The sequence below is a fragment of the Promicromonospora sp. NPDC050880 genome (genome assembly GCF_044456525.1).
Taxonomy (GTDB): Bacteria; Actinomycetota; Actinomycetes; order Actinomycetales; family Cellulomonadaceae; genus Promicromonospora.
This window is the reverse complement of sequence record NZ_JBITFV010000004.1, coordinates 171,224-228,061: the sequence shown is the minus strand read 5'-3', so window position 1 is coordinate 228,061 and position 56,838 is coordinate 171,224. Positions and strand designations below refer to the sequence as shown.

Genomic DNA, 56,838 nt, shown 5'->3' with positions numbered 1-56,838 from the left:
AGGGCGGCACCACGCCCGGCGACCCGATCCCGGGCGGCGGCGACCTGGGCCCGAACGTGCACGTCTTCGGCCCGGACACGCCGACGGCCCAGGTCCAGGCGGCGGTCGACGCCGTCTACGACCAGCAGGAGGCGGACCAGTTCGGCGACGGACGGCACCAGTTCCTCTTCGAGCCGGGCACCTACCCGGTGCACGTCAACGCCGGTTTCCACACCTCGATCTCCGGCCTGGGGACGAGGCCCGACGACGTGAACATCACGGGCGGTGTCTGGGCCGACGCCGAGTGGTTCGAGGGCAACGCCACGCAGAACTTCTGGCGGTCGGTCGAGAACCTGGCCGTGACGCCGTCGGGCGGGGACATGCGGTGGGCCGTGTCGCAGGCGGCGCCCATGCGGCGCGTGCACGTCAAGGGCAACCTCATGCTGCACTCGTCGCGGTACGGCTGGGCGTCGGGCGGGTACATCGCCGACTCGGTGGTCGACGGGCAGGTCCGCGCCTGGACGCAGCAGCAGTGGTACACCCGCGACTCGACGCTCACGGGCGGCTGGGCCGGGACGCTGTGGAACATGGTGTTCTCCGGCACCGAGAACGCCCCGCCGACGTCGTTCCCCGAACCCGCGGTGACCGCCCTGGACACCACCGGCGTCATCCGCGAGAAGCCGTACCTGTACCTCGACGGGGACGACTACGCGGTGTTCGTGCCGGCACACCGGGACGGCACGCGGGGCGCGACCTGGGACGGCGGGACGACGTCGGGCACCTCGATCCCGCTGGACCAGTTCTACGTGGCCCGGCCCGGCGACTCCGCGGAGCGGATCAACCAGGCGCTCGACCAGGGGCTGCACCTGCTGCTCACGCCGGGCGTCTACGAGACCACCGGGACCATCGAGGTGGACCGGGCCGACACCGTGGTGCTCGGGCTCGGGTACGCCACGATCGTGCCGACGGCCGGGCAGACGGCGATGCGCGTGGGTGACGTGGACGGCGTGCGCGTGGCGGGCGTGCTCTTCGACGCCGGCGCGGCCGAGTCGCCGTCCATGCTCACCGTGGGCACGGCAGGGTCGACGGCGGACCACGCCGACGACCCGATCTCGCTGCACGACGTGTTCGTCCGCGTGGGCGGCGCGCACGCCGGGCGCGTGGACCAGGCGATCGTGGTGAACGCGGACGACACGATCGTGGACCACATCTGGTCCTGGCGCGGCGACCACGGCGACGGCGTCGGCTGGGACGTGAACACCGCGCGCAACGGGCTCGTGGTCACCGGCGACGACGTGGACGGGTACGGGCTCTTCGTCGAGCACTACCAGGAGTACAACACCCTGTGGACCGGGGAGCGCGGCCGCACGATCTTCTACCAGAACGAGCTGCCGTACGACCCGCCGGACCAGGCCGCGTGGAACCACGACGGCATCCGGGGCTGGGCGGCGTACAAGGTCGCGGACGGCGTGACGCAGCACGAGGCGTGGGGGCTGGGGTCGTACTGCGTGTTCACCTCGGACGCGTCGATCACCTCGGACAACGGGTTCGAGGTGCCGGTCACGCCGGGCGTGCGGATGCACTCGCTGCTCACCGTGTCGCTGGGCGGGGTGGGCACGTACGAGCACGTGATCAACGGCGTCGGCCCGCGCGCGGCGGGCACGGAGACGATCCCGGCGAAGGTGGTGAGCTACCCCTGACCCTGCCCGGACGACCATGCACCTGCTGCCAGAACCAGGACCTGCCTGGCAGCAGGTGCATGGTCGTCTCCAGGGGGCCGCGGCAGCCGTCAGGTGACCGCGCCGATGTGCCAGGGGATGAACTCCTCGGCGCCGATCTCCAGCTCCTCGCTGACCGTCTGCTCCCCCGAGGCGACGGCGAGGACGCGGTCGAAGATCTGCCGGCCCACCTCGGCGACGGTCGCGGTGCCGTCCACGACCACGCCCGCGTTGATGTCCATGTCCTGCGACATCGCCGAGTACATCGGGGTGTTGGTGGCCACCTTGATGGACGGCGTCGGGCGGCACCCGAACACCGACCCGCGTCCGGTGGTGAAGACGACGACGTTCGCGCCGCCCGCGACCAGGCCCGTCACGGACACCGGGTCGTAGCCCGGGGTGTCCATGAAGCCGAACCCGGTCTCCGTGATCGGCTCGGCGTACTCGTACACGGCGCCCAGGTCGGCCTGCCCGCCCTTGGCCACCGCCCCGAGGGACTTCTCCAGGATGGTGGTCAGCCCGCCGGCCTTGTTGCCCGGTGAGGGGTTGTTGTCCAGGGTGCCGCCACCCGCGGCGACGTAGCCGCGCCACCAGTCGATCCGGTCCAGCAGCTTCTTCGCCACGGCGGGTTCGGTCGCCCGTGCGGTGAGCAGGTGCTCCGCGCCGTAGACCTCGGGCGTCTCGGCCAGCACGGACGTGGCGCCGTAGGCGACCAGGCGGTCCGAGGCCCAGCCCAGGGCCGGGTTCGCGGTGATGCCGGAGTAGCCGTCCGACCCGCCGCAGTTCAGGGCGAGGACCAGCTCGGACACGTCGCACTCGACGCGTCGACGCTGGTCGACCAGGGGCAGCAGCTCGCGGACGGCGGCCACTCCGGCACGGACCGAGGCCCGCACGCCGCCGGCCTCCTGGATGGTCAGGGAGCGCACCACGGTGTCGTCCGGGATGGCCGCGAGCAGCCCGGACCGTCGCTCGTCGGGGGCACCGATGCCGGGCATCCCCAGGTCGGCGACCTGGCCCGAGCGGGCCGACAGCGCGGCGCCCGGCACCATCTCGCAGCCCAGCCCGAGCACCAGCAGGCCCGCGACGTTCGGGTGCGCGGCGTACCCGCGCAGGGTGCGCAGCAGGATCTGCCCGCCCTCGGAGTCCGGGACCAGGCCGCAGCCCGAGGTGTGGGTCAGGGCGATCACGCCGTCCACGTTCTCGAACTCGTCCAGCGCCGCGCCGCGGAACTGGTCGGCGATCATCTTCGCCGTCGAGGCCGAGCAGTTCACGCTGGTCAGGATCGCGACGAAGTTCCGGGTCCCCACGCGGCCGTCGGCCCGGCGGTAGCCGCGGAAGGTGGGCCGGGGCTCGTCGTCGGGCACCGGGAGGTGCGTGTGCGTGCCGCCCAGCGGCGCCTCCCGCTGGGCCTCCTCGAACCCGAGGTTGTGGGAGTGCACGTGGTCGCCGACCGCGATGTCGGCGGTGGCCACCCCGATGACCTGCCCGTACTTGCGCACCGGGCCGCCCGCGGACACGGCCCGCAGCGCGACCTTGTGCCCGCGCGGCACCGCCTGGCGGACGTCGACCGGACCGGTCCCGGGAGCCTCGGGTGTCTCGCCCGGGCTCAGGTCCCGCGTGGCGACGGCGACGTCGTCCCCGTCCCGCAGCACGAGCAGTTCCTGTGACACGTGAGACCTCCCGTTGAACCGTTTCATCCTACCGAGACGACGTCGAGTGCGGGATCTTCGCCCTCGCAGAGGCTCTGCCAGGGCGAAGATCCCGCACTCGACGTCGGTCAGTTCGAGATGGCCGCCGTGACCTCTTCCGTGAACTGGGTGGCCGCCTCCTGCGGGCTGAGGCGCTCGAAGAGGACCTCCGTGTTGATGCGCTCCATGATGTCGGCGAGCTCGGCCGAGCCGTGCGGCGGGACCGGCGGGGTGTCGACGATCTCGTCCTCGATGTCCGCCATGAAGTCGGCCATCTTCTGGTCGGTGGGCGACAGGTCGCCCAGGATCGCCTCGCGCACGTCGGTGTTCGCCGGCAGGCCGCGGTCGGTCAGCATGATCTTCGCGGCCTCCTCGGAGTTCAGCATGAAGTCCACGAACTTCGCGGACGCCTCCGGGTACTCGGTGTCCGCGGAGACCGAGTAGAACATGGCCGGCTTGTAGTACATGCCGGTGCGCTCCCCCTCGGTCTCGCCGGGCAGGCGCAACAGCTCGAGCTCGTGACCCGACGACTCGGTCAGCGCGCCGAGCTGGTTGGTCCACCAGACCCCCATGGCCCCCTGGTTGGTGCCGAGCAGGCCGCCCTCCGGCCCGGCCGCCTGGTACTCGACGGTGCGGGCGGCGTCCGGCTGACCACCGCCCGCCATGAGGTCGAGCGAGACCTGGAAGAAGTCCGCGACGGTCTCCTCGGAGACGCCGAGCTCGCCGTCCGGCGTGAACAGGGTCTCGCCGCGCTGGCGCGCCAGCACGTTGAGGCCGGCCTCGTTGAAGCCGTAGTCCTGCGTGCCCCAGACGCCGTCGCCCGCACCGTCGGCGACGGCGTTCGCGGTGGTCACGTAGTCCTCCCACGTCCAGGTGCTGTCGTCCGGCACGTCGACGCCGGCGTCGGCGAAGATCTCCGGGTCGGCCACGAGCGCGTAGGCGTTGATGCCGGTCGGGATGCCGTACTGCGTGCCCTCGATCTGCCCGCCCGCCAGGACGCCGTCGTCCACCTTCGAGGTGTCGATGTCGAGCGTGCCCAGGTCGGCCAGCACGTTCTTGGTCGAGTAGTCGGAGATGTAGCGCTCCTCCTGGGTGATGACGTCGGGGGTGTCGCCCGCGGCCACCGAGGTGGCGAGCTTGTCCCAGTAGCCGTCCCAGTCGGTGAAGTCGGGGACCACGGTGATGTCCGGGTTCTCGGCCTCGAAGGCCTCGATGATCTGCTGCGTCGACTCGTGGCGGGTGTCGGAGCCCCACCACGCGAACCGGATCTCGCAGGGGCACTCCTCGGCAGCGGCCGGGGCGTCGTCGCCGCCTCCGCCGATGCCCGAGTCGCCGCCCCCGCAGGCCGCGAGGGTCAGGGCGACGGCCGCGATGCCTGCGGCCGAGGACGTGATCCTCCTGCCGCGTCGCGCAGGGCGTCCGGTACGGGTGATGCTCATGTGCTTCTCCTTCGGTGACGTCGTTGTCTCATCGCGGTGGAGCTACTTGATTCCGGTGGTCGCAATGCCCTTGACCAGGTACTTCTGTCCGAACAGGAAGGCGATGAAGACGGGGATCAGGGACACGATCGACATCGCGAACAGCGATCCCCACGAGCTCTCGCCCGTGGAGTCGACGAACGTGCGCAGGGCGATCGGCACGGTGTACATCTCCGGCCGGGTGAGGAAGATGAGCTGGCTGAAGAAGTCGTTCCAGGTCCAGATGAACGTGAAGATCGCCGTGGTGGCGAGGGCCGGGAGCGACAGCGGCAGCATGATCTGCAGGTAGATGCGCAGGTGGTTGCAGCCGTCCAGCGTCGCGGCCTCGTCCAGCTCGCGCGGGATGCCGCGGAAGAACTGGACCATGAGGAAGATGAAGAACGCGTCGGTCGCCAGCAGCTTGGGCACGATCAGCGGCAGGAACGTGTTGATCCACTCGAGCTGGGAGAACAGCACGTACTGCGGCACGATCACCACGTGGATCGGCAGCATGATCGACATCAGCATGACCGCGAACCACAGCCGCCGGCCCCGGAACTCCAGCCGGGCGAACGCGTAGGCCGCCATCGAGCACGACAGCAGGTTGCCGAGCAGCGACCCGAGCACCACGAGCGCCGAGTTGATCAGGTAGTGGCTGAACGGGTGCAGCAGCGCGTTCCACCCGTCCGTGTAGTTGGACAGGTCGATGTCGGTGGGGATGAGGCCCGGCTCGCGGAAGATCAGCGCGTTCGGCTTGAACGAGCTGGCCACCATCCACAGCAGCGGGTACAGCATCACGAACCCGAAGGCGATCAGGCCCGCGTGCTTGAGCACGCTGCCGAGCCGGGCCCGCACGCGGCGGCCTCGGGGGCGGACGGCGAGCGGGGCGGGTTCGCCCCGCCGGGCCGCCGTTCCGGACGACGACGCCGGGGCCGGCGACGTCGGAGCGGTCTGTTTCGTCGAGGCGTCAGTCATCGTAGAAGACCCAGTACTTGGAGGCGAGGAAGTTGACGACCGTCATGCCGCCGATGATCAGCAGCAGGAACCAGGCCATCGCCGACGCGTAGCCCATGTCGAGGGAGCCGAACCCCTTGAGGTAGAGGTACAGCGTGTAGAGCAGCGTCGAGTCGGACGGGCCGCCGTTGCCGCCGCTGACGACGAACGCCCGCGTGAACGACTGGAACGCCTCGATGAGCTGCAGCACGAGGTTGAAGAAGACGATCGGCGTGAGCAGCGGCAGCGTGATGGACCGGAACTGCCGCCACCGTCCCGCGCCGTCGATCGCGGCGGCCTCGTAGTACATCTGCGGGATCTGCCGCAGGCCCGCCAGGAAGATCACCATGGGCGCGCCGAACGTCCAGACGTTGAGCGCCATGAGGGTGCCCAGGGCGTAGTCGGGGTGCGACACCCAGCCCTGCCCCTGGATGCCGACGAGCGCCAGGACCTGGTTGACCAGGCCGTCCGCGCCGAAGATCTGGCGCCACAGGATCGCGATGGCCACCGACCCGCCGAGCAGCGAGGGCAGGTAGTACACCGAGCGGTACAGGGCCAGCCCGCGCATGCCCTTGTCGAGCAGCAGCGCCAGGCCGAGGGCCGCGGCGAGCTGCAGCGGCACGGACACGAGCACGTAGGTGAACGTGACGCCGAGCGACGTGAGGAACCGCGGGTCGTCGAACATCCGCGTGTAGTTCTCCAGGCCGATCCACTGCGGGGCCGAGAGCAGGTCGTAGTCGGTGAAGGACAGGTACAGCGACGCCCCCATGGGCCCCGCCGTGATGAGCACGAGCCCCACGAACCACGGGGCGAGGAACAGCAGCGCCCAGCGCCCGTCCCCCTTCTTGCGGGGGCTGACGCTCTGCTCGGTGCGGGACAGCTCCTGGATCACGGACACGGACTCACCCCCGTGCTGCCGGTCGGGGGCACGGGCGGAGACCACCAGGGTCCGGGCTCGCTGGTCGGGTGGCGCATCGCGTTGTCCTCCGGATCGTCGTCGATCCCCGGCCTCACCTGTGAGAAACCGGTCTCTGGTGGAGGAACGTACCACATGAGGAACCGGTTTCCCATGGTGTACGGTCACCTCGGGAAACCGGTACCGCCGGGTGCCGCGCCAAGGACGGCGCAGGAGCCCGCCCGGCGGGCCGGACAGTGACGCAAGGAGTGCAGATGGTCAGCCGCAGCCCACGGGACACCGGTCAGCGTGCAGGTCAGCGCCGTGTCGTGGCCACGATCGGTGACGTCGCGGCCGCGGCCGGGGTGTCCCGAGCCACCGTCTCGCGCGTCATGAATGGCCGCAGCACCGTCGACGCCGCCATCGCGGAACGCGTGCGGGACGCGGCGGCCGAGCTGAGCTACCGGCCCAGCAACGCCGCGCGCAGCCTGGCACTGGGCCGCACCCAGACGGTCGCCCTCGTGGTGCCGGACCTCGGCAACCCGGTGTTCCAGCAGATCCTGCGCGGTGTCATGGACGGCGCCGCCGAGGACGGCTACCGCGTGCTCGTCGCCGACACGGTCGAGGACGACCAGCAGGAGGGCGCCATCGCGCTGGAGGCCCGGCTGCGGTGCGACGCCCTCGTGCTCGTGTCACCCCGCATCGGCGACGCGGAGCTGAGCGCACTGGTCGCCGACGTCGAACCCGTCGTGCTGGTCAACCGCGAGTCCGGCGGCGCGGCGCCCAGCCTCGTCGTGGACTACGAGGACGCGGCGCTCCAGGTGGTCGAGCACCTCGTGGCGCTCGGGCACCGGCGGCTGGTGTATCTCGGGGGTCCCGTGCGCAGCGCCTCCGACGAGATGCGCCGCGCCGGCCTGGCGCGGGCGCGCGCGGAGCACGCCGACCTGGAGATCCTCGACCTGCCTGCCGGGCCCGACATCCAGGCCGGCCACGCCGCCGCGCCCGCCGTGCTGGCGACCCGGGCCACGGCCGCGGTGGCCTTCAACGACCTGGTCGCGTTCGGCCTCCTCGCCGGGCTCAACGAGGCCGGGGTCGCCGTACCCGCCGACATCTCGGTGGCCGGGTTCGACGACATCGAGCTGTCCCGTTACGCCACACCCGCCCTGACGACGGTGGCGGTGCCGCAGGCCGAGCTCGGCCGACACGCCTGGAGGGAGCTGCACGCCGTGATCGACGACGACGCCCACCCCGCACGCTCAGCACGGTTCACACCCCGCCTGGAGGTGCGCGGCAGCACCGGTCCCGTGCCGCAGGGCCCGGAGCGTGTGCACGTCACCGACGACGGCGGCGCGGACTCCGCGCTCCCGCGCCGTGACGAGATCCTCACCGTGCCGCCCACCGTGGCACCCACGTGGTCGCTGCCCGCGGGGTCGAGCGACGCCGTCGTGCTGACCTGCGGTGACGGCCTGGAGCTCGCCCGCCGCGACCCGGGCGACCGTATGCCCAGGGTGCACGCCCGGCGCCCCTACCTGCACCCCGTGCACACCCTGGCGGGCGTGCCGCTCACCGACGTGAGCCCCGTGGACCACCGGCACCACTACGGCGTGGGCATCGCGGTGCCCGACGTGAACGGCACCAGCCACTGGGGCGGCCGCACGTTCATCGAGGACGTGGGCCCCACGCTGCTGAAGAACCACGGGCGGCAGACCTCGACGGGCGTCCGCGTCGAGGCCGCACCGGACCTGACCGGCCCCGCGGAGGAGGCCGGGGCAGGGGCCGGCGAGACGCTCGTCGAGGACGTGCTGTGGTCGGACGAGCACGGCGGCCCGCAGCTCCGCGAGGAGCGCCGCATCACGGCCCGCCTGCTGCCCCGGCTCCCCGGGACCGACGCCGCGCCCGGCTGGGTGCTCGACTGGCGCTCCACGCTGCACGCCGACCACGGCCCCCTGGAGATCCGCTCCCCCGCCACCAACGGGCGGCCGGGCGCGGGCTACGGCGGCCTGTTCTGGCGGCTCCCGATCGCCGAGAGCACCACCGTCCTGTCGGCCGCGGGCACGGGCGAGAGCCGGGCGCACGGCAGCACGTCGCCGTGGGTGGCGTTCGTGCAGCAGCACGGCGGGCGGTCCACGACGCTCCTGCTGGTGCAGCCGGGCCAGGTCCGCCCGTGGTTCCTGCGCTCCGCCGAGTACCCCGGCGCGTGCCCCGCGCTGGCCTGGGACGCGCCCCTGCTCGTGCCCGACGGCGGCTCGGTGTCGGTCGGCCTGGTCGCAGTGCTGCTCGACAGCGCACTCACCGGCACCGCCGCCGCCGCACTCGCCGCACACATCACCGACGGCGGCGTCCCGGACGGCGGCCTCCGGTGAGACCGCCGAAGGTCGCCGTGGTCGGCATCCACGGCCACGGCGGTTCGCACCTGCGCACGGTCGCCGGCCTGGAGGCCCGGGGGCTGGCGCGGCTGAGCGCCGTCGTCGACCCGCGCGAACCCGAGGACGCAGCGGCGCCGTGGTTCGCGAACCTCGGTGACCTGCTGTCGGCAGGCAGGGACGCGCTCCCCGACGTCGTGGTGCTCTCCACCCCGATCCACACGCACCTGCCGCTCGCGCGCACCGCGATGGAGGCGGGCATCGACGTGCTGCTGGAGAAGCCCACCACTGCCTCCCTGGCCGAGCACGCGGAGCTCGTCGCCGTCGCCGGGCGCACCGGGCAGCTGTGCCAGGTCGGGTTCCAGACGTTCGGGTCGCACGCGCTGCCCGCCGTCGCCGACATGATCGCGCGGGGCGAGATCGGGCAGGTCACCGGCATCGGCGCCGTGGGCACGTGGGTGCGCACGGCGGCGTACTGGGCACGGTCACCCTGGGCGGGCCGACGGCGCATCGGCGACCGCGCGGTGGTGGACGGCGTGGTGACCAACCCGCTCGCGCACGCCGTCGCGACCGCCCTCTGGGTGGGCGGCGCCCGCACCACCGCCGACATCGCCTACGTGCACACCGACCTGTGGCGCGCGAACCCGATCGAGGCGGACGACACCTCGTCGCTGCGGGTCGTCGGCACCGACGGCACGCGGTACGGGTTCGGGCTCACCCTGTGCGCCGCGGCACGGACGCCGGCCCGCGTGATCGTGCGGGGTACCGCGGGCCAGATCGAGCTGGAGTACGAGCACGACGTGGTGCGGCTGCGGACCGGACGCGTGGTCGCCGAGAAGCAGTACGAGCGCACGGGGCTGCTGGAGAACCTGCTCGCCGTGCGGGCCGGCGGCGGGGCGGGCGGTGCTCAGAGCGCCGACGGCGTCCCGGCGGGCCGCGGCGGCGGGCGGCTCCTGTGCGACGTACGGGACACCGGCGCGTTCATGCGGGTCCTGGAGGCGATACGGACGGCACCCGACCCGGCGCCGATCGCGGACGCCTTCGTGGACTGGGCCGACGGCGCCGCTGACCCGGGCGTCGTCGGGCAGGGGAACCCCGCGGGGGACACACGGCATCCGGTGGTGCACGACGTCGCCGCGTGGTGCGAGCGGGCGGCGCTCGAGCAGCGCACGTTCACGGAGCTGGGCGCCCCGTGGACGGGCCGGCCGTCGATCCGCGGGGCATGACATGGTGCTCGGGTGCTGTCCGTCCTGACTGCCATCGTCTCCATGGCCTGCGTGGTCGCGCTCGGCTGGGTGATCCAGCGGACCGGCCTGCTGGCCGGGCGCGGCCTGCCACGAGGGCCTGCGCGTGACACGCCGGGCGACGGCGGGGCGGGCGCCCGGCAGACGCTGGCCACGCTGTCGTTCACCATCTGCGCGCCGGCGCTGATGTTCAGCACCCTCGCCTCGACGGACCTCGCGCACGTGCTGTCCCGCGGCGCCGTGGTCACGTGGGTCACGACCGCCGTGCTCGGCCTGGTCACGGCCGCCGTGGCGCGGTGGCTCCTGCGCCTGCCGGCCGGCCCCGCCGCTGTGACCACGCTGGCCGCCGTCTACGTCAACGGCGGCAACATCGGCATCCCGCTCGCCGTGTACCTCTTCGACGACGCGCTGGCCGTGGTGCCCACCCTGCTCTTCCAGCTCCTGGTGCTCGCGCCGCTTGCCCTCTCGGTGCTCGACCGGGCGAGCGCCTCGGCAGCGTCGGCGGGATCGGCGGGCGGGCGGGGGCTGCGCTCCGTGGGGCAGGTGTTCCTCGCGGCGTTCCGCAACCCCATCACGCTGGGCACGCTGGCGGGCCTGCTCGTGGCGCTGGTCAGCGAGGTGACCGGCGCGCGCCTGCCCGAGGTCGTGCTCATCCCCTTCGACCTGATCGGCGCCGCCGCCCCGCCGCTGGGCCTGCTGGCGTTCGGCATGACCCTCGCGGTGCCCATGCCGCCCGCGGACGCCGACCTCGGTGCGGCCACCGCCCACGGCGGACACGTGGTGGGCTGGGTGATCGCGCTGGCGGTGCTGGTCCGCAACGTGCTGCACCCCCTCGCGGCCTGGGCCCTCGGCACGGCGGCCGGCCTGGACGCACCGGCTCTCGCCCTGGTGGTGACCATGGCGGCCCTGCCCACGGCGGTGAACGTCACGACGTACGCGACCCGCTACGGCGTGTTCGACGGCGTGGCCGCCCGCGCCACGGTCTGGACCACGGCCGCCTGCGTCCCGGTGCTCGTGGCAGCGGGCGCCCTGCTCACCTGACACCTGACCCACCCCGAACCCTGCCGAGGTAGGACGGCAGCGAGATGGAACGCGTCTGCGGTCCTGTCTCGCTGCCGTCCTTCCTCGGCGGGGGAGCGTCAGATGCCCAGGTCGAGGTCCTCGATCCGGACCGGGTCGCCCGTCTCCAGCGAACGGTTGCCGGCGTACCCGACCGACGACGCGCGAACGCCGTCGACGTAGCCGGCCGCGCGGGCCAGCGGGTCCGGGGTGGCCGACGGGCGGAACACGTCGGCCAGCAGCAGCGCGTCGCCACCGCCGTGCCCGCCGCCGCCGCGCACGATCGGCCGTTCCTCGGCGCGCTCCCAGTGCCGCTGCACCACGAGCCGCTCCCCGGTGGGCCGCACCGGGTCCTGCGCGAACACGGCGGTGGCGCTCGGGTCCAGGATGGCCGCGCCGTTGTCGCCGAACTCGACCGAGCCCCGCTCCGTGACCTCCAGCTCCGCGCGGCCGCGCGTGCCGTTGACCACCACGCGGTAACCCTCCCAGGGCGAGTGCGCGGTGAGGGAGTAGGTGAGCAGCGCGCCGCCCTCGTACTCGACCACCAGGCCGAGCGTGTCCTCGGTGGTGATGCCCGCGTCGAAGACCGATCGGTTGCGCACGTATCCGTCGACGGCCTGGGCCTCGGGCCCGTACAGCGTGGACAACCAGGGGTTCTGCTCCACCGAGAGGTGCCACGGGTCGACGCCGCGCTCGTTCAGCGCACGTTCGGCGGCGGTGGGCTCGTAGTCGGTGCCGTGCGCGGCGTCGTCGCCGTAGAAGCGGCGCCCGCCCGTCGCGAAGACGCGCCGCGGTACACCGTCGATCCACCAGTTGACCAGGTCGAAGTGGTGGCTGGACTTGTGCACCAGGAGCCCGCCGTTGTTCACCTTCTCGCGGTGCCAGCGGCGGAAGTAGTCGGCGCCGTGCACGGTGTCGAGGGCCCAGTCGAAGTGGACCGACAGCACCCGGCCGATCTCACCGCTCGCGATCACCTCGCGCAGCGCGCTGTTGCGGGGCGAGTAGCGGTAGTTGAACGTCGTGACCAGGCCTCGACCGGTCTCGGCCACGGCGTCGACGATCTGCCGGGCCTGGTCCGGGTGCGCCGCGATGGGCTTCTCGACCACGACGTCGGTGCCGGCCCGCAGCGCGCGGGTGACCAGGTCGGCGTGCGTGCGGTCGACCGAGGTGACGATCACCCGCTCCACGGACTGCTCCGCGATCGCCTTCTCGAGGTCGTCCGGGTGGTAGACCGGGCGGGTGCCGCCCAGCGCGGCCGCGACCCGCGCCTCGTAGGCGGCGGCCCGCACGGGGTTGGGCTCCACCCAGGCGACGATCTCGCCGTCGGGCGCGTGCGTGCCGATCAGGGCGTCGATGTACATCGAGGCGCGGTGCCCGGTCCCGACCACCGCGTAGCGGCGCCGCCCGGCGGGCAGCGGGCCCGACGGCGGCAGGGGCTCGGTGGTGGGGCCGGTGATCGGCTCCGTGGTCGGCGCGGCGGTCGACCGGCTGGTCGGCTCGCTGGTGGGCTCGGGCATCGGTGGTGAGCTCCTTCGGTCGTCGTCGACGTCGCGGGACACGATACCGACGGCGGGAAAGCGCTGTCCACGGTGTCCGGGGCCCGTCCGGACGGCGGCCGGACGGGCCCCTGCGCGTAGAGGACCGCTCAGCGCTCGGGCGTCAGCACCACCTGGCCGGCCCACGCGAACCCACCGCCGAACCCGAACAGCAGCGCCGGGACGCCCGCCGGGATCTGACCGGCGTGCCACCACTTCGACAGACCGAGCGGGATGGACGCCGCCGAGGTGTTGCCCGACTCGGTGATGTCCGTGACCACCACCTTGCCGTCCAGCCCGAGCGCCTTGGCCAGCGGCTCGATGATCCGCAGGTTGGCCTGGTGGGCCACCAGCACCTCGATGTCGTCGAGGCTCAGTCCCGACCGGGCCACCACCTCGCGCGCGCGGTCGGCCGCGCGGGTGATGGCCCACTTGAAGACGGCACGACCGTCCTGCTGGAACTTCACGTCCGGCACCTCGATCCGCACCGCGGGCGTCAGCTCCGGCTCGGTACCCCACGCGACCGGCCCGACAGCGGGGACGTCGGTGGCCTGGAGCACCGCCGCACCCGCGCCGTCGGCCGTGAGGATGCACGTCGAGCGGTCGGTCCAGTCGGTGTAGGCGGTGAGCTTCTCGGCCCCCACCACCACCGCCGTCCGGGCCGATCCGGCACGGATGGCCTGGTCGGCCAGGCCCACGCCGTGCGCGAACCCGGAGCAGGCGACGTTGATGTCCAGGACTGCCGGCCCGACCACGTGGCGCAGGTCCGGCGCCTCCTCGCCCTCGGGCGTGGAGGCGCCGGGCTGAACGCCGGTGCGCAGGGCGTACGCGACGCGGCCGGCCGTGTTGGGCGACCGGTCCTCCGCGGTGGTGGTCGCGACGATCACCAGGTCCACAGCGTCGGCCGCGACGCCCGCGTCGGCGAGCGCGTGCTCGGCGGCGGCCGTCGCCATGTCGGCGACCGTGACGTCGTCGGCGGCCACGTGCCGCGTGACGATGCCGGTCCGGGACCGGATCCACTCGTCGTTGGTCTCGACCAGCCGGGCGATGTCCTCGTTGGTGAGCGTCTTCGGCGGCTGGTGGTGACCCAGGCCGATGATGCGGGAGCCGGCGGCGCCGGAGGGGAGTGTCAGTGCGGGCGACGTAGCCATGGGGTCAACGTAGCGCGCCGAGGTCGAAGGGTTCGACGGTCAGTCCCGGAACCCGTGCGCGCGCGGCCCGTGCGATCCGCTCCTCGGCCCCCGGGCCGGGAGCCGGGACCTCGCCCACCTCGCGGAACGCCCCGTGGAGCTGCGCGTCGTACCGCTCGCCCATCGCCGCGTTGCGACCCTTGTACGTCCACGCGATGAGATGCGCCAGGTCGAACCGGGGCCCGCAGGCGCGGCAGGACATGATCCCCTGCGGCCTCCGGAACCGGGTGATCCGGTGCCCGGCCGGGCAGGCACCGACCCAGGGCCCGTCGATCGACGGCGCCGCCGGGTCCACGCACCGCCGGCCCGAGCAGCCGATGCGCACCGCCACCTCACGCCACGCCGGACCGTGCTTCGCCGTCGAGCCCGCGAGCGCGTGGGCCACCTCGTGCAGGATCGTGTCCCGCACCTCCGGCTCGTCGTGGATGCGCGTGAGCGGCGCGGACAGGCTGATGCGGCGCTTGGTGTAGTTGCACATCCCGGCGCGCCGGACGGCGTCGTCGAACTCGAACGTCCAGGTCTTCAGGCCGTGCTGGTCCATCAGCTCGCGCGCCAGGCGCGAGGCGGCGACAAGGTTCATGGGTCCCCCTGCAGAGATCGTCAGTAGGTCGATACGTCCGGCCGTGCCGTACCTGCCGTGCCGGACGCATCGAACCTACGGGCTGCCACCCACACCCGGGCGGAGTTATCCACAGCCGGGGTCAGGCACCGTCCCCGGCCGGTCCCGACGCAGCACCCGGGTCGGCCGGATCTGCCGGCGGGATCGGGAAGTTCGTCCGGAACACGTTGGAGGGATCGTAGGCCGCCTTCACGGTACGCAGTCGCGAGAACGTCGGCTCGGGGAACGCCTCCAGCAGCCGCTCAGGCCGGCTGTCGGTGTCGAACGACAGGTACGAACCGTCCATCACGGGGCCGATCTCGGTGTCCCAGGCCCCGTTGAGCCGGTCCTGGTTCGTGGCGAGCGCCGAGAGCGCGAAGTTCTGGTGCCGGTGCGCGTACGCCGTGGCGTCGGGCGCCACGTCGTTCCCCGCGCCACCCGTCGCCCGGATCGACGTGAAGTACGACTCGCCCGTGCCCAGCAGCCGTTCGACGGCCCGGCTGGTGCCCTGGTCCAGGTGGGTCAGCAGGCCGGACCGGGCCGAGGGGTCACCCCCGCCCGAGTGGTGGGCGTCCTCGCGCCGCACCACGCCCGAGTAGGGCAGGAGCTGCGCCTGGTGGCCGAGCAGCGGGCCGGAGTCCGCGAGCAGCTCGAGCTGGGCGATGGCCTCCTCCGGGTCGGCGTCCGCCCCCTCGGCCGCGAACACGGTCAGGAGCTGCGCCATCGGCTGCTGGCCGCGCCGCGCGGGGGCCAGGATCATGAACGACGTGAGCCCGCGCGGGGCCGCCTCGACGGTGGCCCCCCACTTCTCGAGGAGCCCCGCGGTGTCGGTCGCGTCGAGCGTCATCTGCGAGAAGACGACGTCGCCCACGGCGCCCGCCTCGACCTCCAGCCAGGTCACCACGCCCATGTTCCCGCCCGCGCCGCGCAGCGCCCAGAACAGGTCCGGGTGCTCGTCGCGCGAGGCGTGCAGCACCCGGCCGTCGGCCGTGACCACCTCGGCGGCCACCACGTGGTCGATCGTCAGGCCCTGGAGCCGGCCGAGGAACCCGATGCCGCCCGTGGTGCCGAGGCCGCCCACGCCCACGCCGCCGTAGTCGCCCGAGGTGATCGCCCAGCCGCGCGGCGCGAGGACGGCCGCGACCTCGCCCCAGGTGGCGCCCGCGCCGATCCGCACGCGGCGGGTGGCCTCGTCGACCACCTCGACCGAGCGCATGCCGCGCATGCTGAGCACCACGCCGCCGTCGTTCGTGGACCGGCCGGAGATACCGTGCCCGGCGGACCGGACCGCGAACTCGACGCCCTGCTTCTGCACCCAGGCCAGGCCCGAGGCGACCTCGTCCACGCCCTGCGGCCGCAGGACCAGGCCCGGCGCGCCGGAACGCAGGTAGTTGTGCCGCACCGAGCCGTACTCGCGGTCACCGGGCTCGACGGCGCGCGCGGCCAGCTCGGGCGGCAGGGAGTCGTAGTCGATCCCGGGACGGCGCGCGGCCAGCGCCGCGGTGCCCCGCCGGGCCGTGGCGGGCACGGTGCCGGCGCGCTTCCGCTCGGCCGCCACCGCCTCGCGGACGGCGGGCGCGACCTCCAGGGCGAAGGCCCGGATCTGGTCGGGATCGTCGGCCGTGGCGATGAACCCGCTCACGCCGTCCTCCAGGGCCAGGCGCGTCAGCTCCTCGACCCACTGGTCGGCCGGGCCCTGCAGCTGCCCGGTCGACCGGGCGGTAATGGACCCGCCCAGGTTGAGCAGCCGGCGGACGGCGCTCGGCGAGCGCCCGGCCTCGACCGCGGCCTCGTCGATCACCGCGTTGCCGCGGGCCAGGTCGCCGTCCTTGAAGTAGGGCAGCGAGGGCAGCCAGCCGTCGGCCTGGGCACCGGTGATGCGGAGCATGCGCTTCTTGTACGCGCCTAGCCAGATCGGGATGTCGTGCGCCGGGGCCGGGCCGCGCTTGGCGCCGTCGACCCGGTGGATCTCGCCGTGGACGCGCAGCGGGGTGCGCTCACCGGCGTCCCAGACGCCCCGGATGATCTCCAGGGCCTCCTCCAGCGCGGTCACGCTCTCGGCCGGTGTGCGGCGCTCCGCACCCATCGCCACGGCGGCGTCGTTGAATCCGCCCGCGCCGATGCCCAGGTCGAAGCGGCCGCCGCTGAGCAGGTCGAGGGAGGCGGCCGACCGTGCCACGTGGGCCGGCAGGCGCAGGCCCATGTTCAGCACGTTGGCCGACACGTGGATGCGCTCGGTCTGCGCGGCCACCCACGACATCAGGGTCCAGGTGTCCAGGAAACCCGGCTGGTAGGGGTGGTCCTGGAACGTGACCAGGTCCAGACCCAGCTCCTCGGAGAGCCGGGCGAGCTGCACCGGGACCTGGGGGTCGCTGTTCGTGGGGGTGATGAAGGTACCGAAGAGCAGGTCGTGCCCGTAGTCGGTCATGCGCGCGGTGTCCCTCGTCCTCGTTCTCCGCTGCCGCCTGCGCGGCAGATCGTCTGTGCTACAGACGATATTACTCACAACTCTTCTGGTTCACCGCACATTCCCGTAGGATGTGGCCATGAGCACGACGGCAGGCACCACGACGACCGGCGCGCACTCCCTGTTCGGCTGGTCGCTCGCGTCGCTCCTGCGCGAGTGGAGCGCCCGGGTCGACGCCGCGGCGGACGACCTGCCGCAGGGCACGCGTGGCTACCAGCTGCTCACGGCGGTGGTGCACGCCGACCTGCCGAGCCAGGCCGCCCTGGCCGCCTCCCTCGGCATCGACCGCACCGTCATGACCTACCTGCTGGACGCCTTCGAGAGCTGTGGCCTCGTCGAACGGCAGCGCGACCCGGCCGACCGGCGCGCGCGCCGCATCGTGGCCACGGAGCGCGGCCAGGAGGTGCTGGCCGCGATGGACGCCCGCGTCGCCGCCGCGGAGGACGAGCTGCTCGCGGGCCTGGAACCCGGGCAGCGCACCCTGCTCCGCGAGCTCCTGGAGCGGGCCGCGCTGGGCAACGGCCCGGACGCGGACCCGTGCCGCACCGTGGTCCAGGCGACCCGGCCGCCCTCGGACGCCGGATGACGCGTCAGCGCTCCCCCGGGCCCGCCTCGCGGTAGAAGCCCTCGATGTGCTCGCGGGCCAGGCGCGCGGCCTCCTCGCCGTCGTGCCGCGCGACGGCGTCGACGATCCCCTCGTGCTCCGCGCACAGCCGGGCCGCCGTCCGCGGCCAGTCCGGCACCGCCTCGGCGCCCGCGGTCACGTAGGAGGCGACGGCGGCCCGCATCCCGCTCAGGAACGCCTCGACGAGCTGGTTGCCACCGAGCCGGGCGAGGCCGAGATGCAGATCCTGGTCGCGCTCCAGGAACTCCGCGACGCCGACCCCGGGGCGCGCCATGGCCGCGAGGTGCTCGCGCAGCGGCGCCAGGGCGGCCGCGTCCGGTGCCCGCCGGGCCGCGTCGCGCACCGCACCGGCCTCCAGCAGCACGCGGGTGGCCACCACGTCGGACACGGGGAGGGTGCCGGACGCCACGTGCAGGCGCACCGCCGCCCCCAGGCCCGCGGCCGGCCGGTCGATGACCGTGGCGCCCGCCGCGGGACCCGAGCCGACGGCGGTGCGCACGATGCCCATCGCCTCCAGGATCCGGATGGCCTCGCGCACCGACGGGCGGGACACGCCCAGCTCCTCCGCGAGCGCCCGCTCGGCCGGGAGCCGGTCCCCGAGGGACCAGGTGCCCGCGGCGAGGCCTTCCTCGATCCGGGCCAGGACGCGCTCGTGGGTTCTCACCGGTGCATGGTACGTGGTGTGGTCTGTCCACAGTGGGCTATGGTGTGGTCAGACCTCGAAGGAGAGTGCCCATGCGCATCGCCCTGGCCGCCACCTGCATCGCCGACGCGATGTTCCCGCAGGCTCCGAGAGCCGTCGTCACGCTGCTGGAGCGGCTGGGCCACGAGGTGGTGTTCCCCGCCCAGCAGGCGTGCTGCGGCCAGATGCACGTGAACACCGGCTACCTCGCCGACGCCGTACCCGTGGTGCGCAACCACGTGCGCACCTTCGCCCCCGTGGCCGACGGCGAGTGGGACGCCGTCGTCGTACCGTCCGGCTCGTGCACGGGCTCGATCCGGCACCAGCAGAAGGTGGTCCTGGAGCGCGCCGGGCTACCGACCGAGGCGCGCGCCGCGACGGCCGTGGCCGAGCGCACCTACGAGCTCTCCGAGCTGCTGGTCGACGTGCTCGGCGTGACCGACGTCGGTGCCTGGTTCCCGCACCGGGTGACCTACCACCCCACCTGCCACTCGCTGCGGATGCTCGGCGTCGGCGACAAGCCCGAGCGGCTGCTGCGCGCCGTCGAGGGCCTGGAGCTCGTCCCGCTGGAGCAGGCGGAGGGCTGCTGCGGGTTCGGCGGCACGTTCTCGCTGAAGAACGCGGACACGTCGGCGGCGATGCTCGACGACAAGGTGGCGAACGTGGTGGGCACGGGTGCCGAGGTGCTCACCGCGGGCGACTGGTCGTGCCTCATGCACATCGGCGGCGGCCTCTCGCGCGGCGGTACCGGAGTGCGGCCCATGCACCTCGCGGAGATCCTGGCCTCGACGCGGGAGGCGCCCGTGGTGCCCGGCGACCGTCAGGAGGTGGCCCGATGAGCACGTTCCTCGGCATGCCCGCTCCGCGCACCGGCGGGCCGCGCCCGGACGCCGCACCGGGCACGCTGGACGGCGTCGGCAGGCCGGAGGACCCGCTGCACTGGGGCGCCTCCTTCCCCGAGGCCGCACGGGCCGCGCTGGCCAACGACCAGCTCCGCCGGAACCTGGGCAACGCCACCTCCACGATCCGGTCCAAGCGGGCGCGCGTCGTCGGGGAGGTGCCGGACTGGGAGGCGCTGCGCGACGCCGGCTCCGCGCTCAAGACCGATGTCATGGCCCGGCTGCCCGATCTGCTGGAAGAGCTCGAACGGAACGTGACCGCGCGCGGCGGCGTCGTGCACTGGGCGCGGGACGCCGCCGAGGCGAACCGGATCGTCGCCGGGATCGTCCGGGAGAAGCAGACCGACGAGGTCGTCAAGGTCAAGTCCATGGCCACCCAGGAGATCGGCCTGAACGAGGCGCTGGCCGAGGAGGGCGTCGCCGCTGTCGAGACGGACCTGGCGGAGCTCATCGTGCAGCTCGCGGACGACATGCCGTCGCACATCCTGGTGCCCGCCATCCACCGCAACCGCACCGAGATCCGCGACATCTTCCTCGAACGGATGGGCGACGCCCCGCCGGACCTGACGGACGTGCCGCGCGAGCTCGCGATGGCGGCCCGGGCGCACCTGCGGCGCAAGTTCCTCTCGGCCAAGGTCGCGGTCAGCGGGGCCAACTTCGCCGTCGCGGACACCGGGACGCTCGCCGTGGTGGAGTCCGAGGGCAACGGCCGCATGTGCCTCACGCTGCCCGAGACACTCATCACCGTGATGGGTATCGAGAAGCTGGTGCCGACCTATCGCGACCTGGAGGTGTTCCTGCAGCTCCTGCCGCGCTCGTCGACGGGCGAGCGGATGAACCCGTACACCTCCCTGTGGACGGGTGTGACTCCGGGCGACGGGCCGCAGGAGTTCCACCTGGTGCTGCTCGACAACGGCCGTACCGACGTGCTCGCGGACGAGGCCGGGCGCTCGGCGCTGCACTGCATCCGCTGCTCGGCATGCCTCAACGTCTGCCCCGTGTACGAACGGGTGGGCGGGCACGCCTACGGGTCGGTCTACCCCGGCCCGATCGGCGCGATCCTCACGCCGCAGCTCACCGGAGAGAAGTCCGACCTGCCCTACGCCTCGACGCTGTGCGGCGCCTGCTACGAGGTGTGCCCCGTCAAGATCGACATCCCGTCAATCCTGGTGGAGCTGCGGGCGCGCGAGGTCGAGCTCGCCGGCACCTCACCCGAGGTGCCGGACCGCGTCTGGAAGGCCGCCATGAAGGCGGCGTCCTTCGCGATGGCCGACGGCGGCCGGTTCCGCCGGGCAGCCCGCCTGCCCCGGGTGCTGCGTGCGATCTCGCGGCACGGCGTGATCCGGCGGCTGCCGTTCCCGGGCTCGCTGTGGACCCGGTCCCGGGACCTGCCGGAGCCACCGCGGCAGACGTTCCACGACTGGTGGGCAGAGCGGGAGGACCGACGATGAGCGACGCCAGGACCGAGATGCTGTCCCGGATCCGGACGGCGCTGGGGTCGTCCGCGCCCGCGGTGGAGCCAGTGCCCCGGGAGTACCGGGCGGCCGGGGAGCATGCCGCCGGGTCGGCGGAGGTGCTGGAGGTGCTGGTCGACCGGCTCGTGGACTACAAGGCGCACGTGCACCGGGTGACGGCGGCGGAGCTGCCGGGCCTGCTGGCGGAGCTGCTGGCGCCGGGTGGGCTGACGGCCGATCCCGGGCGGTCGGCAGAACGTCAGGTGGTCGGCAGCTCGAGCGACCGATCATCTGACGTTCTGCCGACCGGCCGGGGGGCCGCCGAGGCCGGGGCCCGGGCGCGGAGCAGCGTCGTCGTGCCGCCCGGGATCGAGCCGGGGTGGCTGGCCGGGCTCGGGGACATCGTCGTGCGGACCGACTCGCGGGACGCGCCGCTGTCCGCGGTCGAGCTGGACGGGATCGACGCCGTGGTCACGGCCTCGCGGGTGGCGGTCGCCGAGACCGGCACGATCGTGCTGGACGGCGGGCCCGACCAGGGCCGGCGCGCGATCTCCCTGGTCCCCGACGTCCACGTGTGCGTGGTGCGGACGGACCAGGTGGTCCAGACCGTGCCGGAGGCCGTGCGGCTGCTCGGCACGGAGCCCGGCCGGCCGCTGACCTGGGTCAGCGGGCCGAGCGCCACGAGCGACATCGAGCTCGACCGGGTGGAGGGCGTGCACGGCCCCCGGACGCTGCACGTGGCGCTCGTGTCCTGAGGTCTCAGGGGTGCAGCCGCGCCCCCTTGACCACCTTGTCCACGACGCGCCGCTCACCGGCCACCGCCACCCCGACCAGGTCGAGCTTCTCGGTGGCGACGCCCGCGACGGCGGCCCGGTTGTCGACGTCGTTCCCGGTGGCGAACAGGTCCGCCGTGTACATGCCGATGCGCAGGCCGCGGGTGGTGGCGCGCTCGCGGACGGTGGCGAGCCGGTCGCCGTCGGCCACCATGACCATGACCGGGGTGCCGAGCATCGCGAGGTACTCCTGGCCGTCCGCGTCCCGGTAGGTGTCGCCCACGAGCTCCGGGTAGGCCGCGGTCACGGCGCTGGACAGGAACGCGGTGACGTTGTTCTCCTGCCAGCCGAGCAGGTCGTCACGGAGCACGATCACGATCTTGGCTTGTTCGAAGGTCATGTTCTCCAGCGTGCGGGCGGGGCGCGGCGCGAATCTTGTACGTTCTTGACATGGCCTCGGACGTGGTGCGCGCGTGGCGGCCCGGGGTGCCCGGGGTCGCCGAGGTGCTGCACGCCGCATGGCACGAGCACGCCTACCCGGCCCACACGCACGACACCTGGACCGTGCTGGTCGTCGACCGCGGACTCATCGGCTACGGCCTGGGCGGCCAGGAGCACGCCGCGGAGCACACCGGGGTGACGGTGCTGCCGCCCGGCGTCGTGCACGACGGGCGGTCCGTGACCGCGGCCGGATTCCGCAAGCGGGTGCTCTACCTCGAACCCGCGGTGCTCGACCCCGGGCTGACCGGACGCGCGGTCGACGCACCCCTCGTCCCCGACGACACGCTCCGCGCGCGGTTCGCGGGCCTGGACCGGGCGCTCACCGTCCGCGAGGACGTCGCGGCCGAGGGCCTTCTGGCCCTGGTCACCGAGGGCCTGGCCTGGCACCTGTCCGGCCGCCCGACGCCGCCGCGCGAACCGCCCGCGGCGTCGACGGCCCGCCGGGCCCGCGACCTGCTCGACGCCGACCCCACGCGTCCCGTGCGGCTGGCCGACGTCGCCGCCGAGCTCGACGTCACCGTGCCCCACCTGGTGCGCGCGTTCACCCGCGAGCTCGGCGTGCCACCCCACCGGTACCTCGTGGGCCGCCGCCTCGACCTGGCCCGGCGCCGGCTGCTGGCGGGCGAGCCCCCGGCGGACGTCGCGGTCGCCACCGGGTTCCACGACCAGGCCCACCTGACCCGCCACTTCCGCCGGCTGCTGCGCACGACCCCGGGGCGGTACCAGCGGGGTGCGGCTGGAAGGTGACGGGCGAACGGCGGACCGCCGAACGGCGCGGGCCGGGCGGGGCGGGCGGGGCGGGCGGGCCGGGCGGGCCGGGCGGGCCGGGGCGGGCACGGCCGTGGCCGGGCGCGGGACGGACGGCGAGCGGGCGCCGGCCGGCACGGCCACACAGAAGTGGCGTTCTGCCCAGCGATTGCGCCCAGAACCGGCCGTGGTCTTGGGCACAATCGCTGGGTAGAAGGTGACATCCACACCGCGAGCCCACGAGGGTGCGGGAGAATGGCCTCTCGTGACCGACCCCGCGCCCGAGCCCACCCTCTTCGACCTGCCCCCGGGTGCCCGCCGTCCCCGCGCGCGGGTGGTGCTCCTGACGGGACCGTCCGGGTCGGGCAAGACGTCGCTCACCCGCCGCCTGGGACTGCCCGTGGTGCAGCTCGACGACTTCTACCTGGACATCGACCACCCGGGCCTGCCGCAGCGGTACGGCAGCGTGGACTGGGACGACCCCGCGACCTGGGACGCCAAGGGTGCCCTCGCCGCGCTGCAGGAGCTGACCACCGAGGGCCGCGCCGACGTGCCGGTGTACGACATCCCGACGTCGCGCCGCACCGGCATCCGGCGCCTCGACATCGGGGATGCGCCGATCATCCTGGCCGAGGGCGTCTTCGCCGCCCAGCTCGTCGACGTCTGCCGCGCCGAGGGCCTGCTCGCCGACGCGATCTGCCTGTCGCGCCCCCGCCTGATCACCTTCTGGTTCCGGTTCCTGCGCGACGTCGCCGAGGCGCGCAAGCCGATCGGCACCCTGCTGCGCCGCGGGACGACGCTGCTGCGCGCCGAACCGGAGATGATCCGGCGCTGGGTGGCACTGGGCTGTCGCGAGATCTCACCCGCCCAGGCCGAACGCGACATCCGAAACCTTCTTGTGCAGAAGTCCTCGGATACGTAATCCTCGTGTAACCGAACTGCCATGTCTCGCACATCCGCGGGGCTCACCCTGGGCGCAGGAGGTGGTGTCTGTGATCCAGCGCAACGGTTTGCGTGTGCTCTCGCTCTACGAGGGCTTCTTCAGCGGCGGGGCTCGTGTCCTGCACTCGACGGTGGTCGCCGGTCTGCACCAGGGCGGCCGTCAGCAGCATTCCGTGCTGAGCCTGCACCACGAGGTCCGGCGCGAGGCCACCCTCCAGCGGATGGAGGACGACCCGCGCTACCGCGCCCTGCGCGCCGCGGGCGTCCGGATCGGTTCGCTGGGCCGGAGCACCGACGCCGGCCACGACCCGCGGGTCTTCACCGAGACCGAGCTGGGGGCGGCCGCCCGCGAGGTGGGCGGTGCGCACGTGGTGCTGTCCCTCAAGGAGCAGCCGCTGCGGCTCGTCAACCAGGACGCGTTCCCCGACCGTCCGGTCATCGCGTGCCTGCACCGGTCCGACCCCGAGCACCAGGGGGACGCCCTCGGCGACCTGCTGACGGCGGCGGACCGCGGCCGGCTCGCCGCCGTGGTCTGCTGCGCGGAGTCCACCCGGGACGCGTACCGGGAGGCGGGCGTGCCTGCCGACCTGCTGCGCGTGGTGCCCAACGGCATCAACCTGGCCCGGTTCCGGCCGGTCCAGGGCGCCCGCCGGCTGGCCCTGCGGGGCGCCGCCGGGGTGCCCGCCGACGCGACCGTGGTGGTCTACGCGGCGCGATACGACGAGATGAAGAACCCCGAGCTCTTCCTCCGGTCGGCCCGCGCGTTCCTCGCGCTGGAACCGCGCGGCCACGTGCTCATGTGCGGTGCGGGCATGACCGCGGCCAACCCCGACCTCCGGGACGACCTCGACCGCATCTTCGGCGACCGGCCGGACCTGCTGGAGCGCCTGGACCTGCTCGGCGTGCGGCACGACATGGAGCTGGTCTACGCGACGGCCGACGTCGTCGCGCTCACCTCGGCGTTCGGTGAGGCCGCACCGCTGTGCCTGATCGAGGGCTCGATGTGCGGCGCGGTGCCCGTCACCACACCGGTGGGCGACGCCCCGTCGATCGTGGAGCGCATCGGGTTCGTGACCTCGTACGACCCCGCGGAGATCGCCGCGACCTGGATCGAGGCGGCCGCACGGCGCGAGGAGCTGGAGTCGGCGCGCACCGCCGTGCGACCCCGGTTCAGCCACGTGCGGATGATCGCGGGCTACTCGAGCGTCATCGAGCGCACCCACCGCGACGCGGGCTTACGCGTGGCGCGGGTCTGAGTCGGGACTTCTCACGACCCACGGGGGCGTCGGACACGGCAGGATGACCTCATGTCCGACGCCCTCGTCACCCTGAGCCAGGTCGCCCGCGAGGCCGGCGTGTCCCTGGCCACGGCGTCGCGCGCGATCAACGGCAGCGCGACCCGCAGCGTCCGCGAGGACCTGCGCGAGCGCGTCCTGGAGACCGCACGCCGCCTCGGCTACTCGCCCGACCCGAGCGCGCAGGCCATGGCCCGCGGCCGTACGACGGCGCTCGGCCTGGTGGTGCACGACATCGCCGACCCGTACTTCTCGACCATCGCCGCGGGGGTCGCCCGCGCGGCGGAGCGCGCCGGGCTCATCGTCACGCTCGCGTCCACGGAGCACAGCGCCGAGCGGGAGCTCGCGTTCGTCGAGCTCGCGCGGCGCCAGCGGTCCCGCGCGATCATCCTCGCGGGCGGGCGGCTGGAACCGGACGGCGGGCAGACGCCGGTCGACGACGTCCGCCCGGCCCCGGGTGCGCTGGAGGCCGCGCTGAACGCGTTCCAGGAGGCCGGCGGCGGGGTGGCGCTGATCGGCCAGCCGATCGGCGGCCTGCCGGTGGTCGAGATCGCGAACGCCGACGGCGCGGCCGACCTCGCCCGCACGCTGCACGGGCTCGGCTACCGCCGGTTCGCGGTGCTGGCCGGTCCCGGGGGACATCGCACGGCAGCGGACCGCACGACCGGTTTCACCGGCGCCCTCGCCGAGCTCGGCAGCCCCGTCGCGCCCGACGACGTCCTGGCCTGCTCGTTCACCCGCGACGGTGGGTACTCCGCGATGCGTGACCTGATCGGGCGGGCCGACGGCAGTGCGCCGTCGGCGGCCGACGCCGACCCGCAGTCCGGCCGTGCGGCACCGGGCACGGTCCGGCTGCCGGAGCTCGTCTTCGCCGTCAACGACGTCATGGCGGTGGGCGCGATGGCCGCCGCCCGCGACGCGGGTCTGAGCGTGCCCGACGACGTCGCCGTGGCGGGTTTCGACGACATCCACACCCTGCGTGACGTCTCCCCCGGACTGACGACCGTGCGCATCCCGCTCGCCGAGGTGGGTGAGCTGGCGACCGACCTCGCGCTGGGCCAGACGGGCGACGCGGGCACGCCGGTGCGCGGCGAGGTGGTGCTGCGCGAGTCGACGCCGAGCCGGCTCGGCAGGGACACGCACCGCTGAGCCTGCCGTCGGCGGTGTGCGCCGGGGGCGGCGGTGTGCGTGCCGTCGGCGGTGTGCGCCCGGGGCGGCGGTGTGCGTGACGTCGGCAGTGTGCGCCGAGGCCGGCGGTGTGAAAGACGTCGGCAGTGTGCGCCGAGGCCGGCGGTGTGAAAGACGTCGGCAGTGTGCGCCGAGATCGGCACCTTCCTGCGGAGTCGGCACCTTCCTGCGAGGTCGGCAGTTTGCCTCGAGGTCGGTACAGGCCTGTGCCGACCTCGAGGCAAACTGCCGAGTTCGCGGTACAAACTGCCGACCTCGAGGCAAACTGCCGAGTCTGCGGCGCAAACTGCCGACCTCGAGCCCATGACTGCCGCCGCAGCGTGCACGACCGCCGCCGCAGCGTGCACGGTCAGCACCATCCATGTACTCCCCCGGAAACCTGCGCTATTGTCAGCCCGGAAAGCGCATTCCCGGACTGCGCGACAGTCCGCGGACGAACACCGACGATGGAGTCCCGCCCGTGACCACACTTCGCATCGCCATGAACGGCGTCACCGGCCGCATGGGGTACCGCCAGCACCTCGTGCGCTCGATCCTGCCGATCCGCGACCAGGGCGGCGTCACGCTCGCCGACGGTTCGCGCGTCCAGGTCGAGCCCGTGCTGGTGGGCCGCAACGCGGACAAGCTCAAGGAGCTCGCGTCCAAGCACGACGTCGAGCACTGGACCACCGACGTCGACGCGGCCATCAAGGACGCCGACATCGTGTTCGACGCCGCGATGACCAACCTGCGCGCCGCGACGCTGACCAAGGCGATGCAGCAGGGCAAGCACGTCTTCACCGAGAAGCCGACGGCGGAGACCCTCGCCGAGGCCATCGACCTCGCGCGGCTGCAGGCCGAGACCGGCGTGACCGTCGGCGTCGTGCACGACAAGCTGTACCTGCCGGGCCTGGTGAAGCTGCGCCGCCTGGTGGACGAGGGCTTCTTCGGCCGCATCCTGTCGCTGCGCGGCGAGTTCGGCTACTGGGTGTTCGAGGGCGACTCGCAGCCCGCCCAGCGCCCCTCGTGGAACTACCGCGCCGAGGACGGCGGCGGCATCACCACCGACATGTTCTGCCACTGGAACTACGTGCTGGAGGGCATCCTCGGTCAGGTCAAGACCGTGACCGCGAAGACCGCCACGCACATCCCGACCCGCTGGGACGAGCAGGGCCGCGAGTACGCCGCCACGGCCGACGACGCCGCGTACGGCATCTTCGACGTCACCACCCCGGGCGGGGACGACGTCGTGGCGCAGATCAACTCGTCGTGGGCCGTGCGGGTGTTCCGCGACGAGCTGGTCGAGTTCCAGGTGGACGGCACGCACGGCTCCGCCGTAGCCGGCCTGCGCGAGTGCCGCGCCCAGCACCGCGCGCACACCCCCAAGCCGGTCTGGAACCCGGACCTGCCGGTCACCGAGCCGTTCCGCGACCAGTGGCTCGACGTCCCCGCGAACGCCGACCTCGACAACGGCTTCAAGCTGCAGTGGGAGGAGTTCCTGCGCGACGTCGTGGCCGGGCGCCCGCACCGCTACGACCTGCTCTCGGCCGCGCGCGGCGTGCAGCTCGCGGAGCTGGGCCTGCGGTCGTCGGCGGAGGGCCGCCGCATCGACATCCCGGAGATCACCCTGTGAGCGGGGTCGCCGTCGTCCTCCCCCTGTTCGACGCCGAGGGCCGGGTCACCGGCTCCGAGGCCGTCGAGCTGAACGCCCCCGGCCCGTGGACGACGCCGTCGGGCCCGATCACGTCCCGCATCGCCTTCGCGGCCGCCCACGTGGTGCCACAGGTCGGTGCGGAGAACGTGCCGGGCGCACCCGCCGTCGTCGACTGGGACGCGACCCTCGCCTACCGGCACCGCATCTGGGAGCACGGGCTCGGCGTGGCCGACGCCATGGACACCGCCCAGCGCGGCATGGGCCTGGACTGGGCGGCGACGCAGGAGCTCGTCCGGCGCTCGGCAGCCGAGGCGGCGTCCGTGGGCGCGCGCGTCGCGTGCGGTGCGGGCACGGATCAGCTCGACCCGGCGGTCGTCGCAGCGCTCGAACCCGGTGACGCCGGCCTGGCCGTCGTCACCGAGGCCTACCGCGAGCAGGTGCACGTGGTGCAGGACGCCGGGGCGCAGGTCATCGTGATGGCGTCCCGCGCGCTGGCCCAGGTCGCCCGCGGCCCCGAGGACTACGCCCGCGTGTACGACGCCGTGCTGGCCGAGGCCGACCAGCCGGTGATCCTGCACTGGCTTGGCACCATGTTCGACCCGGCGCTGGCGGGCTACTGGGGCTCGGACTCCGTGGACGACGCCACCGCGACGTTCCTCGACCTGATCCGCGCGCACCAGGCACGGGTCGACGGCGTCAAGGTCTCGCTGCTCGACGCCGCCCACGAGGTGGGCCTGCGCCGGGCGCTGGCGGCGCTGCCGGCGTCGGACGACGGCGCGCGGCCCCGCCTGTACACCGGAGACGACTTCAACTACCCGGAGCTCATCGCGGGCGACGAGCAGGGCCACTCGGACGCGCTGCTCGGCATCTTCGCCGCGATCTACCCGGCGGCCTCCACGGCCCTGCAGGCGTTCGACGCCGGGGACGCCGAGGGCGGCCACAGGATCCTGGCGTCGACCGAGGCACTGGGGCGGCACATCTTCGCCGCGCCGACGTACTACTACAAGACCGGCATCGCGTTCCTGTCCTGGCTGAACGGGTTCCAGTCCGGGTTCTCGCTGGTGGGCGGCCTGCACTCCGGCCGGTCGGTGCGGCACCTGGTCGAGCTGGCCCGCCTGGCCGACGGCTGCGGCATGCTGCTCGACCCGCCCCTGGCCGCCGCGCGGCTGCGGGCATTCCTCGCGACGAACGGGGTGACCGCATGAGCCGGGCATCACTGAACACCGCCACCGTCAAGCACGCCTCGCTGGCCGAGGCGTGCGAGGCGGCGGCCTCGGCGGGCTTCGGCGCCGTCGGGCCGTGGCGCGACGTGGTGCAGGCAGTCGGTGCGCCGCAGGCGGCGCGCATCATCGCGGACGCCGGGTTGCGCGCGTCGTCCCTGTGTCGCGGCGGGTTCCTCACCGCGGCGGACGACGCCGGCATCCGCGCCGCGCTCGACGACAACAAGCTGGCGATCGAGGAGGCCGCGACGATCGGCACCGCCGAGCTGGTCTTCGTCGTCGGTGGGCTCGTGGGCTCGACGCCGGGCGGCGCCCCGACGCCGGACGTGGACCGCGACCTCGTGGCGACGCGCGGCCGGGTGGCCGACCGCATCGCCGACCTGGTGCCGTTCGCCGCGGAGCACGGCGTGCGGATCGTGCTGGAGCCGCTGCACCCGATCTTCGCCGCCGACCGGGCCGTGATCTCGACGCTGGCGCAGGCGCTGGACCTGGCGGCTCCGTTCGCGCCGTCCGAGGTGGGTGTCGTGGTCGATACCTACCACGTGTGGTGGGACCCGGCGCTACGGCAGTCGATCGCCCGGGCCGGGCGGGAGGACCGCATCGCGTCGTACCAGGTGTGCGACTGGGCACTGCCGCTGGCGGCCGAGCCGCTGAACTCGCGCGCTCACGTGGGCGACGGGTACGTCGACTTCGCGACGATCACCTCGTGGGTGCGTGACGCGGGGTACGTGGGCGACGTCGAGACCGAGATCTTCAACGAGGAGATCTGGGCCCGCCCCGCGGCGGAGACGGCGGCGACCGTCCTGGACCGCTACCAGCAGCACGTGGCCCCGCACCTCTGAGCGGCTCCGGGCGGGGCCGCTGCGATACGGGGGCGTCGGGCCCTCGGGCCTCGGCGCGCCGAGGCCCCAAGGCCTCGCGGCCCGGCGGCCCCGCGGCTCGACCCTGAGACCGGGAGGCGGAGGCCGCGCTGCGGCGTCAGTGAAGGTGCCCCGCGGAGGTGGGTTGCTGTCTGTAGACGTTGTCTACTGTCCGCAACCCACCTCCGCGGGGCACCTTTCCGCCTGGACGAGTCGGCGAGCGGGACGCACCGGCCGAGGCGGGCCGAGAGGACACGCCGAGCAGGTCGGGCAGACCGAGCAGGTCGGGCAGGCCAAGCGGCCGGCCTGGCGGGCCGAGCAGCGGGCCTGGCAGGCAGGCGAACAGCGGACCTGACGGGCAGGCCGCACGGGCGGAGCCGCGTGGCGGGTCTAGCGGGCGGAGCGCAGGGCGAAGCGGCAGGCGCCCCAGACCGCGAACAGGAGCGGGGCGGCCGCGAAGCCCAGGCCGACCGCCGGGCGGGTCGCCACGAGCGACACCACCAGGCCGAGCACGACGAGTGCGCCGGTCGTGAGGTACCAGCGGCGCGCGCCGAGGACGAGGGCAGCCAGGAGTACGTCGCGCAGGCGTGCACCCGGCATCTCCGGCACGGCGGTCAGAGCGAGGACTGCGGTCGCGATCGCACCCACGGCCAGCGTGACCAGCACCGGGATCGCGACCGCACCGGCCGTCCGGCCCCAGAAGAACAGGATGTCGACGGCGGCCACGACGACGGCCCCCGTGGCGAGCGCCCCGATCGCCAGTCCCCGGCGCAGGTGCCGGCGCCAGGCGCGTGCGAAGGTGCGCACCACCGCCGTCGACCCGTCCGCGCTGAAGCTGCCGAACACCGCGAACGCGGCGATCAGGGCCGGGCCGAGCAGGGGTGCCGTGAGGGCCGCGAGCGGCCAGGTCGCGGCGACGTCGGTCGCCACGACCAGGGCCACCAGCGGCAGGCAGGCGACCGCCAGCAGCAGGTTGGTCATGAGGCCCGTGTAGACCGTGCCGAACACCAGCTCGTACGTCTCGGGACCGATCAGGACCCGCCGGCGCCGCGCGGCGGAGCCGGCACCGGCCCGGCCCGCACCCACGGAACCCACGGAACCCACGGAACCCACGGAACCCACGGAACTCATCCCTTCACGCCCGTCGTCGCGATGCCCTGCACGAAGTACCGCTGGCCGAGCAGGAAGATCAGCGCGATCGGCAGCACCGACAGCACGGAGCCCGTCATGATCAGCGCGTGCTCGGCGTTGTACTCGCCGATGAACGACTGCAGGCCGATCTGGATGGTCCACAGCTCGCGGTCGCGCAGGTAGATGAGGGGACCGAGGTAGTCGTTCCACGTCGAGACGAAGGTGATGATCGTCAGCGACGCCAGCGCCGGCACCGACAGCGGCATGATGATGCGCCACCAGATGCCGTACTCGTTGAGCCCGTCGATGCGCGCCGCCTCCGACAACGAGTCGGGGATCGACTCGTAGTACTGCTTCATGAGGAACACCCCGAAGGCGCCGAACGCCTGGAGCAGCATGATCGCCCACAGCGTGTTGTTCAGGCCCCAGCTCGAGAGCATCTGGAACTGCGGGATCATGTAGGACTGCCAGGGCACGGCGATGGTCCCGATGTACAGCAGGAAGAGCGCATCGCGGCCCGGGAAGCGCATCTTGGCGAAGCCGTAGGCGGCGAAGCTCCCGGTGAGCACCTGCAGTGCCGTCACCGCGACCGAGAGGACCAGGGTGTTGCGCACCCAGGTGACCATGTCGGCCTTGACCCAGATGTCGAGGTAGTTGCGCCACTGCACGGGGTCCGGGATCCACTCCACGGGCGCCGTGAACACCTGGTTGTTCTGCTTGAGGGACGAGATCACCATCCAGGCGAACGGGAGCATGATGCCCGCCGCGGCGACGATCATCACCGCGTAGAGCAGCACCCGGCCGGACCTCCGGAGGGCGGACGGGCGGGCGGCCATCATGCCTCCTTCCGCTTGTTGTACAGGAACTGCACCACGGTCACGGTGATGCAGATGAAGAACAGGACGACGGCGACGGCCGAGGCGTAGCCGAACTCGAACTGCTCGAAACCCTTCTGGTAGATGTACTGGCTGAGCACGAGGGTCGCCTGACCCGGGCCGCCGTCGGTCATGACGAGGATCAGGTCGAAGACCTTGAAGCTCTGGATCGTGACCATGACCGTCACGAAGAACATCGTGGGCCGCAGGCAGGGCAGCGTGACGTTCCAGAACCGCTGCCAGGCGTTCGCACCGTCGATCCGCGCGGCCTCGTGCAGCTCACCCGGCACGGTCTGCAGGCCGGCCAGGAACAGGAGCATGTAGTAGCCCATGTCCTTCCAGGTGCCCACGATGATCACCGCGGGCATCGCCCAGTCCTTGGAGACCGTCCAGCCGGGCATCTCACCGCCCACGAACAGGCTCAGGAACTGGTTGATCGGCCCGTACTCGGGGCTGAACAGCATGTTCCACACCACGGCGACCGCGACGATCGACGTGATGTACGGGAAGAAGGCGACCGTGCGGAAGAACGCGGCGCCGCGCAGCTTCTGGTTCAGCAGCAGCGCCAGGCTCAGCGACACGACGATGGTGATCGGGATGTGCAGCGCGGCGTAGTAGAACGTGTTACCGAGCGCGGTGTGGAAGCTCTTGTCGCCGATCAGGCGCTCGAAGTTGTCCAGGCCCACCCACTGGGCGGCGCCGAAGATGTTCCAGCTCGTCAGCGAGATGTAGAAGAGCGTGAGCACCGGCACGAGCGTGAGCACGGCAAAGCCGATGAAGTTCGGCAGGATGAACGTCCAGCCCACCAGCGCGTTGCGTAGCTTGAGCGACGTGCGCGGCTTCCGGAGCGGCGGGCGCCCGGGCTGCGTGAGCCCGAGCGTCCGCCGGTCGTCGGCGACAGGTGTCGCCATCAGCCGACCTCGTTGGCGACGCGCTCCTCGGCCTCCGTGATCGCCTCGTCCACCGGGGTGGACTCGGACATGATCGCCGAGTGCGTCTCGCCCAGGATGGTCTGGATCGCGGCCGTCTGCTGACCCACCGGGTTCTCCGGCAGGGTGTCGTGCGTCGTGTAGGCGAAGCGGGACAGGTCGTCCTGCGGCGTGCCGTCGAGCCCGAAGATCGCGTCGGCCACCGTGTCGTCGATCAGGGCCGGCGTGATGCCGATCCCGGCGAGCGCCGCGGCACCCTCGGGACCCGCGGCGAACCGGAGGAAGTCCTTCGCGGTCTCGACCTTGGACTCGTCGATCGCGGAGCTGATGCCCATCGTGGTCGGGTCACCGAACGTGACGGGGGTGTTCTCCGTGCCGGTCGTGGACTCGTCGAGCTGCGGGATCGGCGCGATGCCCCACTCGAAGGTGTCCGCGGCGCCCGACTCCTGCTCCGCCACCAGCGTGCCGATGTACCAGGAGCCCATCGGCAGCATCGCGGCCTTCTGGGTGCCGAACTGCGACTGGTAGGCCAGCTCGTTCGTGGTCACGGTCGCGTACGACGGCTGTGCGCCGGCGTCCTGCAGCGCGAGCTCGCGCTCGTAGTACGGGGCCAGGAATGAGAAGTCGCCGCCGTCGAGCGAGGCGCCCGGCGTCTGCGCGAGGGCGAAGCCCTGCACGGTGGACTGCCAGCTGTGCAGGTAGGTGCCCGTGACCTCCTTCTCACCGATGCCCTCGGTGAGCTGCTCGGCGGCCTCGGCGTAGTCGTCCCAGGTCCAGGACCCGTCGGGCAGGTCGACGCCGGCCTTCTCGAAGAGGTCCTTGTTGTAGTACAGGAGCCACGAGTCCTGGCGGTACGGCACCGCGTAGGTGGCACCGTCGACCGCCATCTGCTCCAGGCCGCCCGTGGCCGGGTCGAGGTCGGCCGCCACGTCGGAGATGTCGAGGAGCGTGCCGCCCTCCTGGAACGTGATGTAGTTCTTCAGGTTCTTGACGATGAAGACGTCCGGCGCCGCGCCCGCGGACAGGTCCGCGGTGAGGGCCGTGTCGTAGTCGTCACCCGCGGGGTACTCCTTGAGCTCCACGGTGACGTCCGGGTTCGCCTCGTGATAGGCGTCGGCGAGCGTCTGGAACTCCGGCGTGGAGGCGAAGTCCCAGCCGGCCAGGCTGATGGTGACCGGGCCGTCGGCGGCCGCGGGCTCCTCCTGGCTGCCGCACCCGGTGAGGGCCAGCGACGCGACGGCGGCGATGCCGAACGCGCTCGTGATCTTGCGGTTCATTCCTACTCTCCTTCGAGTTCGGTCCTGCGGCGCCCCGGTGAGGGAGTCATCGGGGCGCGGGGTGGGTCAGGGCAGGGTTGCCGTGGTCAGCGCGCCGTCCGGCCAGGTCACGACGGCCTGGCCGGGGGTGAGCTCGAGCCGGGGCGCCGGGTCCTGCGGTCCGGCGGCACCCCGCCCGAGGCGGACGCCGACGCCGGTCCAGCCGGCCGGCAACGGCGTGTACCGGAGCCAGGGGGTGGTGGTCGGCCCGGCGAGCGGCGTGGCGTCGTCGTGCGTGGTCGACCCGCTCACCGGGGCGACGTCACCGAGCAGCGGCACCAGGGTCGAGTCCAGGTCGGGGCCGGCGGCCCAGCCGCCGATGCGGAGCGCCGTCGCCCGGGCGTCGGCCCCGACCGCGACCCGCACCAGCCGAACCTCCCAGGCACCGCGCACGATCGACACGGTGGTGATCTCCCCGGCCGCCGTAGCGGTGCCGGGCCGACCGGACCCGTGGTCGGGTGCGGTGGTGTCCGCGCGAAGCCAGTGCGCGCCGGCCACGGACCCCAGCGCGACGGCCACGGCGGGGCGACCGGGAGCGTCCGGCGGACCGCACTCCACGGGCACGGTCTCGAAGCCCGCCCGGTGGGTGGCCCGGTCGGCTGCGTCGAGCAGCACCACCGACTGGTCCAGCGGCGAGAGCCACGCCTCGGGGTCCAGGAGCGGGGAGGTCGCGGTCGAGTAGCCGAGCCGCGCGTACAGCGGCGAGTCCCCGCCGTCCGTGCCGGGCAGCGCGTGATCGGTGCCGTGGTTGATCACGCGTACGATCCCGTCGTCCTGCGTGGCGCTGACGGCCCAGCCGGGTGCGGCCGCGACGGTGAGCACGTCGCCGACGTCGACCGGGAGCGGCTCGGGCGCCGCCGTCCACACCTCGTGCGTGGCGGGCAGGGCGAGCCCGAGCAGGCCCTTGCTCGCCCAGTACGGCGACCCGGTGCCGCTGTACCGCTGTGCGAGGGGCCGCCAGGGCTGGTGCCAGCCGAGCGTGAGCAGCCCGTCCGGACCGGGCACGTCGTGGTCGGCGAAGTGCCGCACGATGCGGGTGGCCGCCTCCCGAAGCTGACCCGGCCGGCCCACGCCCGCCACGGCACCGGCCCAGAACGGGGCGGCCGCCGCGAAGCGGTAGGTGAGGCTGCGGCCCTGCAGCAGGGGCGCTCCGTCGGCGCCGACCAGCGCGAGCGCGTCGTCCAGGTAGCGCGCCAGGTGCTCCCGGTCCGACGCCGAGCGCACGGCCAGGTCGTCGCCGGCCGCCGCGGCGACGTCGGCCGCGCCGGGCATGCGCGCCCACAGTGCGGGGTACAGGTGCAGGGCCCAGCCCGCGTAGTGGTCGAAGCTGCGCTCCGGGCCGTCCGCGAACCAGCCGCCCGGGCGGCGGAACCGGTCGTGGGCGGCGAGGTCCCGGGCGACGTCGTCCGCGGAGAACGGGCCGCCGACCGACCGCAGGAACGTCTCCACGACGATCCGGAACCAGACCCAGTTGTTGTCGGGGTAGTCGTCGTCGCCCACCACGGACGCGAGGTAGCCGACCACGTGCTCCTGGGCCGACGGTGCCAGCCGGTCCCAGATCCACGGCCGCGTCAGGTCGAGGATCAGCGCCAGCGAGGCGGCCTCGACCTTGGCCTGGCCGTGCTCGTCCGGCCGGGTCCAGCGTTCGGGGTGCGCGGGGTCGGTGCCGGCGGCCAGGCCCGCGGCGTACCGCTCGGCGAGGCCCGTGGGGTCCGCGCCGTCCTCGCCCGCGAGCCGGAAGCCCGCCAGGAGGAACGTGCGTGCGAAGCCCTCCAGCCCGTCCACGGCCGTGCCGTACCCGCCGGGTGTGCCCGGCAGCGTGACGAGCGACCCGCTCGGCGACGCGTAGGGCTCGACGGCCGCCAGCAGCCTGTCGGCGTAGGCGGCGAGCCAGGCGCGCTCCTCGGCGCCGGTGCGGGCGGTCATGCGACGAACTCCATGTCCTCGCGCGTCACGGCGCTGCGGGAGGCCTCGCCCCGGGCGTACCGCTCCAGCTCGTCGAGCGCGGCCGCCGTCATCCGCCGGGTCTCGGTGCCCAGCGAGCCCGCGACGTGCGGCGTGATCATGACGTTCGGCAGGTCGTAGAGCACCGACGACGCGGGCAGCGGCTCCGGGTCGGTGACGTCGAGCATCGCGTAGAGGCGGCCGGTGGAGCACTCGCGCTCCAGCGCCGCGGTGTCGACGACGGCGCCGCGCGCGGTGTTGATCAGCGTGGCGCCGTCGGGCAGCAGGGCAAGCTCCCGTGCGCCGATCAGCTTGCGCGTCGAGGGCAGCTCGGGGGCGTGCAGCGACACGATGTCGGAGGCCGCCAGCAGCTCGTCGAGCGGCACCAGGCGGGCGCCGGCTGCGGCCACCGCGGCCGGGTCGGCGTACGGGTCCGCGACGAGGATCTCGCGGGTCTCGGGTCCGGAGCCCGGCACCGTCAGCCGCGTCACCACCTGCCGGCCCGTCCGGGAGAAGCCGACGATGCCGATCACCCGGTCACGGTTGGACAGGGCACCGTGCTCCTCGAGGTAGGACCAGTCGTCCCGGCGCTTGCGGGCGATGTTCGCGAGGAACGGCGCCTTCTTGCCCGCCATGAGGATCGCGGCCACCGTGAACTCCGCGACGGGCAGCGCGTTCTCCGTCACCGCGTTGGTGACGAGAAGCCCGCGGTCCCACACGGCGTCGGACACCAGCGACCGGACCGAGCCCGCGCAGTGGAGCACGGCCCGCAGGTTCGGGGCGAGGTCGAGCACGCCGGCCGTGATCCGGGGCGCACCCCACGAGGTGACCAGCACCTCGACGTCGGCCAGGCGGGCCCTCGCCTCCGGTGTGTCGTAGGCGGTCACGCGCGCCGGCTCGCCGAGCCTCGCGATCGCACGCAGCCGCGAGTCCTCGTCGGGGCCGAACTGCATACGCAGCGCCCGGTCGTCCATGACGAGCAGGGCCTCAGGTCGCCGCACCACCGCGCTCCTCTCCATCGAGTCCGCGTTCACCTGACCGTTCAGACGAACACTTCCGATCATCAATGATCGGGTGCGCCCATTGAAGCCCACCGGTCCGGCCGTTGGCAAGCCCCTGGCGCACCACCAAGAGTTCTACTACGATCATTTTCGATCATTGGAGACACGCACATGACAGCAGCGTCGCTGCCTGCGCCCGACGTCACGTCCCGCAGCTTCTGGACCGCGCGCCGCGTGGCGGGCACCCTCGCCCCCGCGCTCACCGTGGCCGCCGCCGAGCGCGGCACCCCCTGGCCGCAACCCCTGGCCTCGCAGTACGCCCGGTTCTTCCGCGACGGCGACGGCGACCGCACGGTCTACGAGGCGCACGTCGCCGCGCGCCAGGCCCGCCTGACCCGCGCCACCCTGGCGGCGCTCGTCGAACCGGCGGCAGACCGGCTCGACGAGGTGGTCGACGGCGTGCTGCTGCTGTGCGAGCAGTCGACCTGGTGCTGGGCCGCGCACGACGACACGTTCGACCGCTTCGGCCGGGTCACGCCCACGGTCACGGACCACTACCTGGACCTCGGCGCGGGCGAGGTGGCCGGCCAGCTCGCCTGGGTCGACCACCTGCTCGGGCCCGCGCTCGACGAGCGGGCGCCCGGCGTGCGCTGGCGCATCCGGCAGGAGGCGCAGGCCCGGGTGCTGCGGCCCTTCACCGACCGGCGGGACTGGTGGTGGCTCGGCGTCGACCACCCGATCATGAACTGGAGCCCCTGGATCCAGGGCAACGTGCTGGCCGCGAACCTCGCGCTGGAGGAGGACCCGGACCGCCGCCGGGCCACCACCGCGCTCGTGGCGCAGGGCATCGCCGCGTACTGGGCCACGCTGCCTGCCGACGGCGGGGTGGACGAGGGGTACCACTACTGGTGGCAGGGCGCCGCCCGCGCACTGGAGGCGCAGGACCTGCTGGCGTTCGCCGGGGTGGACCCCGGACCGGCGGCACTGGAGCGCATCCGCGCCACCCTGTCCTTCCCGCACGCGATGCACCTGGGCGGCGACTGGTACGTCAACGTCGCCGACGGCGCCGCCCGGCCCCTCGCGACCTGGCCCTGGAACGTCGTGCACGCCTGGGCGCTGCGGGTGGGCGAGAAGGAGGCGGAGCAGCACGCGGCGTCGTACCGCGGGCGGCCCGGCGGGCTGTTCGACGAGCGCGCCTCGCTGCCTCGCGCCGTCGGCCTGCTGTCGGCGGCCTGGGCGGACGCCCCGGCCACCGCGCCGCCGCTGGTGGGGCGGGCCACGTTCCCGGCCACGGGTGTCGCGGTCGCGCGGACCACGCCGGGTTCGACCCGCGGGCTCGTGGTGTCGGTCAAGGGCGGGCACAACGACGAGAACCACAACCACGTCGACGTGGGCTCGGTGATCGTGGCGCTCGACGGCGTCCCGGTGGTCGTCGACGCCGGCAAGCCCACCTACCGCGCGGGGACGTTCGGACCGGACCGCTACGACCTGTGGGCGGTCCGGGGCGACTGGCACAACGTGCCGCGGGTGCGCGGCGTGGAGCAGCCCCCGGGCCCCGAGTACGCCGCGACCGCCTTCGAGGTGTCGGACGCCGCGAGCTCCGGGGGCCCGGCCACCGGCGGCCCGGGCTCCAGCACCGCGGGCGACGTCGAACGTGAGGTCCGTCGCGTTGTCGGCCCCCATGACGCGACGGACCCTGCGTTCGACGTCGGCACAGCCGGTGTGCCGGCCGGCCGGGCAGCCGGCTGGCAGGCGCGGGTCGAGCTGGCCGGGGTCTATCCCGTGGCCGGGCTGGAGCAGTGGTGGCGGGCGGTGACGCTGGACCCGGCCGCCGAGTGCGTGACCGTCGAGGACTCCTGGCGGTTCGCCGACGAGGTGCTCGCGCCACCGGTCGGGCCGACGGCGTGGCACTGGATGCTCGCGGGCGACGTCCACCTCACCCCCGGCCGCGCGGTCGTCCGGTTCACGCCGGACGACACACCCCCGGATGCCACGCCCCCGGCCGCCATGCGCCCGGGCGGCACTCCCCCGACCGGCGCCACCCGCACCACCCGCACCACCGGCGCCACCGGCGACGCAGCAGGGCACCCGGCCGCCGACGACACCGGCACGCCACCCCGCCGCGCACTCGCGGTCACGTGGGATCCTCGGGCCGTCGACGCCGCGCTCGACGTGCGCACGCTGGACGACCCCGAGCTGTCCGCCGTCTGGGGTGAACACCTGACCCGGTTGCGGCTCACGGCGCGCGCAGAGGCGCCGTCGGGCACGTTCCGGGTCACCATGAGACCCACCGGGTCCGGACCGCAGGAGGATGCATGACGCAGCAGGAAGCGCCGCTGCCGAGCGAGCGTCGGGAGCGCCTGATCGCGCGCGTGCGGGAGACGGGGTCGGCGCGCGTGAGCGACCTGTCGCGGTGGCTCGGCGTGACCCCCGTGACCGTGCGGCGGGACCTGACGCTGCTCGTGGCCGAGGGCGCGCTGGAGAAGGTGCACGGCGGCGCCCGGATCCCCGCCCGCGGAACCAGCGCGGGCACCAGCGCGGGCACCAGCGCAGGGACCGGCGCCGGCACCGGCCTGGGCGCGCGCACCGGGGCGGGCACGGGTGTCCCCCTGCCGGAGGGGATGCTCGCGGAGGACGACGGGCGGCCGACCATCGGCATGGTCGTGCCGTCGCTCGACTACTACTGGCCCGAGGTGATCCGCGGTGCGCGCGCGGCCGCGCACGGCACCGCGCGGCTGATCCTGCGGGGCGGGTCGTACGACGTCGAGCAGATCCGCCACCAGCTCTCGGCGCTCGTCGGCGACGACGACGCCCCGGGGGTCGACGGCCTGCTCGTGGCGCCGCCCGTGGACGGGCCCGACGCCACGCGGCTCGGTGACTGGCTCGCCGGCCTGAACCTGCCCGTCGTGCTGATGGAGCGCCGCCTGGCGGCGGGCCCGTACCGCGAGCCGCTGGAGTCGGTCGCCACGGACCATGCGCTCGGCGCGGGGACGGCGGCGCGCCACATCGCGGAGCGCGGCCACCGGAGGGTGGGCCTGGTGACGTCGCGGACCAGCCCGCACTCGGCCGCCGTGCGCCGCGGGTTCCTCGCGGTGACGGACGGGCTCGACCTCGACGTCGTGCTGGACGTGGAGACGGTGCCGCTGTCCGACCCCGGCTGGGCGGAGGATGCCGCGTCCGTGCTGGACCGGTGCGCGGACACGGGCGTGACGGCGCTCCTGGTGCACTCCGACCGGGAGGCGATCTCGCTGGTGGAGCAGGCCCGCGAACGGGGTGTGCGGGTGCCCGCGGACCTCGCCGTGATCGCCTACGACGACGAGGTGGCGGGCCTGGCCGACCCGCCCCTCACCGCCGTGAGCCCGCCCAAGACGGCGATCGGTGCGGGCGCGGTGGAGCTGCTGACCCGGCGGCTCGCCGACGCCGACCGCCCGGTGCACCGGATCGAGCTGAACCCCCGGTTGATCGTGCGGGCGTCGAGCGCCGGTCAGCCCGCCGGCTCGGGCTCGTAGCGGCGCAGGTCCGTGCTCGCGCGCACCACGTCGCGCAGCACGGTCAGGTCGGCGGTGCCCGGCAGGGCGCCCACGGCGCGGGCCTGCACCAGCACGTTCCCGAGCGCGGTCGCCTCGACCGGCCCGGCGACCACCGGCAGCCCGGTGGCCCGGGCGGTGAGGCGGCACAGCAGCTCGTTCCGTGAGCCGCCGCCCACCACGTGCACGGTGTCGACGACCACGCCGGCCAGGGACGACGCGGCGGAGACGGCCCGCGCGGTGGAGTCCGCGAGGCTGTCGAGCACCACGCGCACCAGCGCCGCCCGCGTACCGGGCAGCTCGACGCCGCGGCGGGCGACGGCATCCGACACGCGGCGCGGCATGTCGCCCGGGGCGAGGAACTCGCCGCCGTCCACGTCGACCAGGCAGCGGGCGCCGGGTTCGGCGGCCGCCTCCGCCAGCAGGGCGGGCAGGTCGACGGGCGCGCCGTCGTCCTGGGTCCAGGCACGGACGCACTCGTCGAGCACCCACAGGCCCATGACGTTGTGCAGGTAGCGCACGGTGCCGTCCAGGCCGAGCTCGTTGGTGAAGTTCGCCGCGCGGCTCGCCGCGGTGAGCACGGGCGCCGGCAGCTCCAGGCCGACCAGCGACCACGTGCCCGACGAGACGTACGCGCCCCGCGCCCCGAGCGGCGTCGCCGCCACGGCGGACGCCGTGTCGTGCGAGGCGACCGCGAGCACCGGCACCTCGCCGAGCCCGGTCGCCTCCCGGACGCCGGGCACCAGGTGCCCGACGACGGTGCCCGGCTCCACGAGCTCCGGCAGCCGGTCCCGGAGTCCGGCGAGCGCCGGGTACTCCGCCGCGAGCCGGTCCAGGAGCCCCGCCGACCAGGTGCGGGAGGTCGCGTCGAGCAGCCCGGTGGTGGACGCGTTGGTCACCTCCGCGACGTGACGGCCCGTGAGCCAGGACGTGATCAGGTCGGGTACCAGCAGCAGGTGCCGCGCACGGGCCCACTCGTCGCCGTCCTGACCGGCGACGAGCTGGAACTCCGTCGTGAACGGCAGGTGCTGAAGCCCGTTGACGGCGTAGTGGTCGGCGAAGGGGATCCTCCGGTACACGTCCTCGGGCACGGGACCGGTGCGCGGGTCGCGGTAGCTGAACGGGTCCGCCACCAGCCCGCCGGACGCGTCGAGGAACGCGTGGTCCACGGCCCACGCGTCCACGCCGATGCCCCGGATCGTGACGCCCCGCTCCCGCGCGAGGTCACCCGCGGACCGCAGCCCGCCGAGCACCCCGCGCCAGAGCGCCCGCACGTCCCACCGCAGCGCACCGTGCTCGTCCGGCCGCGGGCCGTTGGCGAACCGGCCGCACTCGACGAGCTCGACCCGGGGACCGCCGTCCGCGGCGGGGGTGCGCGCGGACCCGTGCAGCACCCCCAGCATGACCCGGCCGCTCGTCGCGCCCAGGTCGACGGCGATGAAGCCGGGGCTCCCGCCCGCGGGCGCGGTCCCGGTCACCGGAGGAACGCCGCGGCCACGCCCGCGTCGACGGGCACGTGCAGCCCGGTCGTGTGCGAGAAGTCGGAGGTGCACAGCGCGAACACGGCGTTCGCGACGTGCTCCGGCAGCACCTCGCGCTTGAGCAGGGTGCGCTGGGCGTAGAACTCGCCGAGCTTCTCCTCGGGCACGCCATACACGGCGGCACGGTTGGCGCCCCAGCCGGAGGCGAAGATGCCCGACCCGCGCACCACCCCGTCGGGGTTCACGCCGTTCACGCGGACCCCGTACTCGCCGAGCTCGGCGGCCAGGAGCCGCACCTGGTGCGCCTGGTCGGCCTTGGTGGCGGAGTAGGCGATGTTGTTGGGCCCCGCGAACACGGAGTTCTTCGAGGAGATGTAGACGATGTCGCCGCCCATGCCCTGGTCGACGAGCACCCGTGCCGCTTCACGTGAGACCAGGAACGATCCCTTGGCCATGACGTCGTGCTGCAGGTCCCAGTCGGCCTCCGTGGTCTCCAGCAGCGACCGGGACAGGGACAGCCCGGCGTTGTTCACCACGAGGTCGACGCCGCCGAACGCGAGCACGGCCTCCCGCACCGCGGCCCGCACGTCCGCCTCGGACGACACGTCCGCGGCCACGCCCACCGCGACGTCGGCCGGACCGAGCTCGGCCGCCGCCGCGGCTGCCTTCCCGGCGTCCAGGTCCGCGACCACCACGCACGCGCCCTCGGCGGCCAGCCGGGCCGCGATCGCCCGGCCGATGCCCGACGCCGCCCCGGTCACCAGGGCGACCCGCGTCGCCAGCGGCTTGGGGGCGGGCATGCGCCGCAGCTTGGCCTCCTCCAGGGCCCAGTACTCGATGCGGAACTTCTCCGGCTCCGGGATCGGCGTGTAGGTGGAGATCGTCTCGGCGCCGCGCATCACGTTGATCGCGTTGACGTAGAACTCGCCGGCCACGCGCGCCGTCTGCTTGGTGCGCCCGTAGGAGAACATGCCCACGCCCGGTACCAGCACGATCGCCGGGTCCGCGCCGCGCATCGCCGGTGGCTCCTCGCCCCGCGAGCGCGCAGCGGACGCACCGCGCTCGTAGTAGGCGGCGTAGTCCGCGCGGTACGCCGCGTGGGCGGTCCGCAGCGCGGAGACGGTCTCCTCGACCGACGCCGTCGTCGGGACGTCGACCACCAGCGGCTTCACCTTCGTCCGCAGGAAGTGGTCGGGGCACGACGTGCCCAGCTCGGCCAGCGGCACGAGCCGCTCGCGGGCCAGCAGGTCGAGCACCACGTCGGAGTCGGTGAAGTGCCCCACCTGCGGCGCGTCGGTGCTGGCCAGGCCGCGGATCACGGGGGCGAGCGCAGCCGCACGGGCCCGGCGCTCGTCGTCGGGCAGGGCCTCGAAGCCGGGGCGGACGGGGCCGAACGGGTGCCTGGCCCCGGTCGCCGGGGCCGCCGCGCGGGACGCGATGAACTCCTCGGCCCGCCGGATGATCTCCAGCGACCGCGCCTCGCACTCCTCGCTGGTGTCCCCCCAGGCGGTGATGCCGTGCCCGCCCAGGACGCAGCCGATGGCCTGCGGGTTCGCCGCCTTGATCGCCGCGATGTCCAGGCCGAGCTGGAAGCCGGGGCGGCGCCACGGTACCCACACGACCTGGTCGCCGAAGATCTCGCGAGTGAGCGCCTCGCCGTCGGCCGCCGTCGCCACGGCGATACCCGCGTCGGGGTGCAGGTGGTCCACGTGCGCGGCGTCGACCAGGCCGTGCATGGCGGTGTCGATCGACGGTGCCGCGCCGCCCTTGCCGTGCAGGCAGTAGTCGAACGCGGCGACCATCTCGTCCTCGCGGTCCAGGCCCGGGTACACGTCCGCCAGCGCCCGCACCCGGTCCAGCCGCAGCACGGCCAGCCCCTCCGGCCGCAGCGTCCCCAGGTCGCCGCCCGAACCCTTGACCCAGAGCAGCTCCACGGGCTCACCCGTGACCGGGTCCGTGGCGGTGCCCTTCGCGGAGGTGTTGCCGCCCGCGTAGTTGGTGACCCGCGGGTCGGAGCCCAGCCGGTTCGACCGGCTCACCAGGTCCTGCACGACGTCGTTCATGCTCCCCATCCAGCCTGCGCGCCACCGACGCGCTCGCTCGCGATCTGCTCGGCGTAGCCCGACGCCGCGAAGGCCGCGGTCGGGTTCGGGTCCAGGCCCATCTGCTCGCGCACCTGCGCGACCAGCGGCCGGACGTCGGTGTCGTAGGCGTCCATGAGCACGGCGTGCGCCCCCAGCACGTCGCCGGCCCGCTGGGCGGCGGCGAGCGCCTCGGCGTCCACGAGCAGCGCCTTCGCCGTGGCCTCCTGGACGTTCATGACCGACCGGATCTGGGCGGGGATCTTCGGCTCGATGTTGTGGCACTGGTCGAGCATGAAGTTCACCCCGCTGTCGGGGGCGTGCGCCCCGGCCTGCACGATCTCGTGCATGATCCGGAAGAGCTGGAACGGGTCCGCGGCGCCGACCATGAGGTCGTCGTCCGCGTAGAAGCGGCTGTTGAAGTCGAAGGCGCCGAGGCGGCCCTGGCGCAGGAGCTGCGCCACGATGAACTCGATGTTGGTGCCGGGCGCGTGGTGGCCCGTGTCGAGCACCACCTTGGCCCGGTCACCCAGCGCCAGGACGTGCAGCAGGGACGTGCCCCAGTCCGGTACGTCGGTCACGTAGAAGGCCGGCTCGAAGAACTTGTACTCCAGCACCATGTGCTGGTCGTCGTCGAGCGCGGCGTAGATCTCGGCCAGCGACTGTGCGATCCGGTCCTGGCGGGCGCGGATGGAGTCCTGGCCGGGGTAGTTGAGTCCGTCCGACAGCCAGACCTTGAGGTCCTTGGAACCCGTGGCCCGCATGACGTCGATGCACTGCTTGTGGTGGTCCACGGCCTTGGCCCGGACCCGGGGGTCCGGGTGGGCCAGGGAGCCGAGCATGAAGTCGTCGTCCTGGAAGACGTTCGAGTTGATCATGCCGATCCGCACGCCCAGGTCCTCGGCGTGCCGGGCCAGTGCACCGAAGTCGTCGACGAGGTCCCACGGGATGTGCAGGCTGACCCGCGGGGCGACACCGGTGTACCGGTGCACCTGGGCGGCGTCGGCCAGCTTCTCGAACGGGTCGCGCGGCACGCCGGGCTGGCCGAAGACCTTGAACCGGGTGCCGGAGTTGCCGAACGCCCAGGACGGGAGCTCGATGGTCTGCTGCTGCAGCGCCGCCTGGGCCGCCGCGATCTGATCCGTGCCCACCACGGGTGATCCTTCCTTGTCGCGCCTCGTCACGCACCGGCGGTCGCGCATCCTCGCGACGGCCGCCTCGAACCGGTGCCGATCCGAACGATGAATCGATTCATCGCGGTTCAGTGGGAGCCTAGGCGGCGGTTCGGCCCGGGTCAACCCCGCCCTGTCCGCGCGCGGCCGGCGGCGAGGTGGATCGGTACCCCGGGATCGGGAGTAGCCTTGTCCGGCCAATCCGGTAGGGATAATGCCCCCACCGGGCACCGCAACGGAGAACACATGACCACGCTGTCCCGCCCCTCCCCGCGCCACGTCAGCCCGGCCGCCGCCGAGGGCGCGCCGAGCGCGAGCGCCCGATCGAGCTGGGTGCCGGAGCTGCACGGCCTGCGCGGCCTCGCCCTGGCCCTCGTGGTGATGTTCCACCTGTTCGGGCACGGCCGGGTCTCCGGCGGCGTGGACGTCTTCCTGGTGGTGTCCGGCTACCTCGCCACGGCGACGCTGCTGCGGCGGGCCGAGCGACGGGCTCTCGACCCGGTCGCCTACTGGGGCCGCACGTTCGTGCGCCTGGCGCCGCCCGCCCTGGTGGTGCTGGCCGCCACCACCCTGCTCATGGTGCTCACGGCACCCCAGAACACGTGGCTGCAGACGCTCCGCGAGATCTTCGCGACTGCCACGTACTGGGTGAACTGGGAGATGATCTCGGGGCAGCTCGCCTACGGCGCGGCGGGTCCGGGCACCAGCCCGGTGCAGCACTTCTGGTCCCTGTCGGTCCAGGCCCAGTTCTTCCTGGCGTGGCCGCTCGTCATCCTCCTGACGGCCTGGGTGGCCCGGCGGGCCCGCGTCGCCGCCGGCCCGGCGCTGACCGTGGTCACCGCCGTGGCCACCGTGTGGTCCTTCGTGTTCGCGGCCCAGCTCGCCGCGGCCGACCAGGCCGTGGCGTACTTCCACTCCGGCGCCCGGTTCTGGGAGCTCGGCGCGGGGGCGCTCGCGTTCCTGCTGGGCCGCTGGGTGCGGGTGCCCGACGCGGTGCGCCCGGCCCTCGCCTGGACCGGGCTCGCCCTGGTCGTCGCCTGTGGTTTCGTGCTCGACGGCGGGTCGCTGTTCCCCGGTCCGCTGGCGCTGTGGCCGGTGCTCGGCACCCTGTTCGTCATGTTCGGTTCGGGCGGTGACCGCGCCGCGACCACGCCGACCCCCCTGATGCGCTTCCTCGGCTGGCGCCCCCTCACGTGGGTGGCCGACCGCTCCTACAGCCTCTACATCTGGCACTGGCCGCTGCTGATCGCGTACCTGAACCTGCGCGACCGGGACCAGGTCGGGATCCGCGGCGCGGTGGTGATCCTCGCGGTCGCCGTGCTGCTCGCCTGGCTCACGGACCTCACGGTGGCCCGCGGCGCCCAGGCCTTCCGGGACCGGCGGGGCGACCGGCCGGCCCTGGTCGCCGCCGTGCTCGCCATCGCCCTGGTCGCCGTGCCCACGGGCCTCTGGGCGAACGCCACCGAGCGCCAGCAGGCCGCCGAGCTCGCCGCGCTCGACGCGCCCGTCCCCTCCGAGCGGTACCCGGGCGCCCTCGCCCTGACCCAGGGCGCGACACCCCGCGACGCGGCCGTGCGGCCGAACCCGGTGGTAGCCGCCGAGGACCTGCCGCAGTCTCAGGTGCAGCCCGGCTGCGTGCAGGGGCACGGCCGCGAGATGCCGAACGACATCGACGTGCTGACCTGCGACATCACCACGCCCGAGACGCCGACGCGGACCGTCGCGATGGTGGGCGCCTCGCACATCATGCAGTGGGTGCCGGCCTTCGAGCGCATCGCCGAGGAGAACGGCTGGCACCTCGTCCTCGTCGCCAAGCAGGGCTGCCGCATGCAGGACCCGGCGACGGAGGTGCAGGGCTTCCCGTCGTGCCGGCCGTGGAACGAGAGCCTCGTGGGCGTGCTGGACGGGATCGCGCCCGACGCCGTGGTCGTGGACGGCACCGAGACGGGTGTCGCCGCCGGCACGGCCGAACGCATCCTGCCCGGTCAGCTCGCCGCCTGGCAGAAGCTGGACGCCAAGGGCGTGCCCGTCCTCGCCCTCCGCGACAACATGCGGTTCGAGACCAACCCCGTGGACTGCGTCGCGGAGCACGGCGCCGACGGCGACTGCGGACGCGCCCGCGCGGACCTCCTGGGCGCGCCCGACCCGCTCACCACGACGGCCGGGATCCCCGACTCGCTGGTCCCGCTCGACCTCACCGACGCGCTGTGCACCGCCGACGAGTGCCCCGCCGTCGTGGGCAACGTGCTGGTGTACCGCGACGACGACCACATCTCGGCCACGTACGTCCGCACGGTGGCGCCCTACCTGGACACCCTCCTGCACCGCGACGCCCCGTGGCTGTTCGCCGGCTGACCCGGCGGCCAGGGGGGGGGGGGGGGGGGGGGGGGGGGGCCCCCCGGGGGGCGCCCCCCCCCCCCCCCCCCCGCCCCCGTCCCCGAGGTGTTCCGGGACCTGTCAGATGTTCCCGTGCCCGCCGGCGGCATCCGCCACCGCGGTCGGGTTGCCGATACCCGGCCCGGCATCCGTGGACCCGGACGTGCGGCTCGACAGCAGGCCGGACAGCTTGTGGGCCACGACGGTCAGCAGCCAGTTCACGAGGATGAACACCACGGCCACGAGGGCGAGCACCTGCAGCGGGTTGCCGTCGCCGGAGGAGACGATCTGACCGCTCCGGAGCAGCTCGCTGAAGCCGATGATCGACCCGAGCGCGGAGTCCTTCAGGACGACCACGACCTGCGAGACCATGGCCGGAAGCATCGCCACGAGGGCCTGCGGGAGCTGGATCGAGCGCAGGGTCTGTCCCCGCGTGAGACCGATCGCGAGCCCGGCCTCGCCCTGGCCGTTCGGCAGGTTCCCCACACCGGACCGCACCAGCTCGGCGATGACGGAGCCGTTGTAGAGGATGAGCGCCACGACGACGGCGACGAACGCCTTGTCGGCCACGCCGGGCAGCAGCTGACCGAAGAGCCCGTAGAAGAACACCATCATGAGCAGCACGGGCACGGCGCGCAGGAACTCTACGACCACCCCGCTCACCCAGCGCACGGCGGTGATGTGCGACAGGCGGCCCATGCCGAAGACGAGGCCGAACACGACGGCGCCGACGATCGCGTAGGCCGCGGCGCGCAGCGTGTTCATCAGCCCGGGGAGCAGGTAGAACTCCCACGTGCGGGCCGAGAAGGCCGGCCCCCACAGGTCCCAGGACAGCTGCCCCTTGGCGGCGAGCTCGCTCAGCAACCACGCGATCAGCCCGATCGCGGCGAGGACGCCGAGCACGTTCCCGCCGAGGATCCAGGTCCGGGCGCGGGGTCCCGGTGCGTCGAAGAGGACCGAGGAGCTCATCGCTTCACCGCCAGACGGTTGGACAGCCAGGTGGTCAGCAGACCGATGGGGATCACCAGGATCACGTAGCCGATGGCGAACAACCCGAAGATCTCCCAGCGGTAGTTGGCGTTGAACTCGATCATCGTCTTCATCGTGGAGGCGGTCTCCCAGGAGACCGAGGCCGCGGCGGCGACCGTCGAGTTCTTCAGCAGCGCGATGAGCGTGTTGCCCAGCGGCGCGATGGCGCCGCGGAACGCCTGCGGCAGGATGATGAGGCGCGCGGCCGGCAGGAACGACAGCCCGATCGCCCGGGCGGCCTCGGCCTGCCCGAGGGGCACCGTGTTCACCCCGGAGCGGATCGCCTCGCACACGAACGCGGCGTGGTAGACCGACAGGCCGACCACGGCGAACCGGAAGAAGTTCGCGTTGAAGTCGTCGGCCAGGCTGACCTGGAGCTGCGTCCACACCGCCAGGACCAGGAAGGTCATGATGATGGTCAGCGGCGTGTTGCGGAAGATGTTCACGTACGCGGTGCCGAACCACTGCAGCGAGGCGATCGGCGAGATCCGCATCAGTGCGAGCACGGTGCCGATCACCAGGGCGAACAGAGCGCCCCAGAACGTCAGCTGGATGTTGGTCCAGAACGCCCCCAGGACGTCGTACCGCTCCAGGAGCGAGCCGAGCCCGGACAGATAGTCGTTCACGGGTCACCTTTCGGGTGAGGCGCTGCCCTGACGGGCCCGCCCCGGTCGGACAGGTCGTGGGCGGTGGAGGTGCCGCCGCCCGCAGCGAACGGGATCGCGTCCGACAGCTCAGACGCGATCCCGGTCACCGCTGGAGGGACGTCAGGCGCAGGCGTCCGGCGTCGGCGGGTTGAGGTCCGCGTTCGGGGTGTAGTCGGCACCCTCGGTGTTCGCGGCCACGGCATCCTCCCAGGCACCCTCCTCGATCATCTTGGTGATCGCGGCGTTGATGTCCTCGCACCGGTCCGAGCCCTTGGGCAGGCCCACGCCGTAGCGCTCCTCGGAGAACGGGTTGCCGACCACCTTGAGGTTGCCGTCGCCGTTCGCCGCGGCGAGGCCCGCGAGGATGATGTCGTCGGTGGTGACGGCGTCGACCTGGCCGGCGGACAGGGCGGTGACGCACTCGGCGTAGCCCGGGCGCTCCAGAAGCTGCACGCCCTCGGCGTAGTCGGTCTTGATCTTCTCGGCCGAGGTCGAGCCGGTGACCGAGCAGAGGTTCTTGCCCTCCAGGTCCTCCGGACCGGTGATGTCCGTGTTGTCGGCGGCGACCAGCAGGTCCTGGCCGGCGACGAAGTACGGGCCGGCGAAGTCGATGACTTCCTTGCGCTCGTCCGTGATCGAGTAGGTGGCGAAGATCATGTCGACGTCGCCGTTCTGCAGCATGCTCTCGCGGTTGGCCGACGGCGTCTCGCGGAACGTGATCTGGTCCTCGCTGTAGCCCAGCTCGTTCGCGACGTACCGGGCGACGTCGACGTCGAACCCGGTGTAGTCGGCGCCGTCCTGCAGACCGAGGCCCGGCTGGTCGTACTTGATGCCGATGGTGATGCCGTCGCCGCCCTCGGACGAGCCGCCTTCCGGCTCGCCGACCTGGCTGCTGCCGCACGCGGACAGCGCGAGGGTCGAGGCTGCCGCCATCGCCAGGAGGCCCATGGTGTGCTTACGCATGATTGCCCTTCGGTAGTCCGGGGCCTGATGGGCCCCGAGGGGTGGGATCGGGTGTGAGATCAGTGGGTCAGGATCTTGGACAGGAAGTCGCGCGCCCGCTCGCTCTTGGGCGCGGTGAAGAACTCCTCGGGGTGAGCCTCCTCGACGATCTGCCCGTCCGCCATGAAGACCACGCGGTCCGCGGCCTTGCGGGCGAAGCCCATCTCGTGGGTCACGACGATCATCGTCATGCCCTCCTGGGCGAGCGCGACCATGGCGTCCAGCACCTCGTTGACCATCTCGGGGTCGAGGGCCGACGTCGGCTCGTCGAACAGCATCACCTTCGGCTGCATCGCCAGGGCGCGCGCGATCGCGACGCGCTGCTGCTGGCCGCCGGAGAGCTGGGCGGGCATCTTGCCCGCCTGGTTGCCGACGCCCACGCGGTCCAGCAGCTTGCGGGCCTGCTCCTCCGCGTCCTTCTTGCTCAGGCCGCGGACCTTGCGCGGGCCCAGGGTCACGTTGTCGAGCACGGTCTTGTGCGCGAACAGGTTGAACGACTGGAAGACCATGCCGACCTCGGCGCGCAGCCTGGCCAGGGCCTTGCCCTCCTCGGGCAGCTCCTTGCCGTCGACCGTGATGGTGCCGTCGTCGATGGTCTCCAGGCGGTTGATCGCCCGGCACAGCGTGGACTTGCCGGAGCCGGACGGGCCGATCACGACCAGCACCTCGCCCTTGCGGACGGTGAGGTCGATGTCCTGCAAGACGTGCAGCGCGCCGAAGTGCTTGTTCACGTGCTTCAGCTCTACGAGGGGTGCTCCGAGGGCGCGATCCGACGTCGGAGCGTCCGCGGTCTCGTCGGCCGCCGGTTGGCCGGTGGTCGAGGTGCTCTGGTCCATCCCTTGAACCTAACGATCCGATGTTTCAGGGACCAAGTCGACGGGTCATCCGAGCACAACGTTTCGGTAACAGATGACCGCATTGCCCCTGATTCTTGCGCGAATTCGTTCCTCCGGCACGGTTCGGCGGCACGCCGCGAGGGTCGTAAAATCGACCCCGATGTCCACGACCGCCCTCACCCCAGCCCTGCCCGACGCCGCCTCCGCAGGCGCCGCGGACGACCGCCCCCGCACCTACCTGGTGCGCACGCTCGGCTGCCAGATGAACGTGCACGACTCCGAGCACATGGCCGGCATGCTCGAACAGGCGGGCTACCAGCGCGCGACCCGCGAGGACGAGGCGGCGAACACGGCCGACGTCGTGGTGATCAACACCTGCGCCGTCCGCGAGAACGCCGCGACCCGGCTGTACGGCAACCTCGGCCAGCTCGCGAGCATCAAGGCGGCGCGTCCGGGCATGCAGATCGCCGTCGGCGGCTGCCTGGCGCAGAAGGACCGCGGCGACATCGTCGCCAAGGCCCCGTGGGTCGACGTCGTGTTCGGCACCCACAACCTCGACGCCCTGCCGGTGCTGCTGGAGCGCGCCCGGCACAACGAGGCGGCACAGGTCGAGATCGCGGAGTCCCTGCAGGTCTTCCCGTCGACCCTGCCGACCCGGCGCGAGTCTGTGTACGCCGGTTGGGTCAGCATCTCGGTGGGCTGCAACAACACCTGCACCTTCTGCATCGTGCCGCACCTGCGCGGCAAGGAGCGCGACCGCCGTCCGGGCGAGGTCCTGGCCGAGGTGGAGGCGCTCGTGGCCGCCGGGGCCATCGAGGTGACGCTGCTGGGGCAGAACGTGAACAGCTATGGCGTCGAGTTCGGCGACCGGGGCGCGTTCGCCAAGCTGCTGCGGGCGTGCGGGCAGATCGAGGGCTTGGAGCGCGTGCGGTTCACGTCCCCGCACCCGGCCGCCTTCACCGACGACGTCATCGCCGCGATGGCCGAGACACCGAACGTGATGCCGCAGCTGCACATGCCGTTGCAGTCCGGCTCCGACCGGATCCTGCGCGCGATGCGCCGCTCCTACCGTTCCGAGAAGTTCCTCGGCATCCTGGACCGCGTCCGCGCCGCCATGCCGGACGCCGCGATCACCACCGACATCATCGTCGGCTTCCCGGGCGAGACCGAGGAGGACTTCGCCGAGACCATGCGCGTGGTCGAGGCGTCCCGGTTCAGCTCGGCGTTCATGTTCCAGTACTCGCCCCGCCCGGGCACGCCCGCCGCCACCATGGAGGACCAGCTCCCCAAGGAGGTCGTGCAGGAGCGGTTCGAGCGCCTGCTCGCCCTCCAGGAGCGCATCGGGGCCCAGGAGGCCGAGCGGCAGGTCGGGCGCACGCTGGAGGTGCTCGTCGCCGAGGACTCGGGCCGCAAGGACGGCGCGCGCCGTCGGCTGTCCGGCCGGGCCGCCGACAACCGCCTCGTGCACTTCGGCCTGCCGTCGGACGCAGAGAACCTTCCCGGCGCGCCGACGAGCCTGGACGACCCGCGCCTGGCCGACGTCGTGCCCCAGGGGCTGCCGCGGCCGGGCGACATGGTGACGGTGACCGTGACGAAGGCCGCCCCGCACCACCTGATCGCCGACCCGGTCACGCCGGGACCGCTCGCGGTGCGCCGCACCCGATCCGGCGACGCGTGGGCCGAGCGGGAGAAGATCCGGCTCGGCGGCGGTGAGGACACGCACTCGCACGGCACGCCGGCGCCGTCGGGCCCGGTCTCCCTGGGCCTGCCCACCCTCCGCGCGAAGTAGCACCAGGGACAGGAACCGGGGCGAGGTAGAACCGCAGGTCCTGCTGCGGTTCTACCTCGCCCCGGTTCCTCGCCCCGGTTCTACTTCGGGTCGGTGTCCGCGTCGGTGTCCGGCGGCGGGGCCAGCGACGCCACCGTGGAGAAGAACTGGCTCGCCGTCACCAGGCCGCAGGACACGGTCTGAGCGAGCTGCTCCTCCGTGGCGCCGTGCTCGAAGTCGACCGACACCTCGGCGTACAGTGCCAGCCCGCCACCCTCCTCACGGGTGTAGACCTTGGGCCAGATGCGCTCGCGGTTCCAGTCGTTCGCCGCCTGCAGCACGGCCAGCCGCGCGGCGGGCGGCAGGGCGCCGGCCCAGCGGCCGCGCACCTGCAGGATCTCGTCGTGCTCGCCCAGCAGCAGGAACCAGAACCGGTTGCCGTCCCAGGTGCCGGTCACGTCGCCGTCGTCGTCGATGCGGAACCGGTAGCCGCGGCGCGAGAGGTCGTCGCCGACGCGCTGCGTGGTCAGCGGGCGCGGCTTGTCCACCTGGACGCCCGCGAGGGTACGGGTCTGCACGCCCTGGCCGCGCCGGGCGGCCGGGGGACGGGGGTTCAGCAGGCGGGCGAGCCAGCGGGCGGCGCCACCACTGTTGCGGGCCGGGCTCATGGCGCCGACCTCAGCGGGTCGGGGAACGTCTCGTCGAGGTGCTCGAAGAACATCGAACCCGTCGTCAGCCCGCACTGCAGGAGCTGGTCGAGCTGGTCCTCGGTGACACCGTGCTCCAGGTCGACGGTGACCTCGGTGTAGACCAGCACGGCCCCGTTGTCCCGGACCCGCACGTACGTCTTGGGCCAGATGCGCTCGGCGTTCCACTCGTTGCACAGCTCGAGGATCTCCTCGAGCCGCTCGATGGTCAGGTCCCGGTGCCACTGCCCGCGAACCTGGAGCACCTCGGAGCTCTCGCCCACCATCAGGAAGTAGAACAGCCAGCCGTGCCAGAGCCCGCCGACGTCGCCCTCCGAGTCCACGAAGTAGCTGAACCCGTTGTCGCCCAGCCACTCCACGACACGGTCGCGCGTCAGGGGGCGGGGGATGGCGGACGGATCGTCCAACCCTCCCGTCAGCTCGCGCAGCAGCACGCCTTCCACCTGCGCCCGCAGCTCGTCGTCGTCAAGTTCCCTGGGCTCGGGCTGGTGCGGGCCGGTGGCCGCGCGGTCGCCGTCGCCCGCCGTGTTCCGGCGTCGTGACCCGAAGAACCTCACCTGACCACAGTACCCGCCAGAGGCCTCCTCCCGCTGCGGGGTTCGTGGGGAAAGGGGGTGGAATCGGCCGGACCACGTCGCGCACCCGTCCCGCACGGCCCCCGGCCCGGCCCGGTGCTACGTTCACAGGTCGTGCACGCCGTCATCCTGCCTGCGACCCCGCTGCTCGTCGCCGGCCTCGTCCCGGGCCTGAGCCCCGACCCGCTCGCGGCGGTACGCGCCGCTGTGGCCGGGGCACTGGCCGAGCTCACCTCGGGTGGCCTGCTGCCGCTGGTCGTGGCGCACGGCCCCGCGCTCCGGCGGGGGCGGATGCGGCCCTCCCTGGCGGGTTCCGGCATCGGCGACCGCTGGCTGCCGCCGGGTCCGGGCGGCGCCTTCCGGGCCGACGACGCGCTCCCGCCGGCGGGTACCGGAGCCTCGGTGGCGCTGCTCGCGCTGCGCGACGTGCTGGGCGCCGACGTCGCCGTGGAGACGCTGGAGGTGCCCGCGGCGGACGACACGCTGGACGACGGGACCGTCGAGGCGCTGCGCACGGCCCGCTGCCTGGTCGTCGCAGGAGGGACGGTCCCCGGAGGGACGGCGGGCCGGACGGAGCCCGGTGGGGGAGCGCCGGACGACCCGGCCGCGCTCACGCCCGGGCTGCGTACCGCCCTGCGCCTGGCCGGCGCCGACACGTGGACGCCGGCCGTCCGACGCTTCCCGCAGGCGCACGACCACCTGCCGTCCGCGTACGTGCTGACCACCTTCTCGTGACCGCCGTGTCGACCAGCCTCGCGTGAGCACCGTCTCGTGACCGCGCTGTCGTGACCGGCCGCTGCCGACCGTAGGGTGGCGGCGTGATAGTCGTCGCCGTCGTGGGTCCCACCGCCACCGGGAAGTCGGACCTCGCCCTCGACCTCGCCGAGGCCCTGAGCACCGACCGGGCACCCGCCGAGATCGTCAACGCGGACGCCTACCAGCTCTACCGCGGCATGGACGTCGGCACGGCAAAGGTGCCCCCGGAACAGCGGCGCGGGATCGCGCACCACCAGCTCGACGTGCTGGACCCGGCGCAGGACGCCTCCGTCGCCCGGTACCAGGAGGCGGCACGCGCCGACCTGGACGCGATCGCCGGACGGGGCGCGCGCGCCGTCGTGGTCGGCGGATCGGGGCTGTACGTGCGGGCGCTGCTCGACACGATGGACTTCCCGGGCACCGACGCCGAGGTGCGGGCGCGCCTGGAGGCGCGCGCCGAGGCGGAGGGCCGGCGCACCCTGCACGCCGAGCTGGCGCGGCTGGACCCGCAGGCCGCCGAGAGCATCGGGCCGCACAACACCCGCCGCATCGTGCGGGCACTGGAGGTCATCGAGATCACCGGCCGCCCCTACACCGCGAACCTGCCGCGGCAGGAGTACGTGCGCCCCGCGGTGCAGATCGGGCTGGACTGCTCGCGCGAGGTCCTCGACGCCCGGGTCGCGAGCCGTGTGGAGCGCATGTGGGACGCCGGCCTGGTGGACGAGGTACGCACCCTGGCCGGCCCGGAGCAGGGCGGCACCGGGCCCGGCCTCGGCGTCACGGCCGCGCGCGCCGTCGGGTACGCCGAGGTCCTGGCCTGGTGGCGCGGCGAGTCCACCGAGGCCGAGGCCCGCGAGGCGGTCACCGCCAACACCCGGCGGTTGGCCCGCAAGCAGATGGGCTGGTTCGGGCGAGACCCGCGCGTGCACTGGCTGGACGCCGCCTCGCCCCGCCTCCTGGACGAGGCGCTCGCGATCGTGGCCGCCGCCGACGCCGGCACCCTGCCGGGGCCGGTTACGGGCAGCGAGCCCGTGCGCCGTAGCCTGGGCTCATGACGCAGCCCGCGACCAGCCCCGCGCCCTCTGCCCCGACGCCCGGCACGCTCGCCTTCACCAAGGGTCACGGCACCCGGAACGACTTCGTGCTGATCGCGGACGTCGAGGGATCGAGCGACCTGAGCTCGGACGACGTCCGGCGCCTGGCCGACCGGCGCGGCGGTATCGGCGGCGACGGCGTCATCCGCCTGGCCCCGACGTCGGCCCTGGCCCGCGCGGGCGAGGAGGCCGCCCAGGCCGCCCTCGCGCAGGACCCGACGGCCGAGTGGTTCATGGACTACCGCAACGCCGACGGCTCCGTGGCCGAGATGTGCGGCAACGGCGTGCGCGTCTTCGCGGCGTTCGCCGAGCAGCAGGGCGTCGCGGACCTGACGGCCGGCCCCCTCAGCGTCGGCACGCGCGCGGGCGTCAAGCGCGTGACCAAGGAGGCGAACGGCTGGTACGCCGTCGACATGGGCCCCTGGTTCCTGCCCGGCGGCGAGTCCGCGGCGGCCGACGGGTACGACGCCGCCGTGGCGGTGCGCGGCTGGAGCGCCCCGCGCCCCGCGCTGAGCGTCGACCTCGGCAACCCGCACACCGTGGTCGCCCTCGCGAGCGTGGACGAGCTCGCCGCGCTCGAGCTCTT

Annotated in this window: 47 protein-coding genes (2 of these 47 only partly in view); 22 read left to right on the top strand and 25 right to left on the bottom strand. The window is 73.3% G+C overall.

What is annotated here, in order from left to right:
* A protein-coding gene (locus ACIBBF_RS10095) for a discoidin domain-containing protein (protein WP_397412944.1) crosses the window boundary here: on the top strand, positions 1–1,679 show its 3' portion. 619 nt of this gene lie to the left of the window's left edge; 1,679 of the gene's 2,298 nt are visible here — the last part of the coding sequence; its start codon lies beyond the left edge, outside the window; it ends in the stop codon at positions 1,677–1,679.
* An 89-nt stretch (positions 1,680–1,768) separates the two neighbouring features.
* On the opposite strand, the gene ACIBBF_RS10090 is transcribed toward ACIBBF_RS10095, so the two are convergent.
* The 4 genes from ACIBBF_RS10090 to ACIBBF_RS10075 form a co-directional block, all read right to left on the bottom strand.
* Positions 1,769–3,394, bottom strand: coding sequence for a UxaA family hydrolase (locus ACIBBF_RS10090; RefSeq protein WP_397412943.1), 1,626 nt, complete (start codon positions 3,392–3,394; stop codon positions 1,769–1,771).
* A gap of 80 nt (positions 3,395–3,474) precedes the next feature.
* Positions 3,475–4,824 (bottom strand): ABC transporter substrate-binding protein, encoded by a 1,350-nt coding sequence (locus ACIBBF_RS10085; RefSeq protein WP_397412942.1) that lies wholly within the window; start codon positions 4,822–4,824, stop codon positions 3,475–3,477.
* A gap of 42 nt (positions 4,825–4,866) precedes the next feature.
* Positions 4,867–5,817 carry a carbohydrate ABC transporter permease gene (locus ACIBBF_RS10080; RefSeq protein WP_397412941.1) on the bottom strand — a complete coding sequence of 317 codons (951 nt, stop codon included), beginning with the start codon at positions 5,815–5,817 and terminating at the stop codon, positions 4,867–4,869.
* Positions 5,810–6,715, bottom strand: coding sequence for a carbohydrate ABC transporter permease (locus ACIBBF_RS10075; protein ID WP_397413058.1), 906 nt, complete (start codon positions 6,713–6,715; stop codon positions 5,810–5,812). The genes ACIBBF_RS10080 and ACIBBF_RS10075 overlap by 8 nt, the downstream gene beginning before the upstream one ends.
* 290 nt (positions 6,716–7,005) lie before the next feature.
* Between ACIBBF_RS10075 and ACIBBF_RS10070 the strand changes: the two genes are divergently transcribed.
* Genes ACIBBF_RS10070 through ACIBBF_RS10060 form a run of 3 tightly spaced genes read left to right on the top strand, consistent with a single transcriptional unit; the run spans position 7,006 to position 11,378 of the window.
* Positions 7,006–9,093: a DUF6807 family protein gene (locus ACIBBF_RS10070; RefSeq protein ID WP_397412940.1), complete on the top strand. Its 2,088-nt coding sequence runs from the start codon at positions 7,006–7,008 to the stop codon at positions 9,091–9,093.
* Entirely contained in the window at positions 9,090–10,319 is a 1,230-nt protein-coding gene (locus tag ACIBBF_RS10065; RefSeq protein WP_397412939.1) for a Gfo/Idh/MocA family protein, read from the top strand. Before ACIBBF_RS10070 ends, ACIBBF_RS10065 begins: the two co-directional genes overlap by 4 nt.
* 12 nt (positions 10,320–10,331) lie before the next feature.
* A complete protein-coding gene (locus ACIBBF_RS10060; protein WP_397412938.1) occupies positions 10,332–11,378 on the top strand; it encodes an AEC family transporter in 1,047 nt (348 codons plus the stop codon).
* Positions 11,379–11,476: 98 nt separating this feature from the next.
* Here the strand turns inward: ACIBBF_RS10060 and ACIBBF_RS10055 are convergent, their stop codons facing one another.
* From ACIBBF_RS10055 to ACIBBF_RS10040, 4 genes are all read right to left on the bottom strand, one after another.
* Positions 11,477–12,913 carry a Gfo/Idh/MocA family oxidoreductase gene (locus ACIBBF_RS10055; protein WP_397412937.1) on the bottom strand — a complete coding sequence of 479 codons (1,437 nt, stop codon included), beginning with the start codon at positions 12,911–12,913 and terminating at the stop codon, positions 11,477–11,479.
* Between the two features lie 128 nt (positions 12,914–13,041).
* Positions 13,042–14,082: a 3-oxoacyl-[acyl-carrier-protein] synthase III C-terminal domain-containing protein gene (locus ACIBBF_RS10050; protein WP_397412936.1), complete on the bottom strand. Its 1,041-nt coding sequence runs from the start codon at positions 14,080–14,082 to the stop codon at positions 13,042–13,044.
* Between the two features lie 4 nt (positions 14,083–14,086).
* Positions 14,087–14,701 (bottom strand): SprT-like domain-containing protein, encoded by a 615-nt coding sequence (locus ACIBBF_RS10045; protein ID WP_397412935.1) that lies wholly within the window; start codon positions 14,699–14,701, stop codon positions 14,087–14,089.
* Between the two features lie 121 nt (positions 14,702–14,822).
* Entirely contained in the window at positions 14,823–17,147 is a 2,325-nt protein-coding gene (locus tag ACIBBF_RS10040) for an LLM class flavin-dependent oxidoreductase (RefSeq protein ID WP_397412934.1), read from the bottom strand.
* Positions 17,148–17,265: 118 nt separating this feature from the next.
* Between ACIBBF_RS10040 and ACIBBF_RS10035 the strand changes: the two genes are divergently transcribed.
* Entirely contained in the window at positions 17,266–17,772 is a 507-nt protein-coding gene (locus ACIBBF_RS10035) for a MarR family winged helix-turn-helix transcriptional regulator (RefSeq protein WP_397412933.1), read from the top strand.
* A 4-nt stretch (positions 17,773–17,776) separates the two neighbouring features.
* Here the strand turns inward: ACIBBF_RS10035 and ACIBBF_RS10030 are convergent, their stop codons facing one another.
* Complete coding sequence (locus ACIBBF_RS10030; RefSeq protein ID WP_397412932.1) at positions 17,777–18,475, bottom strand: FadR/GntR family transcriptional regulator; 699 nt, start codon at positions 18,473–18,475, stop codon at positions 17,777–17,779.
* A gap of 71 nt (positions 18,476–18,546) precedes the next feature.
* On the opposite strand from ACIBBF_RS10030, the gene ACIBBF_RS10025 reads away from it, so the two are divergent.
* Genes ACIBBF_RS10025 through ACIBBF_RS10015 form a run of 3 tightly spaced genes read left to right on the top strand, consistent with a single transcriptional unit; the run spans position 18,547 to position 21,601 of the window.
* Positions 18,547–19,332 carry a (Fe-S)-binding protein gene (locus tag ACIBBF_RS10025; protein ID WP_397412931.1) on the top strand — a complete coding sequence of 262 codons (786 nt, stop codon included), beginning with the start codon at positions 18,547–18,549 and terminating at the stop codon, positions 19,330–19,332.
* Positions 19,329–20,843, top strand: coding sequence for a LutB/LldF family L-lactate oxidation iron-sulfur protein (locus ACIBBF_RS10020; protein ID WP_397412930.1), 1,515 nt, complete (start codon positions 19,329–19,331; stop codon positions 20,841–20,843). The genes ACIBBF_RS10025 and ACIBBF_RS10020 overlap by 4 nt, the downstream gene beginning before the upstream one ends.
* The gene (locus ACIBBF_RS10015; RefSeq protein ID WP_397412929.1) at positions 20,840–21,601 is read left to right on the top strand and encodes a lactate utilization protein C; all 762 of its coding nucleotides are present in this window, start codon (positions 20,840–20,842) and stop codon (positions 21,599–21,601) included. Before ACIBBF_RS10020 ends, ACIBBF_RS10015 begins: the two co-directional genes overlap by 4 nt.
* Positions 21,602–21,605: 4 nt before the next feature.
* On the opposite strand, the gene ACIBBF_RS10010 is transcribed toward ACIBBF_RS10015, so the two are convergent.
* Positions 21,606–22,019 (bottom strand): DUF2000 family protein, encoded by a 414-nt coding sequence (locus ACIBBF_RS10010; protein WP_397412928.1) that lies wholly within the window; start codon positions 22,017–22,019, stop codon positions 21,606–21,608.
* Between the two features lie 50 nt (positions 22,020–22,069).
* Between ACIBBF_RS10010 and ACIBBF_RS10005 the strand changes: the two genes are divergently transcribed.
* The 7 genes from ACIBBF_RS10005 to ACIBBF_RS09975 all read left to right on the top strand — a co-directional run bounded on the left by ACIBBF_RS10005 (position 22,070) and on the right by ACIBBF_RS09975 (position 29,987).
* Positions 22,070–22,867, top strand: a complete 798-nt coding sequence (locus tag ACIBBF_RS10005) for a helix-turn-helix domain-containing protein (RefSeq protein WP_397412927.1) — start codon at positions 22,070–22,072, stop codon at positions 22,865–22,867.
* A gap of 265 nt (positions 22,868–23,132) precedes the next feature.
* The gene (locus ACIBBF_RS10000; protein ID WP_397412926.1) at positions 23,133–23,789 is read left to right on the top strand and encodes a uridine kinase; all 657 of its coding nucleotides are present in this window, start codon (positions 23,133–23,135) and stop codon (positions 23,787–23,789) included.
* Positions 23,790–23,859: 70 nt separating this feature from the next.
* Positions 23,860–25,065 carry a glycosyltransferase gene (locus ACIBBF_RS09995; RefSeq protein ID WP_397412925.1) on the top strand — a complete coding sequence of 402 codons (1,206 nt, stop codon included), beginning with the start codon at positions 23,860–23,862 and terminating at the stop codon, positions 25,063–25,065.
* Between the two features lie 51 nt (positions 25,066–25,116).
* Positions 25,117–26,253, top strand: a complete 1,137-nt coding sequence (locus tag ACIBBF_RS09990) for a LacI family DNA-binding transcriptional regulator (RefSeq protein ID WP_397412924.1) — start codon at positions 25,117–25,119, stop codon at positions 26,251–26,253.
* A gap of 520 nt (positions 26,254–26,773) precedes the next feature.
* The gene (locus ACIBBF_RS09985; protein WP_397413057.1) at positions 26,774–27,904 is read left to right on the top strand and encodes a Gfo/Idh/MocA family protein; all 1,131 of its coding nucleotides are present in this window, start codon (positions 26,774–26,776) and stop codon (positions 27,902–27,904) included.
* Positions 27,901–29,130 (top strand): dihydrodipicolinate synthase family protein, encoded by a 1,230-nt coding sequence (locus ACIBBF_RS09980; protein ID WP_397412923.1) that lies wholly within the window; start codon positions 27,901–27,903, stop codon positions 29,128–29,130. The genes ACIBBF_RS09985 and ACIBBF_RS09980 overlap by 4 nt, the downstream gene beginning before the upstream one ends.
* A complete protein-coding gene (locus tag ACIBBF_RS09975) occupies positions 29,127–29,987 on the top strand; it encodes a sugar phosphate isomerase/epimerase family protein (protein ID WP_397412922.1) in 861 nt (286 codons plus the stop codon). Before ACIBBF_RS09980 ends, ACIBBF_RS09975 begins: the two co-directional genes overlap by 4 nt.
* A 408-nt stretch (positions 29,988–30,395) precedes the next feature.
* Here ACIBBF_RS09975 and ACIBBF_RS09970 read toward each other — a convergent pair whose 3' ends face one another.
* From ACIBBF_RS09970 to ACIBBF_RS09945, 6 genes are all read right to left on the bottom strand, one after another.
* A complete protein-coding gene (locus ACIBBF_RS09970; protein WP_397412921.1) occupies positions 30,396–31,127 on the bottom strand; it encodes a ferredoxin-NADPH reductase in 732 nt (243 codons plus the stop codon).
* Between the two features lie 5 nt (positions 31,128–31,132).
* The gene (locus ACIBBF_RS09965; protein WP_397412920.1) at positions 31,133–31,972 is read right to left on the bottom strand and encodes a carbohydrate ABC transporter permease; all 840 of its coding nucleotides are present in this window, start codon (positions 31,970–31,972) and stop codon (positions 31,133–31,135) included.
* Positions 31,972–32,922, bottom strand: coding sequence for a carbohydrate ABC transporter permease (locus tag ACIBBF_RS09960; RefSeq protein WP_397412919.1), 951 nt, complete (start codon positions 32,920–32,922; stop codon positions 31,972–31,974). The genes ACIBBF_RS09965 and ACIBBF_RS09960 overlap by 1 nt, the downstream gene beginning before the upstream one ends.
* A complete protein-coding gene (locus ACIBBF_RS09955) occupies positions 32,922–34,217 on the bottom strand; it encodes an ABC transporter substrate-binding protein (protein ID WP_397412918.1) in 1,296 nt (431 codons plus the stop codon). Before ACIBBF_RS09955 ends, ACIBBF_RS09960 begins: the two co-directional genes overlap by 1 nt.
* A gap of 66 nt (positions 34,218–34,283) precedes the next feature.
* Positions 34,284–36,182, bottom strand: coding sequence for a DUF2264 domain-containing protein (locus ACIBBF_RS09950; protein WP_397412917.1), 1,899 nt, complete (start codon positions 36,180–36,182; stop codon positions 34,284–34,286).
* Entirely contained in the window at positions 36,179–37,201 is a 1,023-nt protein-coding gene (locus tag ACIBBF_RS09945; protein WP_397412916.1) for a hydroxyacid dehydrogenase, read from the bottom strand. Before ACIBBF_RS09945 ends, ACIBBF_RS09950 begins: the two co-directional genes overlap by 4 nt.
* A 171-nt stretch (positions 37,202–37,372) precedes the next feature.
* On the opposite strand from ACIBBF_RS09945, the gene ACIBBF_RS09940 reads away from it, so the two are divergent.
* Both ACIBBF_RS09940 and ACIBBF_RS09935 read left to right on the top strand, forming a co-directional pair.
* Positions 37,373–39,520, top strand: a complete 2,148-nt coding sequence (locus ACIBBF_RS09940) for a hypothetical protein (RefSeq protein ID WP_397412915.1) — start codon at positions 37,373–37,375, stop codon at positions 39,518–39,520.
* A complete protein-coding gene (locus tag ACIBBF_RS09935; protein WP_397412914.1) occupies positions 39,517–40,710 on the top strand; it encodes a substrate-binding domain-containing protein in 1,194 nt (397 codons plus the stop codon). Before ACIBBF_RS09940 ends, ACIBBF_RS09935 begins: the two co-directional genes overlap by 4 nt.
* On the opposite strand, the gene ACIBBF_RS09930 is transcribed toward ACIBBF_RS09935, so the two are convergent.
* Genes ACIBBF_RS09930 through rhaI form a run of 3 tightly spaced genes read right to left on the bottom strand, consistent with a single transcriptional unit; the run spans position 40,686 to position 45,441 of the window.
* Entirely contained in the window at positions 40,686–42,206 is a 1,521-nt protein-coding gene (locus ACIBBF_RS09930; RefSeq protein ID WP_397412913.1) for a rhamnulokinase family protein, read from the bottom strand. The genes ACIBBF_RS09935 and ACIBBF_RS09930 overlap by 25 nt on opposite strands.
* Positions 42,203–44,272 carry a bifunctional aldolase/short-chain dehydrogenase gene (locus ACIBBF_RS09925; protein ID WP_397412912.1) on the bottom strand — a complete coding sequence of 690 codons (2,070 nt, stop codon included), beginning with the start codon at positions 44,270–44,272 and terminating at the stop codon, positions 42,203–42,205. The genes ACIBBF_RS09930 and ACIBBF_RS09925 overlap by 4 nt, the downstream gene beginning before the upstream one ends.
* Positions 44,269–45,441: an L-rhamnose isomerase gene (gene rhaI / locus ACIBBF_RS09920; protein WP_397413056.1), complete on the bottom strand. Its 1,173-nt coding sequence runs from the start codon at positions 45,439–45,441 to the stop codon at positions 44,269–44,271. The genes ACIBBF_RS09925 and rhaI overlap by 4 nt, the downstream gene beginning before the upstream one ends.
* Before the next feature lie 267 nt (positions 45,442–45,708).
* On the opposite strand from rhaI, the gene ACIBBF_RS09915 reads away from it, so the two are divergent.
* Positions 45,709–47,817, top strand: a complete 2,109-nt coding sequence (locus ACIBBF_RS09915; RefSeq protein WP_397412911.1) for an acyltransferase family protein — start codon at positions 45,709–45,711, stop codon at positions 47,815–47,817.
* A 102-nt stretch (positions 47,818–47,919) separates the two neighbouring features.
* Here the strand turns inward: ACIBBF_RS09915 and ACIBBF_RS09910 are convergent, their stop codons facing one another.
* The 4 genes from ACIBBF_RS09910 to ACIBBF_RS09895 all read right to left on the bottom strand — a co-directional run bounded on the left by ACIBBF_RS09910 (position 47,920) and on the right by ACIBBF_RS09895 (position 51,352).
* On the bottom strand, positions 47,920–48,807 hold the full coding sequence (locus ACIBBF_RS09910; RefSeq protein ID WP_397412910.1) for an amino acid ABC transporter permease: 888 nt from the start codon (positions 48,805–48,807) through the stop codon (positions 47,920–47,922).
* Positions 48,804–49,493, bottom strand: a complete 690-nt coding sequence (locus tag ACIBBF_RS09905) for an amino acid ABC transporter permease (RefSeq protein ID WP_397412909.1) — start codon at positions 49,491–49,493, stop codon at positions 48,804–48,806. The genes ACIBBF_RS09910 and ACIBBF_RS09905 overlap by 4 nt, the downstream gene beginning before the upstream one ends.
* Positions 49,494–49,634: 141 nt before the next feature.
* Positions 49,635–50,477 (bottom strand): glutamate ABC transporter substrate-binding protein, encoded by an 843-nt coding sequence (locus ACIBBF_RS09900; RefSeq protein ID WP_397412908.1) that lies wholly within the window; start codon positions 50,475–50,477, stop codon positions 49,635–49,637.
* A gap of 59 nt (positions 50,478–50,536) precedes the next feature.
* Positions 50,537–51,352 carry an amino acid ABC transporter ATP-binding protein gene (locus ACIBBF_RS09895; RefSeq protein ID WP_397412907.1) on the bottom strand — a complete coding sequence of 272 codons (816 nt, stop codon included), beginning with the start codon at positions 51,350–51,352 and terminating at the stop codon, positions 50,537–50,539.
* A gap of 160 nt (positions 51,353–51,512) precedes the next feature.
* Here ACIBBF_RS09895 and miaB point away from each other — a divergent pair, with 160 nt between their 5' ends.
* Positions 51,513–53,141, top strand: coding sequence for a tRNA (N6-isopentenyl adenosine(37)-C2)-methylthiotransferase MiaB (gene miaB, locus ACIBBF_RS09890; RefSeq protein WP_397412906.1), 1,629 nt, complete (start codon positions 51,513–51,515; stop codon positions 53,139–53,141).
* Positions 53,142–53,221: 80 nt separating this feature from the next.
* On the opposite strand, the gene ACIBBF_RS09885 is transcribed toward miaB, so the two are convergent.
* Together ACIBBF_RS09885 and ACIBBF_RS09880 are read right to left on the bottom strand one after the other, a co-directional pair.
* A complete protein-coding gene (locus tag ACIBBF_RS09885; protein WP_397412905.1) occupies positions 53,222–53,788 on the bottom strand; it encodes a YbjN domain-containing protein in 567 nt (188 codons plus the stop codon).
* Positions 53,785–54,384 (bottom strand): YbjN domain-containing protein, encoded by a 600-nt coding sequence (locus ACIBBF_RS09880; protein WP_397412904.1) that lies wholly within the window; start codon positions 54,382–54,384, stop codon positions 53,785–53,787. The genes ACIBBF_RS09885 and ACIBBF_RS09880 overlap by 4 nt, the downstream gene beginning before the upstream one ends.
* 132 nt (positions 54,385–54,516) lie before the next feature.
* Here ACIBBF_RS09880 and ACIBBF_RS09875 point away from each other — a divergent pair, with 132 nt between their 5' ends.
* The 3 genes from ACIBBF_RS09875 to dapF all read left to right on the top strand — a co-directional run.
* Complete coding sequence (locus ACIBBF_RS09875) at positions 54,517–55,137, top strand: hypothetical protein (protein WP_397412903.1); 621 nt, start codon at positions 54,517–54,519, stop codon at positions 55,135–55,137.
* An 83-nt stretch (positions 55,138–55,220) separates the two neighbouring features.
* The gene (gene miaA, locus ACIBBF_RS09870) at positions 55,221–56,213 is read left to right on the top strand and encodes a tRNA (adenosine(37)-N6)-dimethylallyltransferase MiaA (protein ID WP_397412902.1); all 993 of its coding nucleotides are present in this window, start codon (positions 55,221–55,223) and stop codon (positions 56,211–56,213) included.
* Positions 56,210–56,838, top strand: partial view of a diaminopimelate epimerase gene (gene dapF, locus ACIBBF_RS09865; RefSeq protein WP_397412901.1) — the 5' portion only. It continues 337 nt past the right edge of the window; 629 of the gene's 966 nt are visible here — the first part of the coding sequence; the start codon lies at positions 56,210–56,212; its stop codon lies beyond the right edge, outside the window. The genes miaA and dapF overlap by 4 nt, the downstream gene beginning before the upstream one ends.

What these genes read in the sequence shown, in the direction of transcription:
- ACIBBF_RS10090 (WP_397412943.1), bottom strand. Translation starts at nt 3,394, where the DNA reads ATGAAACGGTTCAACGGGAGGTCTCACGTGTCACAGGAACTGCTCGTG.
- ACIBBF_RS10085 (WP_397412942.1), bottom strand. Translation starts at nt 4,824, where the DNA reads ATGAGCATCACCCGTACCGGACGCCCTGCGCGACGCGGCAGGAGGATC.
- ACIBBF_RS10080 (WP_397412941.1), bottom strand. Translation starts at nt 5,817, where the DNA reads ATGACTGACGCCTCGACGAAACAGACCGCTCCGACGTCGCCGGCCCCG.
- ACIBBF_RS10070 (WP_397412940.1), top strand. Translation starts at nt 7,006, where the DNA reads ATGGTCAGCCGCAGCCCACGGGACACCGGTCAGCGTGCAGGTCAGCGC.
- ACIBBF_RS10055 (WP_397412937.1), bottom strand. Translation starts at nt 12,913, where the DNA reads ATGCCCGAGCCCACCAGCGAGCCGACCAGCCGGTCGACCGCCGCGCCG.
- ACIBBF_RS10050 (WP_397412936.1), bottom strand. Translation starts at nt 14,082, where the DNA reads ATGGCTACGTCGCCCGCACTGACACTCCCCTCCGGCGCCGCCGGCTCC.
- ACIBBF_RS10045 (WP_397412935.1), bottom strand. Translation starts at nt 14,701, where the DNA reads ATGAACCTTGTCGCCGCCTCGCGCCTGGCGCGCGAGCTGATGGACCAG.
- ACIBBF_RS10040 (WP_397412934.1), bottom strand. Translation starts at nt 17,147, where the DNA reads ATGACCGACTACGGGCACGACCTGCTCTTCGGTACCTTCATCACCCCC.
- ACIBBF_RS10035 (WP_397412933.1), top strand. Translation starts at nt 17,266, where the DNA reads ATGAGCACGACGGCAGGCACCACGACGACCGGCGCGCACTCCCTGTTC.
- ACIBBF_RS10025 (WP_397412931.1), top strand. Translation starts at nt 18,547, where the DNA reads ATGCGCATCGCCCTGGCCGCCACCTGCATCGCCGACGCGATGTTCCCG.
- ACIBBF_RS10020 (WP_397412930.1), top strand. Translation starts at nt 19,329, where the DNA reads ATGAGCACGTTCCTCGGCATGCCCGCTCCGCGCACCGGCGGGCCGCGC.
- ACIBBF_RS10015 (WP_397412929.1), top strand. Translation starts at nt 20,840, where the DNA reads ATGAGCGACGCCAGGACCGAGATGCTGTCCCGGATCCGGACGGCGCTG.
- ACIBBF_RS10010 (WP_397412928.1), bottom strand. Translation starts at nt 22,019, where the DNA reads ATGACCTTCGAACAAGCCAAGATCGTGATCGTGCTCCGTGACGACCTG.
- ACIBBF_RS10005 (WP_397412927.1), top strand. Translation starts at nt 22,070, where the DNA reads ATGGCCTCGGACGTGGTGCGCGCGTGGCGGCCCGGGGTGCCCGGGGTC.
- ACIBBF_RS09990 (WP_397412924.1), top strand. Translation starts at nt 25,117, where the DNA reads ATGTCCGACGCCCTCGTCACCCTGAGCCAGGTCGCCCGCGAGGCCGGC.
- ACIBBF_RS09985 (WP_397413057.1), top strand. Translation starts at nt 26,774, where the DNA reads ATGAACGGCGTCACCGGCCGCATGGGGTACCGCCAGCACCTCGTGCGC.
- ACIBBF_RS09975 (WP_397412922.1), top strand. Translation starts at nt 29,127, where the DNA reads ATGAGCCGGGCATCACTGAACACCGCCACCGTCAAGCACGCCTCGCTG.
- ACIBBF_RS09965 (WP_397412920.1), bottom strand. Translation starts at nt 31,972, where the DNA reads ATGGCCGCCCGCCCGTCCGCCCTCCGGAGGTCCGGCCGGGTGCTGCTC.
- ACIBBF_RS09960 (WP_397412919.1), bottom strand. Translation starts at nt 32,922, where the DNA reads ATGGCGACACCTGTCGCCGACGACCGGCGGACGCTCGGGCTCACGCAG.
- ACIBBF_RS09955 (WP_397412918.1), bottom strand. Translation starts at nt 34,217, where the DNA reads ATGAACCGCAAGATCACGAGCGCGTTCGGCATCGCCGCCGTCGCGTCG.
- ACIBBF_RS09950 (WP_397412917.1), bottom strand. Translation starts at nt 36,182, where the DNA reads ATGACCGCCCGCACCGGCGCCGAGGAGCGCGCCTGGCTCGCCGCCTAC.
- ACIBBF_RS09940 (WP_397412915.1), top strand. Translation starts at nt 37,373, where the DNA reads ATGACAGCAGCGTCGCTGCCTGCGCCCGACGTCACGTCCCGCAGCTTC.
- ACIBBF_RS09935 (WP_397412914.1), top strand. Translation starts at nt 39,517, where the DNA reads ATGACGCAGCAGGAAGCGCCGCTGCCGAGCGAGCGTCGGGAGCGCCTG.
- ACIBBF_RS09925 (WP_397412912.1), bottom strand. Translation starts at nt 44,272, where the DNA reads ATGAACGACGTCGTGCAGGACCTGGTGAGCCGGTCGAACCGGCTGGGC.
- ACIBBF_RS09915 (WP_397412911.1), top strand. Translation starts at nt 45,709, where the DNA reads ATGACCACGCTGTCCCGCCCCTCCCCGCGCCACGTCAGCCCGGCCGCC.
- ACIBBF_RS09910 (WP_397412910.1), bottom strand. Translation starts at nt 48,807, where the DNA reads ATGAGCTCCTCGGTCCTCTTCGACGCACCGGGACCCCGCGCCCGGACC.
- ACIBBF_RS09900 (WP_397412908.1), bottom strand. Translation starts at nt 50,477, where the DNA reads ATGCGTAAGCACACCATGGGCCTCCTGGCGATGGCGGCAGCCTCGACC.
- ACIBBF_RS09895 (WP_397412907.1), bottom strand. Translation starts at nt 51,352, where the DNA reads ATGGACCAGAGCACCTCGACCACCGGCCAACCGGCGGCCGACGAGACC.
- miaB (WP_397412906.1), top strand. Translation starts at nt 51,513, where the DNA reads ATGTCCACGACCGCCCTCACCCCAGCCCTGCCCGACGCCGCCTCCGCA.
- ACIBBF_RS09885 (WP_397412905.1), bottom strand. Translation starts at nt 53,788, where the DNA reads ATGAGCCCGGCCCGCAACAGTGGTGGCGCCGCCCGCTGGCTCGCCCGC.